Origin of the sequence: Shinella sp. WSJ-2 (genome assembly GCF_003432075.1) — a bacterium.
GTDB lineage: Bacteria > Pseudomonadota > Alphaproteobacteria > Rhizobiales > Rhizobiaceae > Shinella.
Genome location: NZ_QWBU01000013.1, coordinates 1 through 55,903, shown reverse-complemented (window position 1 = coordinate 55,903; position 55,903 = coordinate 1). Strand labels below are relative to the sequence as shown.

Here is a 55,903-nt window from a genome sequence, read left to right as displayed (position 1 = left end):
TCGGCCAGCAGCTTGCCAAGGGCCAGAACCTTGCCGCTCAATGCTGCCTGCAGATTGCCCTTGCCGAGCGAGACGGTGCCTGCCGTCTCCAGCGTGCCGGATTTGACGTTGAGGCCGGAGAGCTCGATCGCGCCATCGCTCGCCAGCTGGACGCGTCCCTCCATGGCGATCGTTGTGTCGATCTTGCCGGTCAGCGCCGGCGGCAGCACGGCGGGCAGCGCGAAGAGGCGGAAATTGACGTCAGCTTCGCGGCTTTCCAGCCCATAGCGGCCGGAAAGCGTGCCGCCGATGCTGGCGCTTTCCAGCGTTGCCGGATCGAAGGCGATCTCGGTCGGCGAGACATTGAGCGTCGCCACGATTTTGGCCGGCCCCTTCACGGTGCGGTCGAGATCGGGATTGGCAAAGGCCGTCATGCCGGTCTCGACCGTAGCATCGATGCGGCCGGACTGGCTTGCGACGTTGAAGGCATCGCTTTTGGCAGTGAGGCGGATGTTCTCGACACGCCCGGCCGGGAGTTCGGCCGAGACGACCGAGATATTTGCGTTCAGAGCCGCACTATCAGCCTCACCCTTGAGTGACACATCGGCACCGGCGATCAGCAAGCGGGCATCGCCCTCGGCGAGCGGCCAGCGGAAATCAATCGGCCTGTCGCGGCCGGACAATTTGACGTCGAGATCATTTGCGCCCTTGGCGCTGACCGTCCCCGATGCGGCAAGCGTCATCGCCCCCGTCGAGATCGAACCCTTCTCGATGCGCAGCATATCGGTGCCGTCGAAGGCGGCGACCACGTCGATGCCGGTTTCGCCCGCAAACAGCGGGCGAAGCTGCGGCGGCATCAGCGCGTCGAACGTGCCGCCACCGGCCAGCGAAAGCGTGTGCAGCCCGTTCGTCGCCAGATCGTGCCGCCCGTCAATATGCAGCATTTCCGTGCCGTCGAGCGCAGCCGAGAGGCGGCCCTTCCACTGCGAAAGCGGACCATCGCCCGTCAGGCGGATCGCCACGGCGGGATCGTTCGGCAGCTTGAGCAGCGCGGCGAGAATGCCGCCCTTCGGCTCGGCGACGTCGGCCTCAAGACGGAGCTGGTTGTCGGCAGGATTGAACACGATATCGGCCACGACGCGCGCGTCAGGCCGCGCCTTTTCCGAGGCCGAGAGTTTGACCGCGACGCTTTCGGCCGTCGCATCGCCGCTGCCCGAGAGAACGATACGCTGGTCACGGCCAGCAACCGTGCCCGAAACGAAAAGCTCCGGCACCTGCAAGGCGCCGACATGCACCTCGACCGGCAGCGTGAAGGGCGCATCGGATTTTTCGGCATCCGCCTTGGGTTCCGGCAGGCGCAGCAGGGAGATGGACGAGGCGGAAATGCGCTGCGCATCGAAACGGAAGCCAAGCAGGCTCAGCGGCGACCAGTCGACCGACAGGTCCTTGAGCTCCGCGTAGGTGCCCTTGGCATCGCCGACGGTGATGGTCTTCGCCCGCAGCCGCCCGGTGAGCAGGCCCGAGGGTTCGCTGATTGAAACGACCTGCCCGCTCGCCTCGGCAATCTTCTCCACATAGGCGACGGCAAAACGCGCGCCCGCATCGGTAAAGCCGACAAAACCGACAAGCCCGACAAGAACAAGCAGAAGGATGACGATGCCGTAACCGAGATAACGGAGCGTTGCGCGGAGAATTCGGGACAGCCTGTTCATGCTTCATCCATTTCGCGTGCGGGGAGCGCAAAGAATCGCTCATGTCCGTCTTGAATCCGAATCGCCCGGCCGATCAAGAGTCTAGACAGAAATTCGGGCGGCCGTCAGAACGACTGGCCAATGCCGGCATAGACCCCGAAAGAGGTGCCGCCATCATATTTCTTGAGCGGCACCGCCACGTCGAGGCGAAGCGGCCCGAAGGGCGTGGCATAGCGCAGGCCGATACCGGCGCCCGCCCGTATATCCTTGAAGTCAGGCACTTCATCGGTCGAGACCGTGCCGACGTCGAGGAATGGTACAAGGCCGATCGTCTCCGTAATCCCGATGCGGGCTTCGGCAGAAGCCGAAACATAGGACCGGCCGCCGAGGAGCTTGCCCTTGCCGTTCCGAGGCGAGATTTCCTGATAGCCATAGCCGCGCACCGTTCCGCCGCCGCCGAGGAAGAAGCGACGCGTCGCGGGGATATCGGAGAGCTCGTTGCCGCCGATGATTGTGCCGGCCGCTAACTTGCCGGCAAGCACAAAACGCTTCTCCTCGCCCAGTGCCTGATAGCCGGTAATGGCGCCCTCGAAGCTGGAGAAGACCGTGCCGCGGTTGAATTCGTAGCTAGGCTTGGCGTTGATCAGCGCGCGGTAGCCTTCGGTCGGGTTCAGCTTGTCGTCGCGCGTGTCGCGGACATATTCGATCGGGATTGCAGCCGTCAGATATTTGTTCTTGCCGAAGGCGTCCTCGACATCGCTCCACATTACCTCGCCGCCGGCGCTCACCGTATCCTGGTCGGACAGTTCCACGCTGACGCCGGCCGCGGCCGTCGTGGTGAACGCCTTGTAAGCATCGGGATCGACGATTGAGGCCTTGAGGCTCGCATTGAAGGTCGAGGCCGGGCCAAACGCGCCGGGCTTGGAAAACAGGATGGCGGTCGAATAATCCATGTCGCCGAGCGCGGACTGGCCGATGCGGCTGACCGAACCTTCGATGCGCAGGGACTCAGCCTGACCGAACAGATTGCGATGGCCCCAATAGCCCTGAAGGCCGAGACCATCCGTGTTCGACACCTGCGCACCGACGCCGAAATACCGATGTTTGCCTTCCGAGACCTCGATGGTCATCGGCAGCGATCCGTCCGGCGCCAGCTTGTCAGCCTCGCGGATTGTGACGCTGGAGAAGACGCCGAGCGTGCGCAGCCGTTCGGCTGCCTTGTTGAGCGCTTCCGGCGAATAGGGCTGGCCGGCATTGATGCGCGAATAGCGCTGCACGAAATCCGCATCGACCGTCTTGGTGCCGGTCACACCGACCTCACCGACAGGCGCGACCGGCCCGCCTTCGGCAGCGATCACCACATCGACTGTCTGCGTCTTGTGGTCAGCCGTCGCGTTCCGCTCGGTAAGCTTGGCGAGCGGCCGGCCTTCAGCCTTGAGATCGACGACCATTTTCTCGCCGGCCTTCAGGATAATGGTGGAATCCGCGCGAGCGCCGGGCACGAGACCATAGTCGGCCGCATTGCGTCCCTCGGCATCGCCGGAAAAGACAATATCACCAAAGGTGAAGACCGGGCCGGGCTCGACGGTTATCGTAACGGGAATGGCGCCGCGATCAGGAAATTCCGGATTGGGCGGCAGCTGATCGAGGTCCTGTCCATCGACCGTTACCTTTACCACGCCGCCGTAACGGGCCTTTTCATACAGAGCAGCGAGGATGCGGTCGCGGTCGTCGCGCGCCTTGATGACGAGGCCGAGATCGCCCGAGACCGGCTTGCCTTCGTCCTGCTTCAGCAGCGCGGTATTCTCGATCGCGTCCTTGAGTTCGCCGTCGTCCGTGCCGGGATTGAGCGTCAGCGTATAATTGACGGGATCTATGACCTCGGCCGTATCTTCCTCGCTCTCGAAGAACTTCATGCCGAAGATTTCAAAGGCGAAGGCAGAGGACGCGGAAAGGGGGGCGACAGCCAACGCGGCAGCCACCGCGAGCGCGGTGCCAGCTTTCAGAAACGCAAAACTCTTTTCCGGCCGGTTCACTTTATCCCGCATCCGCAGCTATCCGTCGCCTTTCTCCGTAAGGTGCGGGGCTTACGGCGGACCGGCAGCTTTCCGTCACAGACTTCAGGCGCCCTGGTTCATCCAGAGCTTTCAGGCAGGAAAAGACCCTAACGCGTTAGGTTTTCCGTAATGTTAACGGCGGTTTTACACGGTGACGGAGAGGATTTGAAGCACCGAAGGGCATTTTATCCCGACGCGCATAGGCAAAAGCCCCGGAGACGATCCGGGGCTTCTCAAGAGTTGCAGCTTACGGGTATCAGTAACCCGACGGGCAGCGGTCGATATAGCGACGGCCGTAGCGGTCGCGGTAGTAGCACTGGCCGGGCTGTTCGGCGACGGAGCCGATCACAGCGCCAGAAACACCACCGATGGCAGCACCCACGGCAGCGCCGCGGACGTCACCGGTGATCGCGCCACCGATGATCGCGCCGGAGACGGCGCCGATGCCTGCACCCTTTTCCGTCTGCGTGCAGCTGGCGACGGCCAGACCGACCAGGACGAGCGCAATGACTTTCTTCATGAAGATGTTCTCCAAAGTTGAGATGCGCCCCGTTTTCGGATCCGCACTATCCCCTTCTTACGTTACGCAACACACGCCGCCGTCTTGCACGGTCAGGTCTGTCCGAAGTTCAAAATATAGCCGGAATCCGGGAAGTCCATGGGACTAAACTATTTTTTTGTTGTGCGAATAAACAGCGTTTCCGTTTCGTTTGTTTGACCCATCAAACACATCCGGTCACGAGAAATTTCGATTTACCCTGAAAGTACCGGTTGATCCCCGCCGCAAAAAGTCAAATGATATGATTGTTGGTGCCGCGCCGACGGGAGGAGAACCCCGCGCGACATCTCGCCGTAATGAAATGCACGCGAATTGAATGCTGGTTTCGTTTGATCCCACGCCCGCGTCGCGACGACGCCCGCTGCATGCACACTCGGATCGATCGGCCCAGCGGCTCTGCAACCGCCAGGGAGGAACGAATGGCGAAAGTGGCAATGACCGTCAACGGCCGGAAGGTGAGCAAGGAGTGCGAAGACCGCACCCTTCTCGTGCACTTCCTGCGCGACACCCTCAGCCTCACCGGAACCCATGTCGGCTGCGATACGTCCCAGTGCGGCGCCTGTGTCGTGCATATGGACGGCAAGGCCGTGAAAAGCTGTTCCATCCTCGCGGCCCAAGCCGCTGGCGCCGACATCCTCACCATCGAGGGCCTTGCCGCGAACGGCGAACTGCATCCGGTGCAGGCGGCCTTCAAGGCCCATCACGGCCTGCAATGCGGCTTCTGTACGCCCGGCATGGTGATGACAGCCGTCGACATGATCAACCGCTATGGCGCCAAACTCGACGAGCAGACCGTCCGGGAAAACCTGGAAGGCAATATCTGTCGATGCACCGGCTACCATAATATCGTCAAAGCCATCCTTGCCGCCGCCGAGGAAATGGGCGCGGCAGAACGTCAGGCTGCGGAATAACGCCGACGGCGGTCCTGCCAGCGGCTGCGATTATTTTACGCTCGCCCGGCTGACCGCCTTCAGCATGTCACGCGATCGATATCTCTGGAGGAGATGAAAATGGGTGTCGAAGGCATCGGCGCGCGCGTTGCGCGAAAGGAAGACAAGCGGTTTCTCATGGGCCAGGGCAAATATACGGACGACATGTCCGTGCCCGGCATGCGCTACGCCGCATTCGTGCGCTCGCCGCACGCGCATGCGAAGATCAGGAGCATCGACACGTCGGCGGCCGAGGACATGCCCGGCGTCATCGGCGTGCTCAACGGCAAACAGATGCTTGACGACGGCATCGGCAACCTGATCTGCGGCTGGATGATCCATTCCAAGGACGGCTCGCCGATGAAGATGGGCGCCTGGCGGCCGATTGCCCATGATACGGTGCGCTATGTCGGCGATGCCGTCGCCGTCGTGGTCGCCGATACGATGGGCGAGGCGCGCGACGCCGCTGAAGCCGTCGTCGTCGAATATGACGTGCTGCCCGCCGTCACCGATGCGGTAAAGGCACTCGAGGCCGGCCAGCCGCAGCTGCATCCGGAAGCGCCCGGCAACCTGATCTACGACTGGGAGATCGGCGACGGTTCCGCCGTCGATGCGGCCATCGCGTCCGCCGCCCATGTCACGGAAATGAAGATCGTCAACAACCGGCTTGCGCCGAACCCGATGGAGCCGCGCGCAGCGCTCGGCATCTACGATTCCGCCGAGGACCACTACACCTGCTACACGACGAGCCAGAACCCGCATGTCGCGCGCCTCGTCATGAGCGCCTTCTACAATGTAGCACCTGAAAACAAGCTGCGCGTCATCGCGCCGGATGTCGGCGGCGGCTTCGGCTCGAAGATCTATATCTACCCGGAGGAGATCGTCTGCCTCTGGGCCTCCAAACGCACCGGTGTGCCGGTGAAGTGGACCAGCGACCGCACAGAAGCCTTCCTGACGGATGCCCATGGCCGCGACCACGTCTCGACCGTGAAAATGGCCTTCGACGCCAACAACCGCGTCACGGCGCTGAAGGTCGATACGATCGCCAATTTCGGCGCCTATATGTCGCTGTTCTCCTCGGCCGTGCCGACCTATCTCTATGCGACGCTGCTCTCCGGCCAGTATAACTTCCCGGCCATCCACGCCAATGTGCGCGCCGTCTATACCAACACGGTCGCCGTCGATGCCTATCGCGGCGCCGGCCGGCCGGAAGCAACCTATCTGCTCGAACGCACCATGGAGACGGCGGCACGTGAGCTCGGCGTCTCACCGGCGGAGCTGCGCCGCATCAACTTCATCCGCAGCTTCCCGCACCAGACGCCCGTCATCATGAACTATGATGCCGGCGATTATGAAGCCTCGCTGGAAGCGGCGATGCAGGCCGCCGACTGGGCCGGTTTCCCGGCCCGCAAGGCGGAAGCGGCAAGCCGCGGCATGAAGCGCGGCATCGGCATGAGCTGTTACATCGAGGCCTGCGGCATCGCGCCGTCGGCGGCGGTCGGCTCGCTCGGCGCCGGTGTGGGCCTCTGGGAATCGGCGGAGGTGCGCGTCAATGCCGTCGGCACCGTCGAGGTGCTGACCGGCTCGCACAGCCACGGCCAGGGCCATGAGACGACCTTTGCCCAGCTCGTCGCCGACCGCTTCGGCGTGCCGCTCGACAGCGTCTCCATCGTGCACGGCGATACCGACAAGGTGCAGATGGGCATGGGCACCTACGGCTCGCGCTCCGGCGCCGTCGGCATGTCCGCCGTCGTCAAGGCGCTCGACAAAGTGGAGGCGAAAGCCAAAAAGATCGCCGCCCATCTGATGGAGGCCGACGAGAGCGACATCGTCATCGAGAACGGCGCGTTGAAAGTCGCCGGCACCGACAAATCGGTCCCTTGGTTCCAGATGGCACTCGCCGCCTATACCGCCCACAACCTGCCATCCGGCATGGAGCCGGGCCTCAAGGAAGGCGCCTTCTACGATCCGGCCAACTTCACCTTCCCGGCCGGCTGCTACATCGCTGAGGTTGAGGTCGATCCGGACACCGGGAAAACGAAGATCATCCAATTCGTCGCCGCCGACGACTTCGGCAACATCATCAACCCGATGATCGTCGAGGGCCAAGTGCATGGCGGCATCGCGCAAGGCATCGGCCAGGCACTGCTGGAAGGCGTGCATTACGACCCGGAAACCGGGCAGCTGCTGACAGCAAGCTACATGGACTACACCATGCCGCGCGCCGACGACCTGCCGTCCTTCCAGGTCTCGCATCAGATCACACCCTGCCCGAACAATCCGCTTGGCATCAAGGGCTGCGGCGAGGCGGGCGCCATCGGCTCGCCGCCGGCGCTGATGAACGCCATCACCGACGCCATCAGCAACAACGACCTCGACATGCCGGCAACGCCCCAGAAGGTCTGGGCGGCGGCACGGGCAGCAGCAAACTGACGGGAGGACGCCATGTACGCAACGAACTATCACCGCGCCGCCTCGGTCGCCGACGCCGTCAGGCTGCAGTCCGCCTCCGACGAGGCGAAATACGTCTCCGGCGGCATGACGCTGATCCCGACCATGAAGCAGCGGCTCGCCGCGCCTTCGGATCTCGTGGATCTCAGGCACATCGCCGAAATGAAAGGCATCTCCGTCAACGGCAGTCGCGTGCGCATCGGCGCGGCCACCACGCATTACGAGGTCTCCACCTCCACCGAACTGAAGGTAGTCTGCCGGGCGATCTCTCACCTCGCCGCCCATATCGGCGACCCGCATGTCCGCCATATGGGCACGATCGGCGGCTCCATCGCCAACAACGACCCGGCGGCCGACTATCCCTCCGCCATGCTGGCGCTGGGCGCGACGATCATCACGAATATAAGGGAAATCCCCGCCGAGGAGTTCTTCACCGGCCTATTCGAAACCGCGCTCGAAGCTGGCGAGATCGTCGTCGCCGTCACCTTCGACGCGCCGGCCAAGGCAGGTTATTCGAAGTTCCCCAACCCGGCCTCTCGTTACGCCATGGCCGGCGTTTTCGTCGCGAAGACGGGGGATGGCACCGTGCGGGTGGCAGTGACGGGTGCCGGTTCGAACGGCGTCTTCCGTCATGCCGGCCTTGAAGCGGCGCTTGCCGCCAATTGGTCGGTGGATTCGGCCGCAGGCGTCGATGTCGATGCTTCCGATCTGCTCTCTGATCTCCACGGCAGCGCCGAGTACCGAGCAAACCTCGTGAAAGTCATGGCCAAGCGCGCGGTCGCGGCCGCCTGATTTCCACCAAAAACCTGAAACTGGTTCGATTAAAAGGGCGGTTGAGACCGTCCTTTTTTCGTGCAGACTTGACATGCATCAACAGGAAATGGCCTTTGGGCCCCTAACATACATTGGAACGGTTCAAAGGTGGCGCCGATTTGCCGCAGCGGATGTCGTTGCAGCGAAACGGCCTCGGGTGTAGCCGATTGAACGACCGCCAACGACGATGATGTCCGGGTTTTCGCCGGACAGGAGACTCTGGATGGACTTCGAGACTTTCTTCAAGAACGAGCTGGATGGCCTGCATCAGGAAGGCCGCTATCGCGTGTTCGCCGATCTGGAGCGCCAGAAGGGGAACTTCCCCAAGGCGACCCGTTACACGGCCGAAGGCCCGAAGGACGTCACCGTCTGGTGTTCCAACGATTATCTCGGCATGGGCCAGAACCCCAAGGTGACCGAGGCGATGAAGCTCGCCATCGACCAGTGTGGCGCCGGTGCCGGTGGCACCCGCAACATTTCCGGCACCAACCACTACCATGTCCTGCTTGAGCAGGAACTGGCCGACCTGCACGGCAAGGAATCCGCCCTGCTCTTCACCTCCGGCTACGTGTCCAACTGGGCGGCGCTTGGCACGCTCTGTTCGAAGATCCCCGGCCTCATCTGTTTTTCGGATGCCGGCAATCACGCTTCGATGATCGAGGGCATTCGCCACTCCAAGTGCGAGCGCGTGATCTGGAAGCACAACGACCTCCGAGACCTCGAAACCAAGCTCGCCGCCGCCGACCCGAAGGCGCCGAAGCTGATCGCCTTCGAATCGGTCTATTCGATGGACGGCGATATCGCCCCCATCAAGGATATCTGCGACCTCGCCGACAAATACGGCGCGATGACCTATCTCGACGAAGTCCATGCCGTCGGCATGTACGGTCCGCGCGGCGGCGGCATTGCCGAACGCGAAGGCCTGATGCACCGCCTGACAGTCATCGAGGGCACGCTCGCCAAGGCCTTCGGCGTGATGGGCGGCTATATCGCAGCCTCCACGGCGCTCTGCGATTTCGTCCGGTCTTTCGCCTCGGGCTTCATCTTCACGACCTCGCTCCCGCCGGCACTTGCCGCCGGCGCGCTCGCCTCGATCCGTCATCTCAAGGACAGCCAGATCGAGCGCTTCGCCCATCAGGAGCGCGTGCGCAAGCTGCGCGCCGCCCTCCACCGCAACGGAATTCCGCACATGCCGAATCCGAGCCATATCGTGCCGGTCATGGTCGGTGACGCCTCGAAATGCAAATGGATCTCGGACCTGCTGCTCGACAATTTCGGCATCTATGTCCAGCCGATCAACTACCCGACCGTGCCGCGCAAGACCGAGCGCCTGCGCATCACGCCGACGCCGCTGCACACCGATGCCGATATCGAGCATCTCGTCGGCGCGCTGCATTCGCTATGGTCGCGCTGTGCGCTGGCCCGCGCCGTCGCCTGATAAAGCGAATGACCTGATTGCTCAGATGAGCCCGGCGGCCACCCGTCGGGCTTCTTCGTCTGCGGCGAAGACATCGTCCATTGAGGATGCCGGCGGCAGATGGGTGAGTCCGTCCATTACCTGCTCGGCAATATCAGCCATCGACAGGAAACCGATGCGTCCGCCGACGAAGGCATGGAAGGCCACCTCTTCCGCCGCATTCATGATCGCGCCCTGAAGACCACCGCGTTCCAATGCGGTGCGAGCAAGCCGAAGTGCCGGGAAACGCGCCTCGTCCGGCGCCTCGAAATCGAGTCTAGAGAGCTTGGCAAAATCCAACCGGTCGACATTGAGCGGTGAGCGGGTCGGATAGGTCAGGGCATAGCCGATCGCCGTGCGCATATCGGGCGCGCCGAGCTGCGCCAGCACCGACCCGTCGACATAGCCGACCATGGAATGAATGATCGACTGCGGATGCACCACCACCTCGATCTGGTCCGGCCGGACGTCAAAGAGATGCTTCGCCTCGATCATTTCCAGCGCCTTGTTGAACATCGAGGCGCTGCCGATCGAAATTTTCAGGCCCATCGACCAGTTGGGATGGGCACGCGCGATATCCGCCGTCACGCCTGCCATCTGCTCGCGGCTCCAGGTGCGGAACGGGCCGCCCGAGGCCGTCAGCACGATGCGCTCGACGGCATGGCGCTGGTCGTCCTCCAGCGCCTGGAAGATCGCGCTGTGCTCGCTGTCAACGGGAATGAGCCGCCCGCCGCCTTCGGCAACCGCCTGAACGAAGAGATCGCCGGCCGAGACCAAGCATTCCTTGTTGGCAAGCGCGATATCCGCGCCCTTCTTCGCCGCGGCCAGCGTTGGCGCAAGGCCGGCCGTGCCGACGATCGCCGCCATCACCCAGTCCGCATCGCCGGAGGCCGCCTCCATGAGAGCAGCGCGACCCGCCGCCGCCTCGATGCCGCTGCCGGCGAGCGCATCCTTCAATGCGCCGTAGCGGCTCTCATCCGCCGTAACCACCAGCTTCGCGCCGCAGTCTTTCGCCTGGGCGGCCAAGAGCTCGATATTGCCGTTGCCGGTCAGCGCCACGACCTCATAGCGGTCGCGCCCGCCAAGCTGGCGCACCACGTCAAGCGTGCTGGTGCCGATAGAGCCTGTCGAGCCTAAAACGGTGATGCGGCGCGTCTGCCGCGCATCGAGAGCCATGATGGTTTCCGCACTTTTCTGTGTTCTGCCCTTGGCTCTACAGGCGAAAGACGCCCGCAACAAGCCAGTAATGGCCGATCGGCGCGGCGGAAAACCGCCGCAGTTCCGGTCTTGTGGAACCCGCCGCTTGACCTTTTCGCCCGGACAGCCATAACGTCCCCGCAAAGTGCCTTTACGCCCGACGCGATTGGAGAAATCTGTGCATCGACGCCTGAGAGTTTGGACCCTCGCCTGCCTCGTGCTTGCGGCAGCAGCTCCGGCCTATGCCGACGAGCCGGTCCCCGGCGGCCTCGGCGGCGCCTGGCTTGCCGAGGATATCGGCGGCAACGGCGTCATCGACGATCTGCAGACGACGCTGGAAATCAAGCCAGACGGCTCCTACGGCGGCAACGGCGGCTGCAACACCTATCGCGGCAAGCTGAAGGTGCAGAACGGCACCATCGCCTTCGCCCCCGCCGCCGCGACGCGGAAAATGTGTGCCCCCGCCATCATGGACCAGGAACAGAAGTTCTTTGACGCGCTCGGCACCGTCACCTCGTGGAAGCTCGAAAACGGGATCCTGCACCTCACCGGCAAGGAAGGTGCGCCCGCCATCCGCCTTTCCGGCCTGAAGAACAGCACCGATATCGTCATCCGCCTGCCCGGACCGGAGCAGAGCGTGGCGCGCGAGACGATCAGCTACCAGTGTGACGCCGATCAGCGCGTCGTCGCCGAATACATCAATGCCGGCGCCAATGCGCTCGCCGTGCTGAAGATCGGTGAGGAAACGCTGATCGCCGCCAATGTCATGGCCGCCTCTGGCGCCAAATATGCCGGCGGCCGCTATGAATGGTGGACCAAGGGCGACGAGGCGACGCTCTACGATCTGACCAAGGGCGAGAACGCGCCGGGCATCAACTGCCGCAAGACCGGCTGAGCTCGAACGGCTTTCCGGTCTTTACGCAGGCGATAGGGGGACAACCGCATGCCTACATTCCATGTCGGCCAGAAGGTCGTTTGCATCAACGACCGCTTCAAGAACGTCTCCATCGACCAGGGCATCCGCAAGGGCCAAATTTACACGGTCCGCTGGGCCGGCCACTACCGCCACTATGTCGATGGCGATTTTTACGGCATCAAGCTGATGGAACTCCACCGCGGCAATGACGATGGCCCGGAAGGCTACGGCGCCGTGGACATGCCCTTCCGCGCCAGCCGTTTCCGCCCGCTGGTGTCCGATCGCATCAAGAGCATGCTCGGCATGAAAGCACCACCGCCAAAGAAGGTTGTCAGCAAGCCGTCGATGATCCCCTCGGTGCGTGCCAAGCCGCGCGTCATCACGCCGGAGCGCGAGAAGGAAGACGTCTGATGCTGGCCGATCAGGCCTGAAGCCGCGTCGTCGCCAGGCCGGCAAAAGAGGTCAGCTGCGCCAGGTTTTCCTCCTGCTCGTAGATGATCGCCCGGCCACGGCCGGACTGCTTTGCCCAGTAGAGCGCTTGATCGGCACGCTTCAGGCACGCATTCGCATCGCTGGAACAGTCGGCGATAAAGGTTATGCCGACGCTGACCCCCACGACAGCGGAAAATCCGTCGATCAGATAGGGCGCGCTCACGATCTCGATGATCCGCTCGGCGAGTGCAAGGCTCTTCTCTTCCCGATCCGCACCATCCTGCAGGACCGCAAATTCGTCGCCGCCAAGCCGCGCGACAAGCCCCTGCTCTGCAACGCAGGCCCGCAGTCGATCCGCGACCACGCAGAGCAGCGTGTCGCCCGCGGCGTGGCCCAAGGTATCGTTAACCTGCTTGAACCGGTCGAGATCCAGATAGAGCAGCGCGCGCCGCTTGCCGTTCAGCGTATCGGTAATGGCATCTTCCAGCCGCTGGCGCAGCATCACGCGGTTGGCGAGATCGGTCAGTGCGTCATGATGGGCAAGATGCGCCACATGGGTTTCGCTCTGCTTGCGCGCATCGATGTCTTCGATCACACCTGCCCATTGCAGGACGGCACCGTTGTCATCGTGCACCGGCCCACCGCGCTTGCGTACCCAGAGCCAGCGCCCGCCGACGACGCGGAGTCGAAACTCCACATCGACCATGCGGCCGGCCTCGCGCATCTCTTCCAGTGTCTCGACCAGTCGTAAGCGATCCTCTGGATGCACGTGGTCGAGCCAGCCCATTCCGAGCGCATCGCTCTCCAAAGTGCCCGTCAGCACCGACCAGCCCTCGACCCAGCTGAGATCCCCGCGCGCCGACCAATGCCAGAGTGCAAGCGCGCCCGCCTGGGCCACCGTTTCCAGCCGCCGCTCGTTGTTGCGTCGCGCTGCTTCGGCGGCCTCCACGCTGACCCGCAGCGTTTCGAATTCCCGCACCAGCGATTTCGGGATGGGTGGCAGCGCATCCGCCGGATGGTCCGACGCGACGGCAGCACTATGCACGGCCAGTGCTTCGACGGGCCGAAGGATCAGCCGCCCGATCCACATGGCCGCGACAGTCGCAAGCCCGAGCGCAATCAGCGCACCGAAGGCGAGCCCAATCACCGGGTCCTTCCAGCGCGCGTTGAAGACAGCGGTCGGCTCGCCCACCACCAGCGCCCAGCCGGGCGTGCCGTCCAGTTTTTCGAAGGCGAGGATAGTCTTCGTTTTCTCCGTCGTCACCGCTTCGAACCAGCCGCTGCGTGCATTGCGTGCCTCGAGCTTGTGCCAGTCTGGTGCCCGCAGACCAATGGTACGTTCCGCGTCACGGGATCGCGCGATAATCCGCCCATTGCCATCGGTGACGGCGACGAGAATGCCGCTCAAGGCCTCATTTTTCTGCTGCAAGGCACGGATAAGCTGCTCGGGCGCTACCGAGAGCACAAGCGCCCGAATGTGCGGACCTTCCGCGGGTAACGGCAAGGCGAGATCGATCCGAAAATCCGCCCGCTTCCGTCCCAGATAGAGGTTGGAAAGTGCTGGAGCCTGCTTATTTGCTGCCTCGCGCGCGACCATGGCAATCCGCCGATCGACCTTGCCGACGGGCGTATCTGCATCGAAAGCGACGAGGGTAACCTGCCCGTCCAGTCCAATGCCCTTGAAGCGGCTGGATGTCAGCGTCGTCAAAACCATATCGCCGGAGAAGGTCCGCAACGTCGCGAAGGTCGTGAGCGCCGTAAACCGTCCCTCGATATCAGCCTCGATAGCGCGGGCGAGCGTTGCTGCCGTGTCGGATAGCCGGGTCGTCGCCGTCTCGCGATAGGCTTCTCCCGCCCGCCACATGGCAAAGCCGGAGATCGCGAGAATGGGCAACAGGCAGGCAAGGGTAAGCGCCAGAAGGTAGACATTTAGTCCCACGCTCCTTCCGACCAAAAACGTCTTGGGCAATCCCGCAACCTCCGCCATGCATGAGACGTCAGTTGTATGCGGAAAGCCTTAAAAGTCTCCTTCGCTGGAATGGTGATCCCGCCGCGATTCGAACGCGGGACCCCCAGATTAGGAATCTGGTGCTCTATCCTGCTGAGCTACGGGACCACTGTGTGCACCCATACAAAAGCTCTGGCTTGAAGCCAAGCGATTTTCGGGCCGGCGCGCGGCGGGTTCCATCGGGAACAGCGCGAAAGCCCGGGACATGAGACATTCGGCTCATCGGATGGAGATGGCTCCACCCATAAACCCACAAGGAGAATGTCTATGCGCAAGATCATGCTTTCTGCTGTCGTCGCCACTGTCGCAGCGCTTTCCTTCGCCGCACCCTCGCAGGCCGGCGGCCTTTCCATCGGCTTCGATTTTGGCGGTGGTCATGGCTGGGGCCATGGTTATCACGGCCACGGCTGGGGCCACTCCCAGGTCACCTTCTACGATGACGATTATGGCTACGACTGCTTCTGGAAGAAGGTGAAGCACTACGACAAGTGGGGCAACCTGATCATCAAGAGGGTCCGCGTCTGCGAGTAAGATCGCGACGCCCTACCGAACCTCCCCCCGACTTGCCCGGCTGTCTGTCCCTGCAGCCGGGCGCTTTTTCGTCAGGCGGCCAGCCGGCTTTCAGCGAGCTTGACCCAGTAGCTCACGCCATGCGGGATGGCGTCGTCGTTGAAGTCGTAGGCCGGGTGATGCAGGCCCGCCGTATCGCCGTTGCCGAGGAAGATGAAGGCGCCGGGGCGCGCAAGCAGCATGTAGGAGAAATCCTCGCCACCCATCATCGGGTTGAGCGACGGATCGACCGCGGCGACGCCGGCAATATCCTGCGCGACGGAAACGGCATGGCCGGTCTCGTCCGCATGGTTCACGGTGACAGGATAGTTGCGGTGATAGGTGACGGTGATCTCCGCACCGTGGGCGGCGGCCAGACCGCCGCAGATCTGGCGGATGCGGGCCTCGGCCTCCTCGCGCATGTCGGGGCTCAGCGTGCGCACCGTGCCGGCAAGCTGCGCGGTCTCCGGGATGACATTGTGCGCGAAGCCGGCATTGAACTTGGTGACGGAGACGACCAGCGAGGCGATGGGATCGGCGACGCGCGAGACGATGGTCTGAAGGGCCGTGACGACATAGGAGCCGATGACGATCGGGTCTATGGTCTTCTGTGGCAAGGCGGCGTGGCCGCCACGCCCTTTCACCGTGATGTTGAACTCATCCGTCGCCGCCATGATCGGACCGGGGCGCGTCCCGAATGAGCCGACCGGCATGCCGGGCAGATTGTGCATGCCATAGACTTCGGCAATGCCGAAGCGCTCCATCATACCGTCCTTGACCATCTCGTTGCCGCCGCCGCCGCCTTCTTCGGCCGGCTGGAAGATGACCGCGACGGAGCCGGAAAAATTGCGCGTTTCGGCAAGATATTTCGCCGCACCGAGCAGCATGGCGGTGTGGCCATCATGGCCGCAGGCATGCATCTTGCCCTTGACGGTCGAGGACCACGGCTTGCCGCTCGTCTCGTCGATCGGCAGCGCATCCATGTCGGCGCGCAGGCCGATGGTCCGTCCTTCACCCTTGCCGCGGATGATGCCGACGACGCCGGTGCGGCCGATGCCGGACACGATTTCGTCGACGCCGAATTCCTTCAGCTTCTCCGCCACGAAGGCGGCCGTCTTTTCCACGGCGAAGAGCAATTCCGGCTCCCGGTGGATCTGGCGGCGCCATTCGGCGATTTCATCCTGCATTTCGGCGGCGCGATTGAGAACGGGCATGCGGGTTTCCTGTCATGTTCGGCCGGAAAATTGGCCATCTCGCTCCGATGGCTTTGCCATCACGGTGCCATATAGGTTAAATAGGGCGACGGTTCGAGACAACTCCCGATTTCGAGGACAGACCTTTGCAGACGAACGGACGACCGGTGCGCCGGGTTGCTGCGCTTGTGAGCGCCGCCCTGTTGCTTACAGCCTCGCTGGCAAATGTTGCAGATGCCAATCCGCGCATGCTGGTGGATGTCAACACGCTGCAGGTCATCGAACACGAGGATGCCTTCCAGCGCTGGTATCCCGCCTCGCTCACCAAGCTGATGACGGCCTATACGGTCTTCCGCGCCATCAAGGCGGGCGAGATGTCGCTGGAGAGCCCCGTCATCATGACGAAGAACGCCGCCGCCGAGCCGCCGAGCAAGATGTATTTCAAGCCCGGCCAGAAGATGACGCTCGACAGCGCACTGAAGATCATCCTTGTCAAATCAGCCAACGACGTGGCCGTCGCCATCGCCGAATCGATCGGCGGTTCCGAGCAGGGCTTCGTCGACCGCATGAATGCCGAGGCCGCCCGCATCGGCATGAGCTCATCGCATTTCATCAATCCGCATGGCCTGCCCGGCAAGGGCCAGTACACGACGGCGCGGGACCTTGCCGTTCTCGCCGTGACATTGAAGCGTGAATTCCCGCAATATTCCTCCTATTTCGCGCTGGAAGGCTTCACGACCGGCAAGAAGCAATATCCCAATTACAACAAACTCATCGGCCGCTTCGACGGCGCAGACGGGATGAAGACGGGCTTCATCTGCGCCTCCGGCTTCAATCAGGTCTCGTCTGCCACGCGCAACGGCCGCTCTGTCGTGTCCGTCGTGCTAGGCTCCGAAAGCCTTGGCGCCCGCGCCGACATTTCGGCGGGCATGCTGGAGAAGGGGCTGACGATGCGGGCCGGCAAGGTGCCGACACTCGGGCAATTGCGCCCCTATGGCGAGACACGCAATATCGTCGCTGATCTCTCGCAGGAGATCTGCTCCAAGCACGCCGCCAAGGTGCGCAGCGAAGGTCGCGACGAGGCAGGCCGCCAGAAGCTCGCTTCGCCCTATATCCACGAATTGAATCGGCCCCTGAAGCTTGTGTTCGCCGGCCTGATGGGCGGGGACACCGCTACGCCCGCCGGTGGTGACGAAGTCGCCTCCCGCGATATGGGCGATGCCGTCAACATCCCGATCCCAATTCCCCGGCCGGCCTTCTGATTGGAGAAGACATGACCCTTCCCGAGCGGCGTGTGCCGGTTTCCGTGCTCACAGGCTTTCTGGGCGCAGGCAAGACGACCTTGCTTAATCGTCTGCTGAAGGACCCGACGCTGACCGATACGGCTGTCATCATCAACGAGTTCGGTGAAGTCGGCATCGACCATTTGCTCGTCGAGCAGTCCGGCGACGGCATCATCGAGCTTTCGGACGGCTGCCTGTGCTGCACCATCCGCGGCGAGCTGGTCGATACGCTCGCCGACCTGATGGACCGCATGCAGAGCGGCAAGATCCAGCCGCTGAAGCGCGTGGTGATCGAGACGACCGGCCTTGCCGATCCCGCCCCCGTGCTGCAGGCGGTGATGGGCAATCCCGTGCTTGCCCATTCCTTCAGCCTCGATGGCGTCATCACCGTCGTCGATGCGGCAAACGGCCTCTCGACGCTGGCCAACCATCCCGAAGCGGTCAAGCAGGTCGCCGTTGCCGATCGCGTGCTGATCAGCAAGACGACGCTTGCGGACGCTGTGACGCTGGAGGCGGTGAAGCGCGAAATCGCCGCGCTCAATCCGCGGGCTTTCGTGTCGGATGTCGATACACCCGGTCTCGTCGGTCCCGACCTGCTGGCCAACGGGCTCTACGATCCCGGCAGCAAGATCGCCGACGTCCGCCGCTGGCTGCATGACGAGGCCCATGGCCACGCCGGCCATCACCATCACCATCACCATCATCACGACCATGACCACGGACATGATCACCACCACCACGGGCACGATCATCACCATGATCACGGCCACCAGCACGCCCATGACGTGACGCGCCACGATGCGACGATCCGCTCCTTCAGCATCGTGCACGACCGGCCCATTGACCCGATGGCGCTCGACCTGTTCGTCGATCTTCTGCGCTCCGCCCATGGCGACAAGCTTCTGCGCATGAAGGGCATCGTGCAGCTCTCGACCAATCCTGAACGGCCGGTGGTGCTGCACGGCGTGCAGAGCGTGTTCCACCCGCCGGAGCGGCTTGCCGCCTGGCCGGATGCGTCCGACCGCCGCACGCGGCTCGTGCTCATCACCAAAGACCTGCCGGAAGCCTTCGTGCGCGACCTCTTCGACGCATTTACCGGCACGCCGAAGATCGACCGGCCAGATCGGGCGGCCCTGGAAGACAACCCGCTCGCGGTTCCAGGGTTTCGGTTCTAGAAGGCGGCGCCAGGAAGTCCGCCGGGAGGAGAGGTTTACGCATGGCGAAGCTCGTATATGCCTTGAACCAGTCCCTGGACGGCTATGTCGATCACATGGCCTTTGCCCCGGAACCCGCGCTCTTTCGCCATTTCATCGACGACATCAGCAGCGTCGCCGGCACCGTCTACGGCCGCCGCATGTATGAGGTGATGCGCTACTGGGACGACGACCAGGCCGAATGGGGTGAAGAGGAACGCGCCTATGCGACGGCATGGCGCAGCCAGCCGAAATGGGTCGTCTCACGCACGCTGGCATCAGTCGGGCCGAATGCGACCCTCATCACCGGCGATCTTGGCGCAGCCGTCGGCGCGCTGAAAACGCGGCTGGATGGAGTGATCGAAGTTGCCGGCCCCGAACTGGCGCAAGGCCTGACCGACCTTGGTCTCGTCGACGAATACAGGATGTACATGCACCCCTTCGTCGTCGGCAGCGGCAAGCGGTATTTTGCCGGCCCGCGGCCGCCGTTGCGCCTTACAGCAAGCGACCGCATCGGCGAAAACGTTATCCGGCTGACCTACGTTCCCGCATAGGCGCCGAAGCCTCGGGAGGCTCTCGCGCGCTAAATCTTCTTACGGATCAGGAACCGGTGCCCGGCTTCGACACGCTCGCTGGCTTCCAGCGCGTGGCCGTCCTCATGGCAGAAATGCGGAATGTCGATCACGGCAAGCGGATCCGTCGTCTCGACCCAGAGGCTGGCGCCTGCCGCCATCGTCGAAAGGCGCTTTCGCGTCTTCATCACCGGCAGCGGACATTTCAGCCCGCGCAGGTCGTAGATTTCGGCCTCGCCGGCTGCCGTGGTCATTTCTGCCAAAACTTCCAGAACGGCTTCTTGGTGGTCTCTTCGACGACCTGCTGGCCCGCCTCGCCGCCGGCGACGGGAAGGGTGGCGACAGCATCGGTATTCGTCTCAACGGTCTTGTTGACAGAGATCGCGGTTTCGCCGGCCTTGACCGACGGCTGACCACCCTGAAGCGTTGCCTGTTCGGCCGTCCCGTTCACCATTGGCTGGGCCTCTTCAACCCTGCGCGGCTGGCTTCCTCCGGTCAAAGTCTGCCAGAAGGACTTCTTTTCCTTCTTCTCGACAGCCGCCATGCCGGGATTTTGTTCCGGCACCGGCAGGGCGCCCTCGCCCTTGGCCAGCTTTTCCGCCTTTTCGGCAGCGACGTCGGCCGCGAAGTCGGCCGCAGCCTTGTTCTTGGCTTCCTCGGCTTCACGCACCGCGCGTTCGGCGGCTTCGACCTTGCGCCGCTCGGCCTCTTCGGCCTTGCGCTTCTGTTCGGCGATCTCGCGCTCGGTCATCAGCTTGCCGGCATCGAGCGAATTGCCCGTCGGCGCATAGGCGAGTTCGCGGCCCTTGCGCTGGTCGGCGACGATCGCCTTGCGCTGGGCTTCCGACGGCTCGATCCACACCGTGCCGTCATATTTGCGCATCGCGGTGGCGTAGGCCGCGGCATAGGTCTTGTTGTAGCTGGCGAGCGCGGATTCGAGCGCACCGGGGGTCGTCATGGCCGGGCAGGCGCCGCCAGCCGAGAACGGCTTGTCGGATTGCTGGTTGAAGACGTATTTCTTCTCGCAGACATTGACCTCCGGCGGCCGCTTGGTCACCTCGAAATGGTCGTAGCCGACCTTCAGCATCTTCCAGAATTCGATATTCGGATTGTCGCGATGCCGCGCCATGTTTTCCGCGGTCATGCGGAAGGGGAACGCCTGGAGTTGGATGGTCGACTGGCCGCCGCCGAAGGCGTCGCGCGCGAAGGCGAAGATTTCCAGCATCTGCTCGTCCGTCATCGAATAGCAACCGGACGACGAACAGGCGCCGTGGATCATCAGGTTCGTGCCGCTCGCCTTCTGGGCGCGGTCATAGCTGTTCGGGAAACCCGTGTTGATCGCCAGGAAGTAGCTCGAATTCGGGTTCAAATTCGCCTTGGAGAGCGGATAGAACCCTTCCGGCGCCTGCCGGTCGCCTTCCTTCATCTTGGGCCCGAGTTTGCCCGACCAGGCACAGATCTTGTAGCTGCGCAGTTGCTGGAACCGGTTCGAGCGATCCGCCTTCCAGACCTCCAGCCGGCCTTCCTCCTTGAAGATGCGCAGCATGATCGGCGAGGCGCGGTCCATATTCATGGCCGACATCTTCGACAGCACAGACGGCGAGAGCTGGTAATTGGTCTTACTGGACACCCTCTTGAGATCGACGTCGGCCTTGTCGAACGTGTCCAGGGTCTCGTTGGTGCAGCCGGCGGCGGCCACAGCGAGAAGCGATACAGCGGCAAGAACAGTCAGGCGCATTCGAAGGGTCCGTCAACAATCGTCAGATCGCATGCCGTCGCGCCGGGCGGGCGGACGCGCAGTCGTAACCGGCTTATACTTCATAAATTCTTAACCGGAAATTCTTTCGCCAGGCTGCCGGAAACCCGCAACCTCTCAGACACAAGGAATGTGGCCGAGATTTGGCAAGGGCGGCACCGGGCCGCCCCTCATCGCCTCAAAGTTGGCGGCCGATGTTCAGGTATCGCTGGCGGCGGTCCTTGCGCAGCTGGTCGCCCGGCTTGGCCGAGAGTTCCTTGATAGCCGCAGCAATCACATCGCCGGTGCGGCCGATCACGGCGGCGGGATCGCGATGTGCGCCGCCGACAGGCTCGGGGATGATGCCGTCGATGATGCCGAAGCCCTTCAGGTCCTCGGCGGTGATCTTCATGTTGCTCGCCGCTTCCTTGGCGCGCGTGGAATCGCGCCAGAGAATGGAGGCAGCGCCTTCCGGCGAGATCACGCTGTAGATCGCATGTTCCAGCATGTAGACGCGGTCGCCGGTGGCGATCGCGATGGCGCCGCCCGAACCGCCCTCACCCAGCACGACCGAAACGATCGGCACGCGGATGTTGAGGCACATTTCCGTCGAACGGGCGATGGCTTCCGCCTGGCCTCGCTCTTCCGCGCCGATGCCCGGATAGGCGCCGGCGGTGTCGATCAGCGTGATGACCGGGAGACCAAAGCGGTCGGCCATTTCCATGACGCGGATCGCCTTGCGGTAGCCTTCCGGCCGCGCGCTGCCGAAATTGTGCTTGAGGCGCGACTTGGTGTCGTTGCCCTTTTCCTGGCCGATGATGGCGACGGCTTCGCCGCGGAAGCGGCCGAGACCGGCCTGGATCGCCTCGTCCTCGGCAAACTTGCGGTCGCCGGCCAGCGGCGTGAACTCTTCGAAGAGCTGACGGGCGTAGTCGAGGAAGTGCGGGCGCTGCGGGTGGCGCGCAACCTGCGTCTTCTGCCAGGGGCTCAGCTTGGAATAGATGTCGGCCATCGCCTCGCGGGCGCGCACTTCCAGCCGGCCGACCTCGTCAGACGTGTCGATGCTCTCATCTTCTTCTTTGAGCTTCTTCAGCTCGTGGATCTTGCCTTCGAGATCCGAGATGGGCTTTTCGAAATCGAGGTAGTTGTGCATGAGATGCGTTTCCGATCGTTTGCTCAAACCGCGCCGGGCGGGTGTCGGCCAAAATGGGGGCCAGTCGCGGGCGAAGGGTCCTAATCCGGTTTTTTTGCCTGTTTGGCAAGAGGGTGATGGGTCTGAACGAGTTGGTGGAGCCGTTCTTCCAGCACATGCGTATAGATTTGTGTCGTCGAAATGTCCGAATGGCCCAGCAGTTCCTGCACCGCGCGCAGGTCCGCGCCGTTCTGGAGCAGATGGCTGGCAAAAGCATGGCGAAGGACATGCGGCGACAGCGTTGCGGCGCGAATTCCTGCCCGGCCCGCCAGCGCCTTGAGGTCGCGGGCAAAGACCTGCCGCGGCAGAAAGCCCTCCTTGCTCTGCGCCGGGAAGAGGAAAGCGCCCGCAGCCGGATCGTCGCCGATCTCCGCCGCCAACGTCTCGCCGTAGGCCTCCATGGCGGACACCGCAGCGCGCGAAAGCGGCACCAGCCGCTCCTTGTTGCCCTTGCCCTTCACGACGAGGAAGCGCCCGGTCTGCGCGAGAACGCTGGCCGGCAGGGAGACGAGTTCGCTGACACGCATGCCCGTCGCGTAGAGCAGTTCGACGAGCAGATGCATGCGCCGCTTCATCAGAAGATTGCCGCCCGGCTCCGCAGCCTCCGCCTCCGCCCGCGAGATGAGACGGGTCACGTCATCGACACTCAGGGTCTTCGGCAGCGAACGGCCCTTCTTGGGCGCATCGAGAATGCCCGTGGGATCGTCGCCGCGCAGGCCCTCACCATACAGAAATTTGAAAAACTGGCGGAGCGCCGACAGCCGCCTCGCCTGTGAGGAGGCGGCAAACCCCTGCTTGGCAAGATGGCCGAGATAGGCGCGCAGGTCATCCGGCATGGCCTCCGTGAGGCGCACGCTCCGCTCGTTGAGAAAGGATTTCGCGTCCTCGAGGTCGCGCTCATAGGATTGCAGCGTATTCACCGCCGCACCGCGCTCGGCGCTCATCATTTCGAGGAAGGATTCCACCTGAAGCCCGGACGGATCCCTCATGGCTGCGGATTCACCCGTTCGGAAGGGATGCGGATCGTCACCTCGCGTTCCGTCGGCTCGACGAAGGTCACCAGCGCCACCATGACGCCATAGACCGATCCGACGATCACGGCGCAGAAGAACAGGAAACGGAACAGGGTGGGCATGGCATTCTCCGGGGCGGATGCCGTTTATATTGCCTCGCCACCCGCCGAGCGCAAGGCCGGGTATCCGCCGACATCCGGGATGAAGGCTGCGGCAGGCTTGACGCTTCCGGTGCTTTTGTCGATACGGAAAGGGACGAAACCCCGGAAACACCAATGACAGAGCCGACCGACCAGGCCCCTCCCGCACTTGCCCCCACGCTTGCAAGTGAGGCCCGTGCCGCGCTCGGCAAACGCAACCTCGTGCTGATCGGCCTGATGGGTGCGGGAAAATCGGCGATCGGCCGCATGACGGCGCAGGCGCTCGGTATTCCCTTCGTCGATTCCGACCACGAGATCGAGCGCGTCTCGCGCATGTCGATCACGGATCTGTTCGCGGCTTATGGCGAGGCCGAGTTCCGCGCGCTCGAAACCCGCGTCATCAAGCGCCTGCTGCGCTCCGGCCCACGCGTTGTGTCGACCGGCGGCGGCGCCTATATCAACGACAACACCCGCAAGCACATCAAGCGCGGCGGGCTCACCGTCTGGCTGAAGGCCGATCTCGACGTGCTCTGGGAGCGCGTCAACAAGCGCGACACACGCCCGTTGCTCAAGACGGAAAACCCGCGCCAGACGCTCGAAAACCTCATGAACGCCCGCTATCCGATCTATTCGGAAGCCGATCTCACCGTGATGTCGCGCGACGTGAAGAAGGAAACCATGGTGGAGGAGGTGCTGGCTGCCATCACCGCCACCCGCAAACCCTGACGAGATGCCCATGACCGCTACTGCCACCGCGCGCCGCACCGTGCGGGTCGAGCTTGCCGACCGCTCCTACGACATTCTGATCGGCCCCGGCCTGATCGCTGCCGCCGGCCGCGAGATTGCGGGCCGCCTCAAGGGCCGCAAGATCGCCGTCATCACCGACGAAAACGTCGCGCCGATCTATCTCGATAATTTCCTGACCGCCTTGAAGGTGGAGGGCATCGATGCCGTCTCGCTCGTGCTGCCGGCAGGCGAGAAGACCAAGAGCTTCGAGCATCTGATCAGCGTCTGCGACAGCGTGCTGGCCGCTCGCATCGAGCGCAATGATGCGGTCGTGGCGCTGGGCGGCGGCGTCATCGGCGACCTCACCGGCTTTGCCGCCGGCATCGTGCGTCGTGGCTCGCGCTTCATCCAGGTGCCGACCTCGCTTCTGGCGCAGGTCGATTCCTCCGTGGGGGGCAAGACGGGCATCAACTCGCCGCACGGCAAGAACCTCATCGGCGTCTTCCACCAGCCCGATCTGGTGCTCGCCGATACCGACGTGCTCGACACGCTCTCGCCGCGCGAATTCCGCGCCGGCTATGCCGAAGTCGCCAAATACGGCCTGATCGACAAGCCCGACTTCTTCGCATGGCTCGAAAACAACTGGCAGGCCGTCTTTGCCGGTGGCGATGCCCGCATCGAAGCCATCGCCAAAAGCTGCCAGGCCAAGGCTGACGTGGTCGCCGCCGACGAACGGGAAAACGGCCAGCGCGCTTTGCTCAATCTCGGCCACACCTTCGGCCATGCACTGGAAGCCGCCACGCAGTATGACAGCGCCCGCCTCGTACATGGCGAGGGCGTCTCGATCGGCATGGTGCTCGCCCACCAGTTCTCCGCCCGCATGAACCTGTGCAGCCCCGACGACGGCAAGCGCGTGGAAAAACATTTGCGTGAAGTCGGACTGCCGACCAGCATGGAGCAAATCCCCGGCGGCCTGCCGCCGGCGGAGGTGCTGATGGACACCATCGCGCAGGACAAGAAGGTGAAGGGCGGAAAACTCACCTTCATCCTGACACGCGGCGTCGGCCAGTCCTTCGTCGCCGATGATGTGCCACAATCCGAAGTCGTCGCTTTCCTGAAGGAAAAGCTACCGAAATGACCGTCGAAGCGCCCGCAGCACTCGCTCCCTTTCCGTGGCTGCTGATATCGGTCGTTCTCGGCCTGATCCCGCTTGCCATCCTGCTCTTCCGCTTTCGGGCACCGCTCGCCACGCTGTGGCGCACGCATCAGGAGGCGCGAGAGGCAGAGGGAGAACGGCGGCAGACCGAGAGCGCATTGACAAAGCCGGACCGCGAAAAACTGCTGGGCATGCTCGATCTCGACGCGCTCGAAGTCTCCGACATCATGATCCATCGCACCACCATGCGCGGCCTCGATGCAGACGACCCGCCGGAGGAGATCATCAAGGCCGTGCTGGAAAGCCCCTACACGCGCATGCCGCTCTGGGCGGGATCGGTCGACAATATCGTCGGCGTGGTGCACGCCAAGGATCTCTTGCGGGCGCTCACCGAACCCGGTGTCGAGCCGAAGAACCTCGACATTACCAAGGTCGCGCAAAAACCCTGGTTCGTGCCGGATACGACAACGCTGAAGGAACAGCTCGCCGCCTTTCTGCGCAGACAGGAGCATTTCGCCACCGTGGTGGACGAATATGGCGAGGTGCAGGGCCTCGTGACGCTTCAGGACATTTTGAAGGAGATCGTCGGCGACACCTCGGACGAGGCAGCCATCGACCTGCAGGGCGTGCGCCGCGAGGCGGACGGCTCTCTCGTCGTCGATGGTGGGGTGGCGATCCGCGATCTCAACCGCGCCTTCGGCTGGTCCCTGCCGGACGAGGAGGCAACGACCATTGCAGGCCTCGTCATTCACGAATCGAAATCGATCCCCGAGGAACGCCAGGCCTTCACCTTCCACGGCAAGCGCTTCATCGTCATGAAGCGCGTGAAGAACCGCATCACCAAGCTGCGCATCCGCCCAGTGGAGCCGGTCCGAACCAACAGTTGACTACCAGCGCGTCGGCTCGCCGGGCGCCGCCGCCTCGACGGCGAGCGCATGCAGTCCCGCGTCGAACTCCGCCTTCACCAGATCGTTGATCGCGCGATGCCGCGCCACCCGGCCCATGCCGGAAAAGGCCGAAGCGACGATGCGCACGCGCAGATGCGTCTCGCCTCCTCCGTCGAATTCCGGCTTGTGGCCGGCATGCAGGTGGCTCTCGTTGACGACCTCAAGGCGCTCGGGCGAAAAGGCCGCTTCGAGCTTCCCGGTAATGCTGGATTTCATGGACATGAGCGAACTTTCGGCGGCCGGAAAATCACGCGCCGCAACGCAACAAAATAGTTTCACAAAGCCAGCAACATTCCGCTTTGTCAATTCTTGTGGCGGTCTCTTCGCAACCCCATAATGTGCGCCATGAAACTCGATTCCAAATACTTCGACCGCATCCGCACGAAGCGGCGCGTGGAGCGTCCCGAACGCTCCGCGCCGACCTGTCAGTGGGATGGCTGCGAGGAGAATGCCAAACACCGCGCGCCCGTCGGTCGCAATGCCGATGGTCAATATTTCATGTTCTGCTTCGAGCATGTGAAGGAATACAACAAGGGCTACAACTACTTCTCCGGCCTCTCCGACGGCGAGATCGCGCGCTATCAGAAGGAGGCCATCACAGGCCATCGCCCGACCTGGACGATCGGCGTCAACAAGGCCGCCAAGAACGGGCCGGCCCAGGGTTCGGCGCGCTCCGGCTCGGCCGGGGCAAATCAGCGCATCCGCGATCCTTTCGGCCTGTTCAACGAAGGCAAGGGCCGCCGCCCTCAGATGGAACCGCGCGCCAGAAAACTGAAGACGCTGGAGGCCAAGGCCTTCGACACGCTCGGCCTTTCGGCCAATGCGACGGGCGACGACATCAAGACGGCCTACAAAACGCTTGTCAAAAAGCATCACCCGGATGCAAATGGCGGAGACAGAGGCTCGGAGGAGCGTTTTCGCGCGGTCATCCACGCATATCAATTGTTAAAGCAGGCCGGCTTCTGCTAGAGCATTTGGCGGCCGGGCGGAATCGCCCGGTATCGTCCTTCTGCGTCAAGCAAAAGGCATGGTCGGCGAGCACTAAGGTATTGGGGTGGAGGAGAACCCGCCGCCCGCGGAGACGTGATGAGCAAGATGGATCTCGATATTTCCAACCTCCCCGATACGACTGTATCTGTCCGGGAGGTTTTTGGCATTGATACGGACCTGAGGGTCCCGGCCTATTCCAAGGCGGACGCCTATGTGCCGGACCTCGATCCGGACTATCTGTTCGACCGCGAAACGACGCTGGCCATTCTCGCCGGCTTTGCCCATAACCGCCGCGTCATGGTGTCCGGCTATCACGGCACGGGTAAATCGACCCATATCGAGCAGGTCGCCGCCCGCCTCAACTGGCCGTGCGTACGCGTCAACCTCGACAGCCATGTCAGCCGTATCGACCTCGTTGGCAAGGACGCCATCGTCGTCAAGGACGGCCTGCAGGTCACCGAGTTCAAGGACGGCATCCTGCCCTGGGCCTACCAGCACAATGTCGCGCTCGTCTTCGACGAATACGACGCCGGCCGCCCGGACGTGATGTTCGTCATCCAGCGCGTGCTGGAATCCGCCGGCCGCCTGACCCTGCTCGACCAGAGCCGCGTCATCCGCCCGCACCCCGCCTTCCGCCTGTTCGCCACCGCCAACACGGTCGGCCTCGGCGATACGACTGGCCTCTATCACGGCACGCAGCAGATCAACCAGGCGCAGATGGACCGCTGGTCGATCGTCACCACGCTGAACTATCTGCCGCATGACCACGAAGTCAGCATCGTCGCCGCCAAGGTCAAGCGCCTCTCCGGCGGCAAGGACGGCCGCGACACGATCTCGCGCATGGTCCGCGTTGCCGATCTCACCCGCGCCGCCTTCATCAATGGCGACCTGTCGACGGTCATGAGCCCGCGTACGGTCATCACCTGGGCGGAAAATGCCGAGATTTTCGGCGACATCGCCTTCGCCTTCCGCGTCACCTTCCTCAACAAGTGCGACGAACTGGAACGCACGCTGGTTGCCGAACTCTACCAGCGCGCGTTCGGCGTCGAGCTGAAGGAAAGCGCCGCCAATATCGTCCTGGAGGCGACGGCCTGAGGCCCGGTAAAGCGCATGGCAGCTCGCGGTGACAATTCGAAGCCGAGACCGGGCGGCGTGGTCGACATGGAGCCGTTCCGCCGTGCGGTGAGCGGCTGCGTCCGCGCCGTAGCCGGCGACGGCGAGGTGGAGGTTTCCTTCGCCAACGAGCGTCCCGGCATGACCGGCGAGCGCATCCGTCTGCCGGAACTCTCCAAGCGCCCTTCGCCGACCGAAGTCGCGATCACCCGCGGCCTTGGCGATTCGATGGCGCTGCGCAAGGCCTGCCATGACGCCCGCATCCACGCGACCATGTCGCCGCAGGGTGCGGACGCCCGTGCGATCTTCGACGCCGTCGAGCAGGCGCGCGTCGAAGCCATCGGCTCGAACCGCATGCAGGGCATGGCGCAGAACCTCAGCACCATGCTGACGGAAAAATACGCCAAGGCCAATTTTGGCGCGATCACCCGTCAGGCCGATGCGCCTCTGGAAGAAGCCGTGGCGCTGATCGTGCGTGAAAAGCTGACGGGGCAGGCTCCGCCCGCCTCCGCCGGCCAGGTGCTCGATCTCTGGCGCGATTTCATCACGGACAAAGCCGGCAAGGACATGGAAGGCCTCACCGCCGCCATCAACGACCAGCAGGCCTTTTCGCGCGTCGTGCGCAACATGCTCGCCTCGATGAACGTCGCCGAGCAGTACGGCGAGGATGAAAACGAGCCGGACGATTCGGAAACGCCCGAGGACGAGAACCAGCCGCGCAGCGACGAGCAGGAAGACAACAACAGCCAGGAAGAGGCCGGCGACGACTCTGCCCCCGCCGACGAGAACGAAACGTCCGACGAGCAGATGGAAGAAGGCGAGATGGACGGCGCGGAAATCTCCGACGACGATCTCGTCGACGACGACGGCGACGAGACGGAAAAGCCCGGCGAGGTCCGCCGCCCGAATCAGCCATTCTCGGATTTCAACGAGAAGGTCGATTACGGCGTCTTCACGCAGGAATTCGACGAGACAATCACGGCGGAAGAACTCTGCGAGGAGGCAGAACTCGACCGCCTGCGCGCCTTCCTCGACAAGCAGCTCGCCCATCTTCAGGGCGCCGTCGGCCGCCTTGCGAACCGCCTGCAGCGCCGCCTGATGGCGCAGCAGAACCGCGCCTGGGAATTCGACCTCGAAGAGGGCTACCTCGACAGTGCCCGCCTGCAGCGCATCATCATCGATCCGATGCAGCCGCTTTCCTTCAAGCGCGAGAAGGACACGACCTTCCGCGATACGGTCGTGACGCTGCTCATCGATAATTCCGGGTCCATGCGCGGCCGGCCGATTACCGTTGCCGCCACCTGCGCCGATATCCTCGCACGCACCTTGGAGCGCTGCGGCGTGAAGGTCGAGATCCTCGGCTTCACCACCAAGGCCTGGAAAGGCGGCCAGTCGCGCGAGAAGTGGCTGGGCAGCGGCAAGCCGCAATCCCCCGGCCGCCTCAACGACCTGCGCCACATCATCTACAAGAGCGCCGATGCGCCGTGGCGCCGCGCGCGCCGCAATCTCGGCCTGATGATGCGCGAAGGCCTGCTCAAGGAAAACATCGACGGCGAGGCGCTGATCTGGGCGCATGACCGCCTGCTCGCCCGCCCCGAGCAGCGCCGCATCCTGATGATGATCTCCGACGGCGCGCCGGTCGACGATTCGACGCTGTCGGTGAACCCCGGAAACTATCTTGAACGGCACCTGCGCGCCGTCATCGAGCAGATCGAGACACGCTCCCCGGTCGAGCTCCTGGCCATCGGCATCGGCCACGACGTTACGCGCTACTATCGCCGCGCGGTCACCATCGTCGATGCGGATGAACTGGCCGGCGCCATGACCGAGCAGCTCGCCTCGCTCTTTGCCGACGAATCGACCAGCCGCCGCCCCACCGGCCGCCGTCGTGCCGGTTGAACGGGCGCCCAAGCGCTGCAAAAGAGGCCTCCTGCGGGGCCTCTCTCTCCTCGCAATCAGCGCCGCTCTTTCGCTGCCTCTGGCATCCACTGCTGCAGCGGAGAGCATCGACCTGCCCGTTTCCAGCCGCGCCTTCTCCGAATTCGCCATCGGCTCGGACAAGCGCATGTTCGGCAAGCTCGAATTCCTCGGCGGCCTCAGCTATTCCTCCACCAATCCGCTGCTCGGCGCCGTCTCGGCCATCCGCTTTCGCGACGATCATGAAAATTTCGTCGCCGTGCTCGATACCGGCCACTGGCTGACCGGCCGTGTTGAACGCGATGCCGAGGGAAAGTTGAGCAGGCTTGCGGATTTGAAGGTCCGCTCGATGTTCAACAGCGCCGGGCAGGACGAAAACGTCAAATACCAGATGGATTCCGAGGGGCTGGCCATCGGCAAGGGAGAACTTTTCGTCAGCTACGAGGTGTTCCACCGCATCGATGCTTATCCTGATCCCGGCTTCATGGAGGCTACCCCTTCGCGCAGCCTGCCGCTGCCCTTCCCCCGCAGCGAGATGCGCAACAATCGCGGCATGGAGACGCTGGCCATGTCGCCGGAGGCCGGGCCGCTCGGCGCTACACTCGTAACCGTCACGGAGCGCAGTCTCGATGCCGACGGCAATGTGCTTGCCGCCGTGCTCGACGGCCCGCTCAAAGGCGCCTTCGCGGTCAAGCGCAACGATCCCTGGGACATCACCGACGGCGCCTTCCTGCCCAACGGTGACCTCCTGCTGCTGGAGCGTCGCTTCCGCCTCTCGGATGGTGTGGGCATGCGCATCCGCCGCATCGCCGGGACAAAGATCCGTCCGGGCGCGGTTGTCGATGGCGAGGTGCTGATCGATGTCGATCTCAGCCACCAGATCGACAATATGGAAGGCCTCGACGTGGTGAAGATGGCGGAGGACGACATCCGCCTCATCGTCGTTTCCGACGACAACCACTCGATCCTCCAGCGCAACCTGATGCTGGAATTTCGCCTGCTCCAGACAAAATAAAAGCCGCCGGCGCAGGGCGGGCGGCTTTAATCCTCGAGAGATCGACAGGCCTCAGGCCGGCTTTTCGATGCCCGGCATGGGCTTCAGCTTGCTCATCAGCGCGCCATAAGGCAGCAGCATGACGATGCCGACCAGTACCTTCACGCTGAAATCACCGAGCGCCCAAGAAATCCAGCGCGGGGCCTCGGCGGTCAGAACACCGAGGATCGGCGCCCATTCGATCGCGAAAGCATCGTTCGGACCGAAGACCGAAAAGACCGGCGCGAAGGCGAAGGAGAAGAAGATCATCGTATCCAACACCGAACCGAACAGCGAGGCGAAGAGCGGCGCGCGCCACCAAGTCTGCCGCCGAAGCTGGTTGAAGACCGAGATATCCAGCAACTGGCCGAACAGGAAGGCCGAGCCGGAGGCAATGGCGATCCGCGGCGAGGCGACGGCGAAGGAGAAGACCACGGCGACCAGGAAACCGGCGGCAACGACGCGACGTGCGATACGCGGGCCGAACTGGCGGTTGGTGAGGTCGGTTATGAGGAAGGCGACAGGATAGGTGAAGGCACCATAGGTCAGGAGGTCGCCGAGATTGATGCCCAGCAGCGTGCCCGAAAGCGGATACTGCACCAGCACGTTGGAGGCGACAACGACGGCCGTCATCAGAAGGACATAGAGAAGGGTAATGCGGTTCGCTAGCATTTTTTTATCCTGGGTGATGCCACCAGTTGGAGTGCTCTAGACAATTTCAAAGCGATGCCTCGCCCGAAACTGCGTGATGTCAGCGCAAAGCATTGAGGCCTGCCCGGAACCCGGTCAAGCCTCAATGAAAACGATCTGGCTTAATGCCTGAAATCAGGCAGCAGCAGCGGTCTTCTTGGCGATCTGGCGGCGCAGCAGACGAGCGCGCATCGACAGTTCGTTTTCTTCGGCCTTCAGGAGGAAGGCATCGAGACCACCGCGATGCTCGACGGAACGCAGAGCAGCAGCCGAAACGCGAAGACGGAAACGCTGGCCGAGGGCGTCGGAAATCAGCGTGACACTGCAAAGGTTCGGCAGGAACCGACGCTTCGTCTTGTTGTTCGCGTGGCTCACATTGTTGCCCGACTGGACGCCCTTGCCGGTCAATTCGCAACTACGGGACATGGTACACCTATTTTTTCTTGGTTCTGGACAATACGTTTCCGGCACCGAAACCGGCCGCAGTCCATCTGGCCTTTTTGAGAAGTCGCGGTTCTATAGTCACACTCACCAGCGACGTCAAGCCAAACCTGCCGTTCAGCCTGAATTCAGTTGCCAAAAGCCATGATTTGCAGGCAATAGCAACGATATCAGGATTGGGCCGTGGCGTAGAATTGCCGCATTGGCCGATTAGGCGGAGCGTCTCAATGGGAGTCGTCAGGATGAATGGGCAGAGTTGGATTGCGGGCGCAGCCCTGTCGCTTCTCACTGCCGTGAGTGCCATACCCGCCGCTTCGGCCGAGATCGAGCACCGAACGGACTACAGCATCCGCCTCTCCGGCCTGCCGGTCGCGACCGCGACCTTCCGCTCGCAGTTCAACGGCGACCGCTACAAGATTTCCGGCAGCATGCAATCCGCAGGCCTTGCAGATATCTTTTCCAGCACGCACGGTTCGACATCGGTTTCCGGCGTCGTCAGCCACGGCCGGCTGCACGCCACCAGCTATTCCGTCGATTACAAGAGCGGCAAGCGCAGCCGCGCCATCGACGTGACCTTCCGCAACGGCAATGTCGTCACCGCCAGCATGACGCCCCCGCGCAAGAAACCGAAGAACTGGGTCGCGGTTTCCAAGGCCGACATGCGCGCGGTGCTCGACCCGATCTCCGGCCTCATCATACCCGCCAGCGGCCGCGTCTGCCCCAAGACGCTGCCGATCTTCGACGGCGAGTCCCGCATGGACCTGAAGCTTAGCTCCAAGGGCACGAGACCCTATTCCACCAAGGGCTTCCAGGGTGATGCTGTGGTGTGTGGCCTGCGCTTCATTCCGAAATCGGGCTACAAAAAAGGCCGCGACGACGTGGAATATCTGCGCAAGCTGAGCACGATGGAAATCTGGTTTGCCAAGGCCGACGGAGCAAATGTATATGCTCCCGTCTATGTGAAGATTCCGACCTCGCTCGGCCCTGTCACCGTCTCGGCCACGCGCTTCGGCGAATGACATTGCCCACGGGGTCGCGACCCCGTGGAGTGACCGGCCTTGAAGACGCGTGCAACCCTGATCGGCTTTACGGCCATCCTCATGTGGGCGTTGCTCGCCCTCTTCACTGCCGCCTCCGGAAAGATGCCACCCTTCCAGCTTTCGGCCATCTGTTTCCTGATCGGCAGTCTGCCCGGCCTTTTCGTGCTGGCAACCCGGCCTGAACGCATCGCAAAGCTCAGGCAGCCGGCAAAGGTGTGGCTTACAGGCATTTTCGGCCTGTTCGGCTATCACTTCCTCTACTTCACCGCGCTGCGCAACGCGCCAGCCGTCGAGGCGAGCCTGATCGCCTATCTCTGGCCGCTGCTCATCGTCACCGGCTCGGCGCTTCTGCCCGGCGAGACGCTGAAATGGAACCACGTGGTCGGCACGTTGCTCGGCCTTGGTGGCACCGCGCTCATAGTCGGCCGCAACGGTTTCGATTTTGACAGCGCCTACCTCATCGGCTATGGCGCGGCCTTCCTTTGCGCCTTCACATGGGCCGGCTATTCGCTGGCCACGCGGCGCTTCGAGGCCGCCTCGACCGATGTCGTGACCGGTTTCTGCCTGGCCACGTCCATCCTCTCGCTCCTCTGCCATCTGATGCTGGAAACGACCGTCTGGCCGCAGACAGGCTTCGAGTGGCTCGCCGTCGCCGGCCTCGGCCTGCTGCCGGTGGGGGCTGCCTTCTATGTCTGGGATTTCGGCGTGAAGAACGGCGATATCCAGATTCTCGGGGCCGCAAGCTATGCAGCCCCGCTGCTGTCGACGCTGGTGCTGATCCTCAGCGGCTTTGCCGAACCGTCCTGGAGCATCGGCCTTGCCTGCCTGCTCGTCACCGGCGGCGCGGTGCTCGCCGCCAAAGACATGATCTTCCGCAGGCGCACCGTCGCTGCCTGAACCTCAGAAGCGGTCTTTCCGCGCCCGGATCTCGGCAAAGACCTCCGCGTCGCTTGCGGCCTCCATGCCGAGATAGCGGCGGATTGCGGGATCGGCGGCGCGCAGGAAGGGATTGGTCGCCTTTTCAAGGCCGATCGTCGTCGGCGCAGTGAAGGTCCCCGCCCCGCGCTGCTTCTCGATTTCCGCGACACGACCCGCCAGCGCGGCATTGTCGGGATCGACCGTCAGGGCAAAGCGGGCGTTGGACAGCGTGTATTCGTGCCCAAAGTAGACCGTCGTATCATCAGGCAGTTTTGCCAGACGGCTCAGTGCATCCCACATCTGGGCCGGCGTGCCCTCAAAGAGCCGGCCGCAACCGAGCGCAAACAACGTGTCGGCGGCAAAGAGAAGCTTCTCCTCCGGCAGATGGAAGCAGATATGGCCGAGCGTATGGCCCGGCGTCAGAATGACTTCTACGCGCCGGCCGGCGAAGTCGAACACATCGCCACCATCGACCTTGCGATCGATGCCGGGAATGCGCGGCGCCTCGCGGGCCGGGCCGATGATCTCGGCGCCGAAGCGCTGCTTCAGGGCCAGATTAGCCTCGACATGGTCGTTGTGATGATGGGTGGTTAGGATATGGCTGAGCACCCAGCCACGGCGCTCCAGCGCATCGAGGATCGCCTGCTCTTCCGGTGCGTCGATGCTGGCTGTGGCGCCGGAGACCGGATCGTGCAGCAGCACGCCGAAATTATCGCTACGGCAGGCAAAGAGGTCGATTTCCAACGGGGTCATGGCTTGGTCCTCGCATAAGGCGTTCGGGTTTGGCGCGAATGTACGGCAATCGACCTTGAAGTCCACCGGGCCATCGCTAACATCTTTCCCATGCATGCAGACATCGTCGACCTCCGCGAATTCTACCATTCCCCGCTCGGCCGCCTCGCCGATCACTCGATCTCCATGGCGCTGGCCTCGCTCTGGGCGCGCCTGCCGGACGAGCGGCTGGTGGGGCTGGGCTATGCCGTGCCCTATCTCGAGCGCTTCCGCGCCGATACCGAGCGCACTTTCGCGTTCATGCCAGCCGGCCAGGGCGCGGTGAACTGGCCGCCATCGGAGCTTTCCTCAACGGCCCTGGTCTTCGACGAAGAACTTCCCCTGCCGGATGCCTCGGTCGATCGTGTGCTGATGGTGCATTCGCTGGAATTCGCCGAAAACCCGCGCGAGACGATGAAGGAACTGTGGCGCGTGCTTGCGCCCGGCGGGCGGCTCGTCATCGTCGTGCCGAACCGGCGCGGTGTCTGGGCCCGCATGGAGCATACGCCCTTCGGCTCGGGCCGGCCCTATTCGCGCGGTCAGCTGACGGCCCTGCTGCGCGAGACCAATTTCACCCCCGGCGCCAGCGCCGAGGCATTGTTCTTCCCGCCCTCGAAGCTGCGCAGCGTGCTGAAGTTGCGCGGCGTCTTCGAGAAGATGGGGCGCATGCTCTGGCCGATGTTTTCGGGCGTCATCGTCGTGGAAGCCCAGAAGCGGCTCTATCAGGGCCTGCCCGTCGCCACCCGTGCCTCACGCCGCGTCTTCGTGCCGGTGCTCGCCCCGCAGGGCGTGCCGACCACGCGTGACCGCGCCAAACGCTGATCCCCTCGACAAAACAGGGCCTGCCCGCTAGAGCGAAACGACGAGCGAGAGGACGACGCATGACGGATGGACATTTCGAAAAGATCACATTGATCGGCATCGGCCTCATCGGCTCCTCCATCGCGCGCGCCGTCAAGGCGAAGGGCCTCGCCAAGACAGTCACGATTTCCAGCCGCAGCCAGGAGACGCTGGACCGTGCACAGCAACTGGAACTCGGCACCCACTATGTGCACGATGCAGGCAAGGCCGTCGAAGGCGCCGACCTTGTCATCGTCTCGGTGCCCGTCGGCGCCTCGGGCAAGGTGGCGGAAGAGATTGCCCCGCATCTGAAGCAGGGCGCCATCGTCACCGATGTCGGCTCCACCAAGGCCTCGGTTGTGGCGCAGATGCTGCCGCATATCCCGAAGGGCGTGCATTTCATTCCCGGCCACCCGCTCGCCGGCACGGAGCATTCCGGCCCCGACGCCGGCTTTGCCGAGCTCTTCCAAGGCCGCTGGTGCATCCTCACCCCGGTTCACGGCACGGACAAGGACGCCAAGCGCAAGCTCGCCGCCTTCTGGGAGGCGCTCGGCTCGAAGGTCGACGAGATGGATACCGAGCACCACGACAAGGTGCTCGCCATCGTCTCGCACCTGCCGCATATCATCGCCTACAACATCGTCGGCACGGCCGACGATCTGGAGACGGTGACCGAATCGGAAGTCATCAAATATTCGGCTTCCGGTTTCCGCGATTTCACGCGCCTCGCCGCCTCAGATCCGACCATGTGGCGCGACGTCTGCCTGCACAACAAGGATGCGATCCTCGAAATGCTCTCCCGCTTTTCCGAGGACCTTGCCTATCTGCAGCGCGCCATCCGCTGGGGCGATGGTGAAAAGCTCTTCGACCTCTTCACGCGGACCCGCGCCATTCGCCGCTCGATCATCGATGCCGGCCAGGATACCGCCGCACCGAACTTCGGCCGCCCGGTCGAAGACAAGAAGCGCTGACTTCAGAAGGGTGGGATGAAGGCGATCGGGAAGAGCCCGAGATAGACGGTTCCGTCCTCGACGTTAAGTTTCACAACCGCACGGTCATTGCCCTTCGACAGACCCTCGATAGCCTGCGCCACGCGCGCCGCCGTCTCGGCGATTTCGGGGAACGCCTCGGAAATCCGGTCCCGCCAGACCGTGATGCCTGCGATATCGAGATCGAGCGTTCCGGAGAGATAGCCGTCGTCGCCGACCTTCAGCGGGCCGGACAGCGTCATCACCTTGCCATCGCCGAGATCGAGCGATAGCCGGCGCAACTCCGCGTTTGCACCAAGCGGCGCATCGGCCGGCGGCCCTTCTGCGGAAATCCACCGGGCGGCATCGGCAAGCGTCATGTCGAGCGCGACATCGAGCGGTTGCAGGACGCGGTCGCCGAGATCAAGCGAAAGCGCATCGAAAGAAGCGGCAAAATCGAGTGCATCGCCAGACTGGCGGACGTGTTTTTCGCCATGAGTGGCGGCAATACCGAGCGAGACACCCTCGGAGGGCACGTTCAGCCTGCCCTTCAGCCCGTCATAGGCCACGGAGGCGCGGTTGAGACCATCAGTCCAAGCCGTGGCGCTGGCATGGAGCAGGTCCCAGTCCGCATCGAAGACCAGATCCGGCGTGATGCGAACCTGTGCGGGACCATCAAGTTCCAGCACCGCATGCCCCGGCCGGTAAACCTGCGCCGCCGAGCGCAAGGCGCCGAATGTCGCGGAAAGGCCGGTCGCCCGATCGTCGAAGGCGACGGAATCGCAGAACAGGCCGATGCGGAAGGGGAAGCCACGCACGTCGAGATTGCTGCACGAGGCCGAATGCAGGCCCTGTCCGGAGGCGGCAAGCTCCCGGTCGAGCGTCGTCTTCACCCAGCTCGCGGCATAAAACCAACCGCCCGTATAGATCGCCAGGACGACAATGACGGCAACGGCGAGCCGGATCAGTTTGCGCGTGACGCCGGAAGCGTCCGTGCGGCTTGACGATGCCATGATGTTCTCCAATGGTGGCGGATGTGATTTGCCCGCCTGCGCGACAAAGCTGGCAATTGCGGCGGCTTTTAGAGAGTTATTGTTTGTGACGGTGGATATGAACGAATTCTGGGTGTTCGGCTACGGATCGCTGATGTGGAATCCGGGATTCGAGTTCGAGGAACGACAGCCTGCCCATCTCTTCGGCTTCCGCCGGTCGCTCTGCGTGCGCTCCTGGGTGCATCGCGGCACCGAGGAGAAACCTGGCCTCGTGCTGGGCCTCGATCGCGGCGGCTCCTGCCGTGGCGTGGCGTTCCGCGTGGCGCCGGAAAACCGGGAAGCCGTGACCGACTATCTGCGCGAGCGCGAGCTGGTCACCCATGTCTACAAGGAGCGCATCCTGCCGGCGACGCTCGGCGACGGGCGGCGCGTCACGACCCTCGCCTATATCTGCGACCGCGCCCACCATCAGTTCGCCGGCTCCATTACGGTCGAAGAGGCCGCCGCGACTGTCAGTTCCGCGTTCGGCAAATCCGGCCACAACATCGACTATGTGCGCAACACGTTGGCGCATCTGCGTGAAATGGGGATCCGCGATCATTGGCTGGAGGATGTCGGCCGCAAGGCAGACAGGCTGCACGGCCCTGTCACGGCCTGATCAGGCCGCCCGCGCCTTCAGCTCCGCCAGACGCGCCACGGCTGTCGGCGGTAGCGGCAACGCCGGATTCGCCTCGACCGTCTCCACCAGCAGGCGGTCACTCGCCGTTTCCATGACGTCGATGAGATGGGCAAGGAAGGCATCCGGCTCCATGCCCGGCTGGATCGCCGGCAGGATTTGCACCTTGAAATGGCCGGGATAGCGCATCGTCGTACGCCGTGGCCAGAACAGACCGGGATGCATCACCACCGGCACGACCGGCACCTTGAGGTCCCGGTAAAGGCGGGCGATACCGTATTTGTATTCCGGAGCAGCGCCCGGCGGGCGGCGCGTGCCCTCCGGATAGATGATGAGCTGACGCCCGGTGCTCATCTCGGCCTTGGTGCGCGCCATCATGGCGGCCATCGCCTTGCCGCGCGCCCCGCGATCGACCGGCACCATGCGCTGCTTCTTCAGATAGAGCCCGAACAACGGAATCCACGTCAGTTCCCGCTTCAGGATATAGAGAGGATCGTCAAGCCAGGGCAGCGGCGCATAGGCATCCCAGAAGGACTGATGCTTCGGTGCCAAGATGTAGGCCCCCGTGGGGAGGTTCTCCAGACCCTCGACCTCGAAGGTCGTGCCGACGATCTTGGCAAAGAGCCAATGGTTGCTGCGCGCCCAGTTCTTGGCAATGCCATAGGACTTCTTGCGCGGCAGCAGGAAATAGGCCGGCGTCATGATGATCATCTGTCCGATGAGGTTCATGTAGAAGAGGGTGTTGAAGAGCATGGAGCGGAGAGAGATCATTGAGCGGCCTGTCTGCGGAGCGGTCTTTTCCGCCTACACGATATTGCCGGTCGGGGAAACTCCCGTCCGAGGAACTCAGCCTCCCGACATGCCCGCCAGATCGCCCCTGAGACCCGACCAGCTGCGGGCGCCCGCCATGGCGCGTACACGCGCCAGCGTATATTTCAGATATTCCGACAGCATGGCCTTCACGACGCCCGGCTGGCGCAGCCAGTTGCCGTTCCTCAGATCCGTGTTGACGACGGGATAGGCGATGAACTCGGTCTGAGGATCGCTGACCTCCAGTTCCAGCAGGCTGCGCGGCATGTGGTAATTGTTGGTGACGACAAGGACGCGGCGGAAACGGTGGTCGTTGATCCAGCGCGCCGTCTCGTTGGCATTGCCAATCGTATCCACGGCGTCGTAGCCGATATCGACGCAGCATTCGAAGAGGGTCGACGAGCTTTGCGTGAGCTTGCGAAGCTGGTTGCCGCTCGTCGTGGGGTTGACACCCGAAATCAGCAGCCGCTCGCCGGCACCGCGCTTGAGAAGGCCGATCGCGTGATCGATCCGCTGGTAGCCGCCGGTCAGCACCACAATGGCATCGGCCTTCGGGTCCCGTGGCGCTTCGAGTGCGGCGACCGTCTCGGCGAAATGCAGGAAGCCGGCCAGGAGAATGGCGGCACCGAGAATGAACAGGGCAAGCAGCACGCGCACGGCGATGCGGATGGGGCCTTTGCGCCTCCGCCCGTCCATCTGTGGTCGGCTACCGTCAGACGGCGCCGTCTTTGCCCGTTCCAACCCGCTCATGACAGCGTCCATAGAATCCGATTGCGGCAACGGCGGGCCCGTTTCGCGGCGATGGTTCGGCTGCGGCAGATCATGTGTCGGGGAGCTGATCGGTGCGCGACGGATCGGAGCGGATCTGGTCGATCTCGTGGATGGTCCGCATCACGGTGAAGCGTGCCGTCAGCGTCGTTAAAAGTGCGATGATGACGATGGTCGCGGCGATTCCGAGATAACCCGTCAGCCCCATGGAAAAGGAGCCGAACAGCGCGGTCGCCTGATCGCTCTGTGGTGTGGCTATCGAGCGCCCCTGCCAAAAGCCTGCGACGGCAAAGAACAGCGCCGCAAGTGCCCCACCGGCGACGGAACCCTTGAGGCTGATCTTGAGAAAATGCTTCTGGAACTCCGAGGCGACAAAACCGGCCTCCGCGCCAACGAAATGCAGGACCTCGACGATATGGCGGTTGCCCGACAGCGCGCCGCGCGTCGCGAAGACCACCGTCAGCACCATCGCCGAGAAGACCAGCACCAGCACACCCGTGCCGATGAAGGCCGTTGTGCGCGCCATGGCGACGAGACGGTCGACCCAGGTCCGGTGATCGTCGAGAAAGGCCTGCGGCACCTTGGCTGTCAACGCCTTGCGCATGGCCGTGAAATCCGGCGGGTTCTGCTCGTCGATGGTGACGATGACGAGACGTGGCACCGGCAATTCGTCGAGGTTCAACCCGGCACCGAGCCAGGGTTCGAGAAGGCGGGCCGTCGCCTCGCGATCGACAATCGTGCCGTCGCGCGTGCCGGAGAAGGTGAGCGCGAGGTCGCGCACGTCCTTCAGCGCCTGCTCCATGTCGAGATCGTCGTCGGGCTTGATCTGGATGGTGACCTCGCGGGAGATCTGGCTCTGCCAGCTCGCCGCGGTGGCGCGAACCATGTTGACGGCACCGAACGTGAGGCAGGCGAGGAACGCCATGATGGCGATGACGGCCATCAACGCATTGCCGGAAACATTCGACGGCGGCACGATGGGTGCCGTCGGGCGCACCTTCATTTCCGGCCGGCGGGCGGTTTGGCCTTCCTGGTTGGTCTCGCGGGGGGCATCAATCATAGATGTCGAGCCGCCCCTGCGAGAGAATCATGCGCCGCGCCTCCACCTGATCCATCAGCGAGAGATCGTGGGTCGCGATGACGACGGCCGTGCCGAGCCGGTTGAGTTCGAGGAACAGGCTGAGCAGGCGCTGCGCCATCGGCGGATCGACGTTGCCGGTCGGTTCGTCGGCCAGAAGCAGCTCCGGCCGGTCAATGAGCGCGCGGGCGATCGCCGCACGCTGCTTTTCTCCGCCGGAAAGCACCGGCGGTAGCACGTTGATTCGCTCGCCGAGGCCCACCCATTTCAGAAGCTCCAGCACATCGGCCTTGTAGCTCGATTCGTCCTTGCCACGTACGCGCAGCGGAAGAGCGACGTTTTCATAGGTCGTGAGATGGTCGAGCAGGCGAAAATCCTGGAAGACGATGCCGATGCGCCGGCGCAGCATGGGCAGCTCGTCGCGCGGGATGGTGGAGACCTCCCGGTCGAAGCTGCGGATGATACCGCGCGTCGGCTGAAGCGACAGGAAAAGCAGGCGCAGCAGCGTCGTCTTGCCGGCACCCGACGGGCCGGTCAGGAACTGGAAGGACCGGCGCGGAATATCGAAGGTCAGGTCGCGGAGGATTTCCGGCCCCATCCCATAGCGCAGTCCGACATTTTCGAAGTGAATCAAGGGTCAATCCGGTTTCTAAGAGCGTTCGCCTGAGCGCGTGGCGCCATCCTAGCGGATGTCGCAGAAGAAAGCGGCTCTTTCACGGTCAGGTTTCCGAAGCATTAACCAGTATGGTTTACGTTTCGTAAGGATTTCATTCAATGCCCGACTTTTCGCCCCTGATTTTGCGCGGAACCGGGAAGCGGGGAGTTCGCGATGAACGCCTTCAGAGCACGACGCGAGGCCAAAGGCCGGATCGACCTCCTGCCGCCCGAGCCGAAGACGCCGGTGGAAAAACACGCGCGCCGTGCGCCGGCGCGGCTCGAAGTGGTCGATGCCGATTTCGTGGTGATCCGCAGCGCTTCCGCCCGCACCTCCAACGACAATGTTCGCCCGCAATACACGGTCCAGGAACCCGTCACCGTGCAACAGATGCTTCTGCGCATCGCCGTGGCCGTTGCGCGGCTCTGCGAGACGGGCCTCCAGCTGCTTTCCGGCCGCGCCTTTGCCGGCCTCGTCGCCACGCTCTTCATCTTCGTCTTCGCCTATGCTGGCGGTTTGACGGCGTTGCGGGCGGCCCTGCCGACCGGCAGCCCCGATGCCACGCTGCGCATCGCCGACGTCATCACCACGATCGACGACCGCAACGGCATGAAGGTTCTGGCCGTCTATGGCCGGCTGCACAACGGCACCGAGACGGCGCAGGTCGTGCCGGCGGTCGATATCGTCCTCGAAGGTGCCGGCGAGCCGATGCACCGTCGCGTGGCGCTGAAAACCGGCACGCTTGCCCCCGGCGCCAGCGAACACTTTGCGCTGCGCATACCGCACAGTGGCGGAAAAGTGCCGAAAGTCTCGGTTTCGCTTGCGAGCGAGGGTGCACCGATCAACTGACTGTGCTAAGCGGCACCTTTGTTTCTGCGCAGAGTGCGGCCCGTTGAGCCCCTGCGCCACCAGGGAGCCGCCTCGCGATGCAGATTGTCCGCGGAAAGAAGATCGAAACCCTCTATGACGCCGGGCAGATCGCCAAGCGCAACGAAGAGCTCGCCGCGCAGATCGCCGCCGGCCCGACCAGCGACCTCCTCGTCATCGCCGTCCTCAAGGGCTCCTTCATCTTCGCTGCCGACCTGACGCGCGCCCTGCACGCCGCGGGCCTTGCCCCGGAAGTCGAGTTCATCACGCTCTCCAGCTACGGCACCGGCACGGTCTCGCAGGGCGTCAAGGTCATCAAGGACATCGACAGCGACGTGCATGGCCGCGATATCCTGTTGATCGACGATATCCTCGAATCCGGCCGCACGCTGAGCTACGCCAAGGAACTGATGTACGAGCGCGGCGCGCGCAACGTCACCATCGCCGTGCTGCTCGACAAGCGCGAGAAGCGCAAGACCGATCTGGAGGCCGATTATGTCGGCTTCGAATGCCCCGACCATTTCGTCGTCGGTTACGGCATGGACGTTGCTTATGCCTTCCGCGAACTGCCCTTCGTCGGCGTCGTGACAGGCGACGCGGAATAAACGTTCCAATTTCCCCTATCGGCCGTTTACCGATCGACAAGGAAAGTCTGGTCTTTTCCTCGAAGCTGCTGCACCGGAATGAACCGCTTCGCAGCGTTGCACTTTGATGTCGCGCATCCTGCGATGCGTATGGGACACAGGCCGGATGGACGGCCGAAGGGGAACCGATGGCGAAGATTCTGATCACCGAAGACGAGGATTCGCTGCGTATCTTCGTGGCACGGGCGCTAAGGCTGGATGGTCATGAGACCGTCGAGGCGCCGGATGGTGCCGCCGGCCTCGATGCTCTCACCGACGGCGGCTTCGACCTGTTGCTTTCCGATATCCGCATGCCCGTCATGGACGGCATCGAGCTTGCTCACAAGGCGTCCGCTGCCCACCCGGCGCTGAAAATCCTGTTGATGACCGGCTATGCCGACCAGCGCGAACGCGCCGACGACCTTTCGCAGAAGATCGTCGATGTCGTGAGCAAACCGTTCAGCCTGCCGGATATCCGCCGCGCCGTCGCACTGGCGCTCGCCGCCTGATCCTTCGATAAAGGTAGGACGCGGCTGAACTCAGCGAATGCCGAGCAGCCGCTCCAAATAGTCCCGCTCGAAGCCCGGCGACGTGCCGGTGCCGAGCCGGCGGCGAATCTCGTCAAGAATTTCGCGCGCACGCTGGATATCGATTTCCTCGGGGATCTTCGTCGGACCGCCGAAATCGGGGCCCTGGCCGTTGACGTTGCGCTCGCGGCCAAGCGGGTCGCGGCCATTGCGGCCGGCCTGCGGCATGCCTTCGCCCGGCCCCTGGCCCTCGCCCATCGCCTGCATCTGGCTCATCATGCTCTGCGCACCCTGGCGCAGCGCTTCCAGCGCCCGGCCCTGGCTGCCGACGGCGGGCTCGCCCTGACCGTCGCCAAGCGCTTCGGAGGCGCCCTTCATCTCGCGCCCGGCCTTGCCGAAACCTTCGCCGGGATCGAGGCCCATATCCTTCAGGCCCTTCTGGACCTCGCCAAGCTGCTTGCCGAGCCCATCCTGCTGCGCCTTGAGGTTTTTCAGCGCCTGCTGCAACTGTTCGGCGGTCATCTGATCCGTCGAGGGCTGGCCCGCACCGTTGTCGCCGGGCTGCTGCTCGCCTTCCTCGCCCGGCTGCGGATCGCCGCGCTGCTGACGGTCACGCAGGGCCTGATCGAGCTTGAAGGTCTCTTCCATCAGCTTCTGCTGCTGCTGCATCAGCTGGCCGAGCTTGTCCATTTGCTGGCGCATGGCATCGTTCTGCTGGCCCTGCTGGCCCTGTTGCGGACGGCCGGCCTGCAAATTGTTCATCATGCGCTGAAGTTCGGACAGCATCTGCTGCGCCTGATCCTTGGCGCCGGAACGGGCCAGATTCTCGATCTGGTCCATCATGCGCTGCAAATCCTGCTGGCGCAGCACCTGGCCCTGCTGCTGGGCATTCTCACGCATCTGGCCGTTCTTGGCGGCTTGCTTGGCGAGTTCCTGCATATAGGCCTGCATCGCCTCGCGCAGTTCCTTCATCAGGCCGGCGATCTCCTCGTCCGAGGCATTGCGCTCCAGCGCTTCCGACAGCGCTTTCTGCGCCTCGCGCAGGCGCCGGTCGGCGAGCGAAAGATTGCCGTCCTCGATGCCGAGCGCGATCTCCCAGAGATAATCCGCCGTCTCGCGCATCTGGTCGTCCGTGCGGGAAAGCTTCATGCGCGCATTCGCCGATTGCAGCAGCAGGTAATGGGTGAGATTCGGGATCGTCTCTTCCGGACGGATCGTCAGCGCTTCATTGAGCGCGATGGCAAACGGCAGCAGGTTGGCATCGAGTGCGAAAACCTGCCGCTGTTCGGCGACGGCGGCGGCGAGCGGCTCGAAGAAGGTTTTTGCCGGCAGGATCATCTCGACCGGCTGGCTGCGCCCTTCCTGCCCCGCCGCATCCTTGGCGACCAGCGTGATCTCCACCCGCTTGCCGGAGAGCGGATGTTCGGAGAGATTGCGGCTCGTCGTGCCCTTGGCCTCGCGCGCGCTGCGGCGCGGCAGGTCGAGGCGGTATTCCGGCAGCGGATAGAGCGGACGCGCATCCTTCGCTTCTTCGACCGGCACGATTTCGGCCCGCGCCTCCTGAAGCCCGTAATCATCCTTGGCGATGAAGCTGATTTCGAGCGCGGCGGCGACCGTTTTCTTCGGAATGCCGTCGAAAGCGATTTCCGGCACGCGGTCCGGAATGACGCCGAAGGTCCAGGTGCGGTCACCGACCTTGAGCGTGCCGTCCTTCAGGATCTTGTAGTGCATGGTCTTGGCGCCGGCCACCGCCGCCACCTGGGCCTTCGACGCATCCTTGGTATCGCCGACCTTCTCGCCCTTCGGTTTGTCTTCGTCGGGAAGGATCGCCGTCGCGTCTTTCTCGCCGGTCACCTGATAGCTGATCGCCTCGTCGCCGCTGCCGGTCACGCGCACAGTGAGTTCGCTGAATTGCGGAATGCGGATCTCGCCCTTGACCGGGTCCGCTTCGCCGCCCTGCCCCTTGCCGGTCAGGAAGACCGGTGCGCGCGATGTATGCGCCGGCGGCGTCACCCAGGCATCGATACGCACGTCCGGCGCCGATTCGGCCGGCGCGCGGAAGGACACGACGTCGGTGAGCAAGCCGCCACGATTGGAATAGGAGAAGGCGAAGGCGATGACCACCAGAAGTATCGGAATGGCGCGCAGCGCATGACGGTCGTGGCGGGCAATGTCGGGCTCGGGTGCACCGATATGCAGCGAACCGACGAGCCGCGCCATGCGGGCCTGATGCTCGCGCCACAGCGCCTCCGCAAAGGCATCGCCGCCGGCCGGCCGGTCGTCCTGCACGCGGATTGCCTGATGGACGAGCGCATTGCGCGTCTCCAGCATGCGGTAGGCATTGTCGGTGGAGGGCCACGCGAGACCACGCAGCCGCAGAAGCAGGGCGATCAAACCAAGTGTAAAGGCAACGAGCGTCGTGATATGCAGCCAGGCCGGCACGTAACGGAAAAAGCCAAACCAGGTCAGCGCGAGGAAGCCGGCGACGAGCAGCAGGATCGGCAGGAGTCGCGGAGCGAGCGCTTCGAGATAGAGAACGGTCTGGGCGGCAAGGCGTTTGCCCGCAAGCCGGCGCGCCAGCGGATTGCCGCCTGCCCCCGCCTTGCGCTGCTTTTCAATCGCCATCGTTCACCGCTCTCCGCATGTTGTCACGGCTTGAAGGATAACACGCTTTGTGGCGAAGACGAGGGCGCGCGCGAAATCGTGACCGCGCGCCACAGGTTTGTCAGGCAAGCCAGGCCGGAACAGAATCGAGGCCGATCAGCTCGTCATAGGAGAGACGCGGGCGAACGACGTGGAATTCCGCGCCGTTGACCAGCACTTCGGGGATCAGCAGGCGGCTGTTGTAGGTGCCGGCCTGCACTGCGCCATAAGCACCAGCCGAGCCGACCGCGATGAGATCGCCCGGCTTCGGCTGCGCCATCTCGCGGTCCTGCGCCAGATAGTCACCCGTCTCGCAGACCGGACCGACGACATCGGCGCGGATGCGCGGCGCGTTCGCCGCCGAGATGACGACCGGCTGCACCTCGTGCCACGCTTCATAGAGCGTCGGGCGGATGAGGTCGTTCATGGCGGCATCGACGATGACGAAAGTTTTTTCGCCGCCGTCCTTCACATAGATGACCTCGGTGACGAGGATGCCGGCATTGCCGACGATCAGGCGGCCGGGCTCCGTGACGATCTTGCAGTTCAGCCCCTTGAGCTGGTTCTTGACGATCTCGGCATAAGCATCCGGCAGAGGTGGCGGCGTGTTGTCCGTCTTGTAGGGAATGCCGAGACCACCGCCGACATCGACGTGATCGATCGTGTGGCCATCGGCGCGCAGCGTATCGACCAGTTCGCGCAGCAGCTTGAAGGCGTCTTCGAAGGGCTGAAGCTCGGTGATCTGGCTGCCGATATGCATGTCGATACCGGTGACCTGGATGCCCGGCAGGCTGGCGGCGCGCGCATAGACGGTGCGGGCGCGCTCCCAGGAGATGCCGAACTTGTTTTCCTTCTTGCCCGTCGAGATCTTGGCATGGGTGCGGGCGTCGACGTCGGGATTGATGCGGAACGAGACATGCGCGACCTTGCCGGCCTTGAGGGCGCGGGCGTTCAGCACCTCGAGTTCCGGTTCCGACTCGACGTTGAAGCAGTAGATGCCGGCCTCAAGCGCCAGGTCCATCTCGCGCGGCGTCTTGCCGACGCCGGAGAACATGATGCGCGAAGCGGGAACGCCGGCGGCGAGCGCCCGGCGCAATTCGCCTTCCGAGACGACATCGATGCCGGCGCCGAGTTTCGCCAGCGTCTTCAGTACCGCCTGGTTCGAGTTTGCCTTCATCGCATAGCAGACCATGGCATCGACGCCGTCGAAGGCCTTGGAGAAGACCTTGTAGTGGCGCTCCAGCGTGGCCGTCGAATAGACGTAGAAGGGCGTTCCGACCGCCTTGGCGATTTCAGGAACCGGCACGTCCTCCGCATGGAGGATGCCGTCACGATGCTCGAAATGGTTCACGGTTGCTGATCTTTCAAAGAAGGGGATCGAGAACGAAGGGCTTGTCTTTGACCTGCTCGACCTTCTTGCCCTCGGAATTCGTCTTGAAGACCGGCTTGGCGCCACCCGGCAGGTCGAGATCGCCCTTGCGGCCGCAGGCGGAGAGAACCGCCACGGAAAGGCCAAGCACAAGAGCCAGCCTGCCGATATCGCTGAGTGTCATGAAACGTTCCCTGGAATTGCCGTGGGCCTAATCCTTAGCGAATTCGCCCGCCCTTGTGCACCCTTAATCTACTGATGAGTCCTGCAAGCCCTTTGATCAGTTGCGCTGCCGCCACCAGGCGATCTGTTTCCTGACTTCGGACGGCGCCGTGCCGCCATAGCTCTTGCGGCTGGCGACCGAGGCCTCGACCGTCAGAACGTTGAAAATGTCGGCTGTGATCGCGGCATGGATCGCCTGAAGCTCATCCAGCGTGAGTTCCGCGAGGTCGCAGCCCTTGCTTTCGGCAAGCGCCACGGCGCGGCCGGTGACATGGTGGGCGTCGCGGAATGGCAGGCCCGCCTCACGCACCAGCCAGTCGGCAAGGTCGGTCGCGGTGGAATAGCCGGAACCGGCAGCAGCCTTCATCCTGTCGGTGCGGATGGTCATGTCGCGCACCATGCCGGTCATCGCGGCGATGGCGAGTTCCAGGCTTTCGGCGGCATCGAAGACCTGTTCCTTGTCTTCCTGCATGTCCTTGGAATAGGCGAGCGGCAGGCCCTTCATGACGGTCAGCAGCGCGATCAGCGAACCGTTGATGCGGCCGGTCTTGGCGCGCACCAGCTCGGCGGCATCGGGATTCTTCTTCTGCGGCATGATGGAGGAGCCGGTGGAGAAGGCATCCGACAGGCGGATGAAGCCGAACTGCGGCGTCGACCAGATGACGATTTCCTCCGCCAGGCGCGACAGGTGCACCGAGGCGATGGCGGCAATCGACAGGAATTCCAGCGCGAAATCGCGGTCCGAAACCGTATCGATGGAATTGCGCGTCGGCTCGCGGAAACCAAGCGCCTTGGCCGTCATGTGGCGGTCGATGGCGTAGCCGGTACCGGCAAGGGCAGCGGCGCCGATCGGGCTCTCGTCGAGATGCTCGATGGCGTGGCGCACGCGCAGGCGGTCGCGGCCGAACATTTCGACATAGGCCATGCAATGGTGCCCGAAGGTCACCGGCTGGGCGGTCTGGAGATGTGTGAAGCCGGGCATGACGGTCTCGGCATGCTCTTCCGCACGGTCGAGGAAGGCGGCGATGAGGCCGGTCAGCGCCTTCTCGGTCTTCTGCAACTCTTCCTTCACCCAGAGGCGAAAATCGAGCGCCACCTGGTCGTTGCGCGAGCGGGCGGTGTGCAGGCGGCCGGCGGCGGAACCGATCAGCGTGGCGAGCCGCGCCTCAACATTCATATGGATGTCTTCGAGCTTGCGCGAGAATTCGAAAGCGCCGCTTTCGATCTCTGACAGGATCGTGTCGAGACCGTGAACGATCTTTTCCTTATCCTCGGCCGAAATGATGCCCTGATGGGCAAGCATCTCTGCATGCGCCTTTGAGCCGCGGATGTCCTGGGCATAAAGCTTCTTGTCGAAGCCGATGGAGGCATTTATCTCCTCCATGATTGCATCCGGTCCCGAAGCGAAGCGGCCGCCCCACATCTGGTTCGAGGATTTCGTCTCGGAAGTGCCGTCTGCCATGGGTGCCTGCCTGGAAAAGTGTCCTGGAGAATGAAATGTCAGTGAAGAAGACCCTCGGCCTGCCGGCAGGAAAGCTCATCGCCATTGCCGGCCTTGCCGGACTTCTCGCCGGTGGTGCTGCGATATACGTGAAGGAGAGCCTATCTGGCAATGCCACGGGCGCCGTCGCGTCGGCCGATCCCGCCGCCTGCCCGCTCGCCGCCACCAGGGCGGAGGCCATCACACCCTTCTCGAAGGGCCAGGTCGCCGCCATGCGCACGGTTGATGAACACCGCGCGCTTCCCGATCTTGTCTTCGACGGTCCCGACGGCAAGAAGAAGACGATCGCCGATTTCGCCGGCAAGACCCTGCTCGTCAATCTCTGGGCGACATGGTGCGTGCCCTGCCGCGAGGAAATGCCGGCACTCAACGCGCTCCAGAAGGACCTCGGCTCCGATAAATTCGAAGTGGTCGCGATCAACATCGACACCGGCGACGACGAGAAGCCGAAGACCTTCCTCGACGAAACCAAGGTCCACGACCTCGGCTATTACCGCGATGCCTCGATGGGCGTCTTCAACACACTGAAGAAGGAAGGCCTCGCCTTCGGCCTGCCCGTGACGCTGCTGATGGACGACAAGGGTTGCCTGATCTCGGCGATGAACGGCCCCGCCGCCTGGGACAGCGAGGACGCCAAGGCGCTGATCAACGCCGCGCTGACAAGCCCGAAGAGCTGACCTCAAGCCGACGCATACACCCGCGCGCGGCGAATCTGGAGGAAACCCGCCTCGCCCTTGCGGTGCGGAAATTCCGGTGCGGTATCGAATTCCACCGGCTGACCGCTACCGGTCATCGCCAGCACGCGCCGCGAATCCGGCCGGTCGATGACGCGCACGATCTTTGCCGCGATGCCCTGCCCGTCTTCGCGCCAGGTGACGTCGGCCGGGCGAAACAGGATCTGTCCGCCACCATCGGCAACGCCATCCGCCTCGAAGGCGACGTCCTCGACATAAGCCTTGCCGCCGCGGATATCCGCATCCAGCCGATTGGCGTCACCCAAAAAATTCATCACGAAGGCGTCGGCCGGGTTGCGGCATACCGCCTCCGGCGTGCCCTCCTGCACGATCCGGCCCTTGTTGAGGATGACGACGCGATCGGCGAGATCGAGCGCCTCTTCCTGGTCATGCGTGACGAAGAGCGTGGTGATGCCGAGTTCGTCATGGATCTTTCGCAGCCAGCGGCGCAGATCGCGCCGGACATTCGCATCGAGCGCGCCAAAAGGCTCGTCAAGCAGCAGCACGCGCGGATCGACAGCGAGCGCACGCGCAAGCGCCACACGCTGGCGCTGACCGCCAGAGATCTGGCCGGGAAACCGATCTCTGAGGCCGCTCAGTTGCACGAGATCGAGCAGCTCCTTGACCCGCTCGGCAATCGCCTGCGGCGAGCGCTTCACCTTGGAGACCTTCATGCCGAAGGCGATATTCTCGCCGACAGTCATATGCGGGAAGAGCGCATAGTGCTGGAAGACGAAGCCGACGCCACGATCACGCACCGGGATATCCGTGGCATTCTCGTCGCCGAAATAAATCGCGCCGGCATCGGCATATTCGAGACCGGCAACCATGCGCAGAATCGTCGTCTTGCCGGAGCCGGAGGGGCCAAGCAGCGCGACCAGTTCGCCGCTTTCGATATCAAGCGAGACGCCGTGCACGGCACGAAAGGTCTCGAATTCCTTGACCACATTGTCGAGGCGGATGTTCACGGCTTGACCTCCGGAGTGATGCTGTCGGCGCCCGCAAGAGCGGAGGGACGCTGGACGCGGCCCGCGCCCTGCCGCTCCAGCGCCACTTTGGCGATGAGCGTAACGATGGCGAGGCCGGCGAGAATGGATGCGGCGGCAAAGGAGCCGGCCGCGTTGTAATCGTGATAAAGCAGCTCGATATGCAGCGGCAGCGTGTTCGTCTGGCCCCGGATATTGCCGGAGACAACGGAGACTGCGCCGAACTCGCCCATGACGCGTGAATTGCACAGTACGACGCCATAGAGCATCGCCCATTTGATGTTTGGCAGCGTAACCGAGAAGAATGTGCGCCAGCCGCTGGCGCCGAGTGACGTCGCCGCCTCCTCCAGATCGCGCCCCTGCGCCTGCATCAGAGGAATCAGCTCGCGCGCCACGAAGGGCGCCGTCACGAACATGCTGGCGAGCACGATGCCCGGCAGAGCGAAGAGGATCTTGATCTCTGCGGCCTGAAGCGCATGGCCGAACAGCCCCTGCAAGCCGTAGACGAAGAGATAGGAGACACCCGCGACGATCGGCGAGACCGAGAAGGGGATTTCGATGATGACGGTAAGCAGCCGCTTGCCCCAGAAATCATGCTTGGTGATCGCCCAGGCCGCCGCCACGCCGAAGGCCGTGTTGATGGGCACGGCGATCAACGCTGTTATGACCGTCAGCATGATCGCGTGGCGGGTATCCGGATGTGCGATCGAAGTGCCGAAATAAGCGATGCCCTTCGAAAAGGCCTCGACGCCGATGACGACGAGCGGGGCGACGATCATCAACCCGACAAGCAGGAGGACGATAGTCAGCAGCGCGCGCCGGAAGATCTTGTTGTCGCCGACGCGCGGCGGCTTGCCTTTGCCCTGATGCGTCATGATCAGCCCCTCGCCGTATAGCGCAGGGCGCGGGCCTGCATGAGATTGGTGATGGCGAGCATGACGAAGGCCGTCAGCAGCATGACGGAGGCAATGGCCGCCGAGGCCGGATAATCGTATTCCTCAAGCCGGATGAAGGCGAGAAGCGCGGTGATCTCCGTGGAGAACGGCTGGTTCCCGGCGATAAAGATGATCGCGCCGAATTCGCCAAGGCTTCGCGCAAAAGAAAGCGACACGCCCGCCAGAAGCGCCGGCGTCAGAAGCGGCAGGATAACGCCGAAAAAGATCGAGAGATCGCTGGCGCCCAGCGTCTGCCCTGCTTCTTCCAGCGCCGGGTCGAGCTCTTCCAGCACCGGCTGCACCGTGCGCACGATGAAGGGGATGCTGGTGAAGCTCATAGCGACCATGATGCCGAGCGGCGTATAGGCGACCTTGACGCCGATGACCGACAGAGGACCGCCGAACCAGCCATTGGTGGCAAACAGCGTAGTGAGCGCAATGCCCGCGACGGCGGTTGGCAGGGCGAAAGGCAGATCGACCAGCGCATCGACGAGGCGGCGACCGGGAAAGCGGTAGCGCACCAGAACCCAGGCGAGCGCCATGCCGAAAAACAGGTTGAACACCGTCGCGACCAGCGCGCAGGTCACCGTCACGCGGTAGCTGGCGACGGCGCGGTCCGAGGAGACGATGCGCCAGTAATCCTCCGGCCCGAGGCTTGCCGCCTTGAAGACGAGGGCGGCCAGCGGCAGCACCACGATGATGGCCACATAGACGAGGGTGATGCCGAGCGCGAGCGGCAATCCGGGCAATACACGCCGTCTCAAAGCGCGCGTCCTTTCTCATGCACCAACCGGCGGGATTTCGCCCGCCGGTCGTTCGAAAACAACAATGGATGGGATCAACGGCTGCCGTAGATCTTGTCCAGCGTGCCGCCTTCGGCGAAATGCTCTTCAGAGATCTTCTTCCAGCCGCCGAACACGTCATCGACATTCACCAAGCGGATTTCCGGGAACTGGTCCTTGAACTCGGCGGCGACCTTCTCATCGTGGACGCGGTGGCCGAATTCGGCGGCGATCTTCTGGCCCTCGGGCGCATAGAGGAAATCGAGATAGGCTTTCGCCAGATCACGGCTGCCATGGGCATCCGCCACCTTGTCGACCACGGCGACAGGGAACTCGGCGAGCAGCGAGACGGAGGGTACGACGCTCTGGAACTTGTCCTCGCCGTACTGCTTGGCGATCGACTTGGTTTCCGCTTCGAAGGTGATGATCACGTCGCCGATCTCGCGCTCGACGAAGGTCGTCGTCGCCGCGCGGCCGCCGGTGTCGAAAACCGGAACATTGTCGAAGATCTTGGTGATGAAGGCCTCGACCTTGGCCGGGTCGTCCTTGAAGGCTTCCTTGGCGTAAGCCGTGGCGGCCAGATAGGTGTAACGCGCATTGCCCGAGGTCTTCGGGTTCGGGAAAATCACCTTCACGTCATCGCGGGCCAGATCCGACCAGTCCTTGATGTTCTTGGGATTGCCTGCGCGGACGAGGAAGGACGGGAAAGAGTAGAACGGCGAGGCATTGTTCGGGAACTTCTGCTGCCAACCCTCGGCAACGAAACCGTTCTTCGCGAGGAAATCGATATCGGTAACCTGGTTGAAGGTCACGACGTCGGCCTCGAGACCTTCGACGATGGCACGTGCCTGCTTGGAGGTGCCGCCATGCGACTGGTCGATGGTGACGCCCGGATGCTGCTTCACGAAGGCTTCGTTCTCGGCAGCAAACAGCTCGCGCGCCACGTCATAGGATGCGTTCAAAAGCTTGTCGGCGGCATGCGCAGCGGGCGCGGCGAGGCCGAGAAGGGCCACGCCGAGAAGGAGCAAACGTTTCATCTGAAATCCCCGAATGAAATTGAATTCGGCCAGACAATAGCGGCGGGATCACCACCATCCGAGGCATGACCTGTCACCGCACCGTCGACAGGCGAAACATTTTTCCGCAAAAGGCTTTAGACGAGGAATTCGGTCGACTTAGCGGGTGGGGACCGGGACATCGCCGCGATAGTCGTAAAAACCGCGGCCGGACTTGCGGCCGAGCCAGCCGGCCTCGACATACTTCACCAACAACGGGCACGGGCGATACTTCGAATCGGCCAGACCGTCATGCAGCACCTGCATAATCGACAGGCAAGTGTCGAGGCCGATGAAATCGGCAAGCTGCAACGGGCCCATCGGGTGGTTGGCGCCGAGTTTCATCGCCGTATCGATGGCATCCACCGAACCAACACCTTCATAGAGCGTGTAGATCGCCTCGTTGATCATCGGCAGCAGAATGCGGTTGACGATGAAGGCCGGGAAATCCTCGGCAACCGTAATCGTCTTGTCCAGCTTGGCGACGAATTCCTTGGCGGCCGAGAAGGTCTTTTCCTCGGTGGCAATGCCGCGCACGAGTTCGACCAGTTTCATGACCGGAACCGGGTTCATGAAGTGGATGCCCATGAAACGCTCCGGCCGGTCGGTGGCCGAGGCAAGGCGGGTGATGGAGAGCGACGACGTGTTGGTGGCGAGGATCGCCTCCGGCTTCAGCACGGAACAGACCTGCGCATAGATCTTGCGCTTGACGGTCTCGTCTTCCGTCGCAGCCTCGATGACGAGGTCGGCATCCGAGAGATCGTTGATGTCGGCGGAGCCCTTGATCAGCGCCATCGCCTTTTTGCGCTCGTCCTCGGTCATCTTGCCGGAGGAAACCTGACGGGCGAAATTGCCGTTGATCGTGGCAAGTCCGGTCTCGATGCGCTCCGGCGACAGATCGTAGATATGGACCTTGTAGCCGGCAACGGCTGCGACATGCGCGATCCCGCACCCCATCTGGCCTGCACCCACAATACCGACGTTCTTGATCATAGCGCCCATCGCCCCGTCATCTGCGCCCGCAGTGCAGGCAAAAAAACACCGGGCCGGTCAGACCGGCCCGGTGAATTGATAAAGGCACGCGGCGACTTTTTCCAGTGAAATCATCGTCGCAAAAGCCCTGACCTAAGGTCAGATTCAAAGCGCCTTGTGCAATTCCGGCAGGGCTTCGAAGAGGTCTGCGACGAGACCGTAGTCGGCGACCTGGAAGATCGGTGCTTCCTCGTCCTTGTTGATCGCGACGATGACCTTGGAGTCCTTCATGCCGGCGAGATGCTGGATCGCCCCCGAGATGCCGCAGGCGATGTAGAGCTGCGGTGCGACGACCTTGCCCGTCTGGCCCACCTGCCAGTCGTTCGGCGCATAGCCGGCATCGACGGCAGCGCGCGAGGCACCGACGGCCGCACCCAGCTTGTCGGCGACCGGCAGGATCACTTCCTGGAACTTCTCCGACGAGCCCAGCGCACGACCGCCCGAGATGATGATCTTGGCAGATGTCAGTTCGGGACGGTCCGACGAGGATAGCGCATCCTTGACGTGGGTCGACAGGCCCGGGTTCGCTGCGGCCGCGATCGTCTCGACCGGCGCATTGCCACCTTCACCGGCTGCGGCAAACGACGCCGTGCGCACGGTGATCACCTTCTTCGCATCGGTGGACTGGACCGTCTGGATGGCATTGCCCGCATAGATCGGACGCTTGAACGTGTCGGCACTGACGACCTCGACGATCTCGGAGACCTGCGCGACATCGAGCAGGGCGGCCACGCGCGGCA

The 55,903-nt window shown here is 63.4% G+C and carries 55 protein-coding genes, 1 tRNA gene and 1 pseudogene (1 of these 57 cut by a window edge); 26 read left to right on the top strand and 31 right to left on the bottom strand.

Translation table 11 applies throughout. The features are described 5' to 3' along the window. The 3 genes from D0Y60_RS21180 to D0Y60_RS21170 form a co-directional block, all read right to left on the bottom strand. Nucleotides 1–1,691, bottom strand: the 5' end (the start) of a protein-coding gene (locus tag D0Y60_RS21180) for a translocation/assembly module TamB domain-containing protein (protein WP_117371937.1). The gene continues 2,479 nt to the left of window position 1, outside the view; the window shows 1,691 of its 4,170 coding nt (coding positions 1–1,691); it begins with the start codon at nt 1,689–1,691; its stop codon lies off the left edge, out of view. Between the two features lie 104 nt (nt 1,692–1,795). Beyond that, on the bottom strand, nt 1,796–3,718 hold the full coding sequence (locus D0Y60_RS21175; protein ID WP_117371936.1) for an autotransporter assembly complex family protein: 1,923 nt from the start codon (nt 3,716–3,718) through the stop codon (nt 1,796–1,798). A 265-nt stretch (nt 3,719–3,983) separates the two neighbouring features. Next, a complete protein-coding gene (locus tag D0Y60_RS21170; protein ID WP_117371935.1) occupies nt 3,984–4,247 on the bottom strand; it encodes a YMGG-like glycine zipper-containing protein in 264 nt (87 codons plus the stop codon). A 458-nt stretch (nt 4,248–4,705) separates the two neighbouring features. Between D0Y60_RS21170 and D0Y60_RS21165 the strand changes: the two genes are divergently transcribed. The 4 genes from D0Y60_RS21165 (at nt 4,706) to hemA (ending at nt 9,917) form a co-directional block, all read left to right on the top strand. Further along, nucleotides 4,706–5,197, top strand: coding sequence for a (2Fe-2S)-binding protein (locus tag D0Y60_RS21165; RefSeq protein ID WP_117371934.1), 492 nt, complete (start codon nt 4,706–4,708; stop codon nt 5,195–5,197). Nucleotides 5,198–5,296: 99 nt separating this feature from the next. After that, entirely contained in the window at nt 5,297–7,648 is a 2,352-nt protein-coding gene (locus D0Y60_RS21160; protein WP_117371933.1) for a xanthine dehydrogenase family protein molybdopterin-binding subunit, read from the top strand. A 12-nt stretch (nt 7,649–7,660) separates the two neighbouring features. Beyond that, the gene (locus D0Y60_RS21155) at nt 7,661–8,458 is read left to right on the top strand and encodes a xanthine dehydrogenase family protein subunit M (protein ID WP_117371932.1); all 798 of its coding nucleotides are present in this window, start codon (nt 7,661–7,663) and stop codon (nt 8,456–8,458) included. 244 nt (nt 8,459–8,702) lie between these two features. Next, on the top strand, nt 8,703–9,917 hold the full coding sequence (hemA, locus tag D0Y60_RS21150; RefSeq protein ID WP_117371931.1) for a 5-aminolevulinate synthase: 1,215 nt from the start codon (nt 8,703–8,705) through the stop codon (nt 9,915–9,917). A 21-nt stretch (nt 9,918–9,938) separates the two neighbouring features. Here hemA and dxr read toward each other — a convergent pair whose 3' ends face one another. Beyond that, nucleotides 9,939–11,111, bottom strand: a complete 1,173-nt coding sequence (gene dxr / locus D0Y60_RS21145) for a 1-deoxy-D-xylulose-5-phosphate reductoisomerase (RefSeq protein ID WP_117371930.1) — start codon at nt 11,109–11,111, stop codon at nt 9,939–9,941. A 199-nt stretch (nt 11,112–11,310) separates the two neighbouring features. On the opposite strand from dxr, the gene D0Y60_RS25135 reads away from it, so the two are divergent. Then, nucleotides 11,311–12,027 (top strand): META domain-containing protein, encoded by a 717-nt coding sequence (locus D0Y60_RS25135; RefSeq protein WP_158565533.1) that lies wholly within the window; start codon nt 11,311–11,313, stop codon nt 12,025–12,027. A 48-nt stretch (nt 12,028–12,075) separates the two neighbouring features. Further along, nucleotides 12,076–12,459 carry a CAP-Gly domain protein gene (locus D0Y60_RS21135; protein WP_245409259.1) on the top strand — a complete coding sequence of 128 codons (384 nt, stop codon included), beginning with the start codon at nt 12,076–12,078 and terminating at the stop codon, nt 12,457–12,459. Nucleotides 12,460–12,469: 10 nt separating this feature from the next. Here the strand turns inward: D0Y60_RS21135 and D0Y60_RS21130 are convergent, their stop codons facing one another. After that, the gene (locus tag D0Y60_RS21130) at nt 12,470–14,419 is read right to left on the bottom strand and encodes a diguanylate cyclase (RefSeq protein ID WP_158565532.1); all 1,950 of its coding nucleotides are present in this window, start codon (nt 14,417–14,419) and stop codon (nt 12,470–12,472) included. 100 nt (nt 14,420–14,519) lie between these two features. Next, nucleotides 14,520–14,596 (bottom strand) — tRNA-Arg (locus D0Y60_RS21125). A gap of 159 nt (nt 14,597–14,755) precedes the next feature. On the opposite strand from D0Y60_RS21125, the gene D0Y60_RS21120 reads away from it, so the two are divergent. Continuing rightward, nucleotides 14,756–15,019, top strand: coding sequence for a hypothetical protein (locus D0Y60_RS21120; RefSeq protein ID WP_117371927.1), 264 nt, complete (start codon nt 14,756–14,758; stop codon nt 15,017–15,019). Nucleotides 15,020–15,090: 71 nt separating this feature from the next. On the opposite strand, the gene D0Y60_RS21115 is transcribed toward D0Y60_RS21120, so the two are convergent. After that, the gene (locus tag D0Y60_RS21115) at nt 15,091–16,251 is read right to left on the bottom strand and encodes a M20 aminoacylase family protein (protein ID WP_117371926.1); all 1,161 of its coding nucleotides are present in this window, start codon (nt 16,249–16,251) and stop codon (nt 15,091–15,093) included. Between the two features lie 167 nt (nt 16,252–16,418). Here D0Y60_RS21115 and D0Y60_RS21110 point away from each other — a divergent pair, with 167 nt between their 5' ends. From D0Y60_RS21110 to D0Y60_RS21100, 3 genes are read left to right on the top strand one after another with little or no spacing between them, the layout of a single operon-like run. Continuing rightward, a complete protein-coding gene (locus D0Y60_RS21110) occupies nt 16,419–17,492 on the top strand; it encodes a D-alanyl-D-alanine carboxypeptidase family protein (RefSeq protein WP_245409262.1) in 1,074 nt (357 codons plus the stop codon). Nucleotides 17,493–17,503: 11 nt separating this feature from the next. Beyond that, complete coding sequence (locus tag D0Y60_RS21105) at nt 17,504–18,688, top strand: GTP-binding protein (protein WP_117371925.1); 1,185 nt, start codon at nt 17,504–17,506, stop codon at nt 18,686–18,688. A 41-nt stretch (nt 18,689–18,729) separates the two neighbouring features. Beyond that, on the top strand, nt 18,730–19,260 hold the full coding sequence (locus D0Y60_RS21100) for a dihydrofolate reductase family protein (protein WP_117371924.1): 531 nt from the start codon (nt 18,730–18,732) through the stop codon (nt 19,258–19,260). Between the two features lie 29 nt (nt 19,261–19,289). Here the strand turns inward: D0Y60_RS21100 and D0Y60_RS21095 are convergent, their stop codons facing one another. From D0Y60_RS21095 to D0Y60_RS21075, 5 genes are all read right to left on the bottom strand, one after another. Beyond that, a complete protein-coding gene (locus tag D0Y60_RS21095) occupies nt 19,290–19,532 on the bottom strand; it encodes a sulfurtransferase TusA family protein (RefSeq protein ID WP_117371923.1) in 243 nt (80 codons plus the stop codon). Next, nucleotides 19,529–21,016 carry a murein L,D-transpeptidase family protein gene (locus tag D0Y60_RS21090; RefSeq protein ID WP_117371922.1) on the bottom strand — a complete coding sequence of 496 codons (1,488 nt, stop codon included), beginning with the start codon at nt 21,014–21,016 and terminating at the stop codon, nt 19,529–19,531. Before D0Y60_RS21090 ends, D0Y60_RS21095 begins: the two co-directional genes overlap by 4 nt. 196 nt (nt 21,017–21,212) lie before the next feature. Beyond that, nucleotides 21,213–22,166 (bottom strand): acetyl-CoA carboxylase carboxyltransferase subunit alpha, encoded by a 954-nt coding sequence (locus D0Y60_RS21085; protein WP_117371921.1) that lies wholly within the window; start codon nt 22,164–22,166, stop codon nt 21,213–21,215. A gap of 80 nt (nt 22,167–22,246) precedes the next feature. Then, nucleotides 22,247–23,194 carry a site-specific tyrosine recombinase XerD gene (locus D0Y60_RS21080; protein WP_117371920.1) on the bottom strand — a complete coding sequence of 316 codons (948 nt, stop codon included), beginning with the start codon at nt 23,192–23,194 and terminating at the stop codon, nt 22,247–22,249. Then, nucleotides 23,191–23,340 (bottom strand): hypothetical protein, encoded by a 150-nt coding sequence (locus D0Y60_RS21075; protein WP_117371919.1) that lies wholly within the window; start codon nt 23,338–23,340, stop codon nt 23,191–23,193. Before D0Y60_RS21075 ends, D0Y60_RS21080 begins: the two co-directional genes overlap by 4 nt. 153 nt (nt 23,341–23,493) lie before the next feature. Here D0Y60_RS21075 and D0Y60_RS21070 point away from each other — a divergent pair, with 153 nt between their 5' ends. The 3 genes and pseudogenes from D0Y60_RS21070 to D0Y60_RS21060 all read left to right on the top strand — a co-directional run. Continuing rightward, the gene (locus D0Y60_RS21070; RefSeq protein WP_117371918.1) at nt 23,494–24,084 is read left to right on the top strand and encodes a shikimate kinase; all 591 of its coding nucleotides are present in this window, start codon (nt 23,494–23,496) and stop codon (nt 24,082–24,084) included. 10 nt (nt 24,085–24,094) lie between these two features. Continuing rightward, nucleotides 24,095–25,222 carry a 3-dehydroquinate synthase gene (gene aroB, locus D0Y60_RS21065; protein WP_117371917.1) on the top strand — a complete coding sequence of 376 codons (1,128 nt, stop codon included), beginning with the start codon at nt 24,095–24,097 and terminating at the stop codon, nt 25,220–25,222. Between the two features lie 167 nt (nt 25,223–25,389). Continuing rightward, a pseudogene (locus tag D0Y60_RS21060) lies at nt 25,390–26,127 on the top strand (transporter associated domain-containing protein); the annotation flags it as partial. Here the strand turns inward: D0Y60_RS21060 and D0Y60_RS21055 are convergent. Continuing rightward, nucleotides 26,128–26,409, bottom strand: a complete 282-nt coding sequence (locus D0Y60_RS21055; RefSeq protein WP_117371915.1) for a BolA family protein — start codon at nt 26,407–26,409, stop codon at nt 26,128–26,130. It lies immediately after the preceding pseudogene. 114 nt (nt 26,410–26,523) lie between these two features. On the opposite strand from D0Y60_RS21055, the gene D0Y60_RS21050 reads away from it, so the two are divergent. From D0Y60_RS21050 to D0Y60_RS21035, 4 genes are all read left to right on the top strand, one after another. Further along, the gene (locus D0Y60_RS21050) at nt 26,524–27,156 is read left to right on the top strand and encodes a J domain-containing protein (protein WP_117371914.1); all 633 of its coding nucleotides are present in this window, start codon (nt 26,524–26,526) and stop codon (nt 27,154–27,156) included. A 117-nt stretch (nt 27,157–27,273) separates the two neighbouring features. After that, nucleotides 27,274–28,272: a cobaltochelatase subunit CobS gene (gene cobS / locus D0Y60_RS21045; RefSeq protein ID WP_117371913.1), complete on the top strand. Its 999-nt coding sequence runs from the start codon at nt 27,274–27,276 to the stop codon at nt 28,270–28,272. 15 nt (nt 28,273–28,287) lie between these two features. Next, a complete protein-coding gene (gene cobT / locus D0Y60_RS21040; RefSeq protein WP_117371912.1) occupies nt 28,288–30,189 on the top strand; it encodes a cobaltochelatase subunit CobT in 1,902 nt (633 codons plus the stop codon). Nucleotides 30,190–30,244: 55 nt separating this feature from the next. After that, nucleotides 30,245–31,222 carry an esterase-like activity of phytase family protein gene (locus D0Y60_RS21035; RefSeq protein ID WP_245409261.1) on the top strand — a complete coding sequence of 326 codons (978 nt, stop codon included), beginning with the start codon at nt 30,245–30,247 and terminating at the stop codon, nt 31,220–31,222. Between the two features lie 51 nt (nt 31,223–31,273). Here D0Y60_RS21035 and D0Y60_RS21030 read toward each other — a convergent pair whose 3' ends face one another. Together D0Y60_RS21030 and rpmB are read right to left on the bottom strand one after the other, a co-directional pair. Then, complete coding sequence (locus tag D0Y60_RS21030) at nt 31,274–31,912, bottom strand: VUT family protein (RefSeq protein WP_117371911.1); 639 nt, start codon at nt 31,910–31,912, stop codon at nt 31,274–31,276. A 153-nt stretch (nt 31,913–32,065) separates the two neighbouring features. Then, complete coding sequence (rpmB, locus tag D0Y60_RS21025; RefSeq protein ID WP_117371910.1) at nt 32,066–32,356, bottom strand: 50S ribosomal protein L28; 291 nt, start codon at nt 32,354–32,356, stop codon at nt 32,066–32,068. Between the two features lie 257 nt (nt 32,357–32,613). Between rpmB and D0Y60_RS21020 the strand changes: the two genes are divergently transcribed. After that, nucleotides 32,614–33,390: a DUF3108 domain-containing protein gene (locus D0Y60_RS21020; protein ID WP_117371909.1), complete on the top strand. Its 777-nt coding sequence runs from the start codon at nt 32,614–32,616 to the stop codon at nt 33,388–33,390. 39 nt (nt 33,391–33,429) lie between these two features. Further along, nucleotides 33,430–34,308 carry an EamA family transporter gene (locus D0Y60_RS21015; protein ID WP_117371908.1) on the top strand — a complete coding sequence of 293 codons (879 nt, stop codon included), beginning with the start codon at nt 33,430–33,432 and terminating at the stop codon, nt 34,306–34,308. A gap of 3 nt (nt 34,309–34,311) precedes the next feature. On the opposite strand, the gene gloB is transcribed toward D0Y60_RS21015, so the two are convergent. After that, nucleotides 34,312–35,082, bottom strand: a complete 771-nt coding sequence (gene gloB / locus D0Y60_RS21010; RefSeq protein WP_117371907.1) for a hydroxyacylglutathione hydrolase — start codon at nt 35,080–35,082, stop codon at nt 34,312–34,314. Between the two features lie 90 nt (nt 35,083–35,172). Here gloB and D0Y60_RS21005 point away from each other — a divergent pair, with 90 nt between their 5' ends. Further along, nucleotides 35,173–35,922 (top strand): class I SAM-dependent methyltransferase, encoded by a 750-nt coding sequence (locus tag D0Y60_RS21005; protein ID WP_117371906.1) that lies wholly within the window; start codon nt 35,173–35,175, stop codon nt 35,920–35,922. Nucleotides 35,923–35,981: 59 nt separating this feature from the next. After that, nucleotides 35,982–36,911 carry a prephenate/arogenate dehydrogenase family protein gene (locus D0Y60_RS21000; protein WP_117371905.1) on the top strand — a complete coding sequence of 310 codons (930 nt, stop codon included), beginning with the start codon at nt 35,982–35,984 and terminating at the stop codon, nt 36,909–36,911. Between the two features lie 2 nt (nt 36,912–36,913). Here D0Y60_RS21000 and D0Y60_RS20995 read toward each other — a convergent pair whose 3' ends face one another. Beyond that, on the bottom strand, nt 36,914–37,921 hold the full coding sequence (locus D0Y60_RS20995; protein WP_117371904.1) for a DUF2125 domain-containing protein: 1,008 nt from the start codon (nt 37,919–37,921) through the stop codon (nt 36,914–36,916). An 85-nt stretch (nt 37,922–38,006) separates the two neighbouring features. Between D0Y60_RS20995 and D0Y60_RS20990 the strand changes: the two genes are divergently transcribed. Then, complete coding sequence (locus D0Y60_RS20990) at nt 38,007–38,558, top strand: gamma-glutamylcyclotransferase (protein ID WP_117371966.1); 552 nt, start codon at nt 38,007–38,009, stop codon at nt 38,556–38,558. Here the strand turns inward: D0Y60_RS20990 and D0Y60_RS20985 are convergent, their stop codons facing one another. The 4 genes from D0Y60_RS20985 to ftsE form a co-directional block, all read right to left on the bottom strand. After that, on the bottom strand, nt 38,559–39,347 hold the full coding sequence (locus tag D0Y60_RS20985; RefSeq protein WP_117371903.1) for a 1-acyl-sn-glycerol-3-phosphate acyltransferase: 789 nt from the start codon (nt 39,345–39,347) through the stop codon (nt 38,559–38,561). 75 nt (nt 39,348–39,422) lie between these two features. Then, a complete protein-coding gene (locus D0Y60_RS20980) occupies nt 39,423–40,136 on the bottom strand; it encodes a YdcF family protein (protein WP_245409258.1) in 714 nt (237 codons plus the stop codon). Nucleotides 40,137–40,206: 70 nt separating this feature from the next. After that, the gene (locus D0Y60_RS20975) at nt 40,207–41,214 is read right to left on the bottom strand and encodes an ABC transporter permease (RefSeq protein WP_117371901.1); all 1,008 of its coding nucleotides are present in this window, start codon (nt 41,212–41,214) and stop codon (nt 40,207–40,209) included. Beyond that, nucleotides 41,207–41,866 carry a cell division ATP-binding protein FtsE gene (gene ftsE, locus D0Y60_RS20970; protein ID WP_117371900.1) on the bottom strand — a complete coding sequence of 220 codons (660 nt, stop codon included), beginning with the start codon at nt 41,864–41,866 and terminating at the stop codon, nt 41,207–41,209. Before ftsE ends, D0Y60_RS20975 begins: the two co-directional genes overlap by 8 nt. 195 nt (nt 41,867–42,061) lie before the next feature. On the opposite strand from ftsE, the gene D0Y60_RS20965 reads away from it, so the two are divergent. The 3 genes from D0Y60_RS20965 (at nt 42,062) to D0Y60_RS20955 (ending at nt 43,886) form a co-directional block, all read left to right on the top strand. After that, nucleotides 42,062–42,736, top strand: coding sequence for a hypothetical protein (locus D0Y60_RS20965; protein ID WP_117371899.1), 675 nt, complete (start codon nt 42,062–42,064; stop codon nt 42,734–42,736). A 77-nt stretch (nt 42,737–42,813) separates the two neighbouring features. Beyond that, a complete protein-coding gene (hpt, locus tag D0Y60_RS20960) occupies nt 42,814–43,359 on the top strand; it encodes a hypoxanthine phosphoribosyltransferase (RefSeq protein WP_117371898.1) in 546 nt (181 codons plus the stop codon). 167 nt (nt 43,360–43,526) lie between these two features. Next, the gene (locus D0Y60_RS20955; protein ID WP_117371897.1) at nt 43,527–43,886 is read left to right on the top strand and encodes a response regulator; all 360 of its coding nucleotides are present in this window, start codon (nt 43,527–43,529) and stop codon (nt 43,884–43,886) included. 30 nt (nt 43,887–43,916) lie between these two features. On the opposite strand, the gene D0Y60_RS20950 is transcribed toward D0Y60_RS20955, so the two are convergent. From D0Y60_RS20950 to argH, 4 genes are all read right to left on the bottom strand, one after another. Then, nucleotides 43,917–46,529, bottom strand: a complete 2,613-nt coding sequence (locus D0Y60_RS20950; protein ID WP_117371896.1) for a TIGR02302 family protein — start codon at nt 46,527–46,529, stop codon at nt 43,917–43,919. Nucleotides 46,530–46,629: 100 nt separating this feature from the next. Continuing rightward, nucleotides 46,630–47,898: a diaminopimelate decarboxylase gene (gene lysA, locus D0Y60_RS20945; RefSeq protein WP_117371895.1), complete on the bottom strand. Its 1,269-nt coding sequence runs from the start codon at nt 47,896–47,898 to the stop codon at nt 46,630–46,632. 13 nt (nt 47,899–47,911) lie between these two features. Then, nucleotides 47,912–48,100 (bottom strand): lipoprotein, encoded by a 189-nt coding sequence (locus D0Y60_RS20940; RefSeq protein WP_117371894.1) that lies wholly within the window; start codon nt 48,098–48,100, stop codon nt 47,912–47,914. A gap of 96 nt (nt 48,101–48,196) precedes the next feature. Continuing rightward, nucleotides 48,197–49,600, bottom strand: a complete 1,404-nt coding sequence (gene argH / locus D0Y60_RS20935; protein ID WP_117371893.1) for an argininosuccinate lyase — start codon at nt 49,598–49,600, stop codon at nt 48,197–48,199. Between the two features lie 35 nt (nt 49,601–49,635). Between argH and D0Y60_RS20930 the strand changes: the two genes are divergently transcribed. Continuing rightward, the gene (locus D0Y60_RS20930) at nt 49,636–50,316 is read left to right on the top strand and encodes a TlpA disulfide reductase family protein (protein ID WP_117371892.1); all 681 of its coding nucleotides are present in this window, start codon (nt 49,636–49,638) and stop codon (nt 50,314–50,316) included. A gap of 2 nt (nt 50,317–50,318) precedes the next feature. On the opposite strand, the gene D0Y60_RS20925 is transcribed toward D0Y60_RS20930, so the two are convergent. The 6 genes from D0Y60_RS20925 to D0Y60_RS20900 form a co-directional block, all read right to left on the bottom strand. Beyond that, on the bottom strand, nt 50,319–51,341 hold the full coding sequence (locus tag D0Y60_RS20925) for a sulfate/molybdate ABC transporter ATP-binding protein (protein ID WP_117371891.1): 1,023 nt from the start codon (nt 51,339–51,341) through the stop codon (nt 50,319–50,321). Further along, the gene (gene cysW / locus D0Y60_RS20920) at nt 51,338–52,234 is read right to left on the bottom strand and encodes a sulfate ABC transporter permease subunit CysW (protein WP_117371890.1); all 897 of its coding nucleotides are present in this window, start codon (nt 52,232–52,234) and stop codon (nt 51,338–51,340) included. The genes D0Y60_RS20925 and cysW overlap by 4 nt, the downstream gene beginning before the upstream one ends. A 2-nt stretch (nt 52,235–52,236) precedes the next feature. After that, nucleotides 52,237–53,058: a sulfate ABC transporter permease subunit CysT gene (gene cysT, locus D0Y60_RS20915; RefSeq protein WP_117371889.1), complete on the bottom strand. Its 822-nt coding sequence runs from the start codon at nt 53,056–53,058 to the stop codon at nt 52,237–52,239. 74 nt (nt 53,059–53,132) lie between these two features. Then, entirely contained in the window at nt 53,133–54,113 is a 981-nt protein-coding gene (gene cysP, locus D0Y60_RS20910) for a thiosulfate ABC transporter substrate-binding protein CysP (RefSeq protein ID WP_117371888.1), read from the bottom strand. 138 nt (nt 54,114–54,251) lie between these two features. Then, the gene (locus D0Y60_RS20905) at nt 54,252–55,133 is read right to left on the bottom strand and encodes a 3-hydroxybutyryl-CoA dehydrogenase (protein WP_199564241.1); all 882 of its coding nucleotides are present in this window, start codon (nt 55,131–55,133) and stop codon (nt 54,252–54,254) included. Nucleotides 55,134–55,268: 135 nt separating this feature from the next. Further along, the coding region (locus D0Y60_RS20900; RefSeq protein WP_147324550.1) for an electron transfer flavoprotein subunit alpha/FixB family protein at nt 55,269–55,903 on the bottom strand (635 nt) is incomplete at its 5' end.

Excerpts from the sequence above, each read along its gene's own strand:
- D0Y60_RS21175 (WP_117371936.1), bottom strand. The coding sequence starts at position 3,718 with ATGCGGGATAAAGTGAACCGGCCGGAAAAGAGTTTTGCGTTTCTGAAA.
- D0Y60_RS21170 (WP_117371935.1), bottom strand. The coding sequence starts at position 4,247 with ATGAAGAAAGTCATTGCGCTCGTCCTGGTCGGTCTGGCCGTCGCCAGC.
- D0Y60_RS21165 (WP_117371934.1), top strand. The coding sequence starts at position 4,706 with ATGGCGAAAGTGGCAATGACCGTCAACGGCCGGAAGGTGAGCAAGGAG.
- D0Y60_RS21160 (WP_117371933.1), top strand. The coding sequence starts at position 5,297 with ATGGGTGTCGAAGGCATCGGCGCGCGCGTTGCGCGAAAGGAAGACAAG.
- D0Y60_RS21155 (WP_117371932.1), top strand. The coding sequence starts at position 7,661 with ATGTACGCAACGAACTATCACCGCGCCGCCTCGGTCGCCGACGCCGTC.
- hemA (WP_117371931.1), top strand. The coding sequence starts at position 8,703 with ATGGACTTCGAGACTTTCTTCAAGAACGAGCTGGATGGCCTGCATCAG.
- dxr (WP_117371930.1), bottom strand. The coding sequence starts at position 11,111 with ATGGCTCTCGATGCGCGGCAGACGCGCCGCATCACCGTTTTAGGCTCG.
- D0Y60_RS21135 (WP_245409259.1), top strand. The coding sequence starts at position 12,076 with ATGCCTACATTCCATGTCGGCCAGAAGGTCGTTTGCATCAACGACCGC.
- D0Y60_RS21120 (WP_117371927.1), top strand. The coding sequence starts at position 14,756 with ATGCGCAAGATCATGCTTTCTGCTGTCGTCGCCACTGTCGCAGCGCTT.
- D0Y60_RS21115 (WP_117371926.1), bottom strand. The coding sequence starts at position 16,251 with ATGCCCGTTCTCAATCGCGCCGCCGAAATGCAGGATGAAATCGCCGAA.
- D0Y60_RS21105 (WP_117371925.1), top strand. The coding sequence starts at position 17,504 with ATGACCCTTCCCGAGCGGCGTGTGCCGGTTTCCGTGCTCACAGGCTTT.
- D0Y60_RS21100 (WP_117371924.1), top strand. The coding sequence starts at position 18,730 with ATGGCGAAGCTCGTATATGCCTTGAACCAGTCCCTGGACGGCTATGTC.
- D0Y60_RS21095 (WP_117371923.1), bottom strand. The coding sequence starts at position 19,532 with ATGACCACGGCAGCCGGCGAGGCCGAAATCTACGACCTGCGCGGGCTG.
- D0Y60_RS21090 (WP_117371922.1), bottom strand. The coding sequence starts at position 21,016 with ATGCGCCTGACTGTTCTTGCCGCTGTATCGCTTCTCGCTGTGGCCGCC.
- D0Y60_RS21085 (WP_117371921.1), bottom strand. The coding sequence starts at position 22,166 with ATGCACAACTACCTCGATTTCGAAAAGCCCATCTCGGATCTCGAAGGC.
- D0Y60_RS21080 (WP_117371920.1), bottom strand. The coding sequence starts at position 23,194 with ATGAGGGATCCGTCCGGGCTTCAGGTGGAATCCTTCCTCGAAATGATG.
- D0Y60_RS21075 (WP_117371919.1), bottom strand. The coding sequence starts at position 23,340 with ATGCCCACCCTGTTCCGTTTCCTGTTCTTCTGCGCCGTGATCGTCGGA.
- D0Y60_RS21070 (WP_117371918.1), top strand. The coding sequence starts at position 23,494 with ATGACAGAGCCGACCGACCAGGCCCCTCCCGCACTTGCCCCCACGCTT.
- aroB (WP_117371917.1), top strand. The coding sequence starts at position 24,095 with ATGACCGCTACTGCCACCGCGCGCCGCACCGTGCGGGTCGAGCTTGCC.
- D0Y60_RS21055 (WP_117371915.1), bottom strand. The coding sequence starts at position 26,409 with ATGTCCATGAAATCCAGCATTACCGGGAAGCTCGAAGCGGCCTTTTCG.
- D0Y60_RS21050 (WP_117371914.1), top strand. The coding sequence starts at position 26,524 with ATGTGCGCCATGAAACTCGATTCCAAATACTTCGACCGCATCCGCACG.
- cobS (WP_117371913.1), top strand. The coding sequence starts at position 27,274 with ATGAGCAAGATGGATCTCGATATTTCCAACCTCCCCGATACGACTGTA.
- cobT (WP_117371912.1), top strand. The coding sequence starts at position 28,288 with ATGGCAGCTCGCGGTGACAATTCGAAGCCGAGACCGGGCGGCGTGGTC.
- D0Y60_RS21030 (WP_117371911.1), bottom strand. The coding sequence starts at position 31,912 with ATGCTAGCGAACCGCATTACCCTTCTCTATGTCCTTCTGATGACGGCC.
- rpmB (WP_117371910.1), bottom strand. The coding sequence starts at position 32,356 with ATGTCCCGTAGTTGCGAATTGACCGGCAAGGGCGTCCAGTCGGGCAAC.
- D0Y60_RS21020 (WP_117371909.1), top strand. The coding sequence starts at position 32,614 with ATGAATGGGCAGAGTTGGATTGCGGGCGCAGCCCTGTCGCTTCTCACT.
- gloB (WP_117371907.1), bottom strand. The coding sequence starts at position 35,082 with ATGACCCCGTTGGAAATCGACCTCTTTGCCTGCCGTAGCGATAATTTC.
- D0Y60_RS21005 (WP_117371906.1), top strand. The coding sequence starts at position 35,173 with ATGCATGCAGACATCGTCGACCTCCGCGAATTCTACCATTCCCCGCTC.
- D0Y60_RS21000 (WP_117371905.1), top strand. The coding sequence starts at position 35,982 with ATGACGGATGGACATTTCGAAAAGATCACATTGATCGGCATCGGCCTC.
- D0Y60_RS20995 (WP_117371904.1), bottom strand. The coding sequence starts at position 37,921 with ATGGCATCGTCAAGCCGCACGGACGCTTCCGGCGTCACGCGCAAACTG.
- D0Y60_RS20985 (WP_117371903.1), bottom strand. The coding sequence starts at position 39,347 with ATGATCTCTCTCCGCTCCATGCTCTTCAACACCCTCTTCTACATGAAC.
- D0Y60_RS20980 (WP_245409258.1), bottom strand. The coding sequence starts at position 40,136 with ATGAGCGGGTTGGAACGGGCAAAGACGGCGCCGTCTGACGGTAGCCGA.
- D0Y60_RS20975 (WP_117371901.1), bottom strand. The coding sequence starts at position 41,214 with ATGATTGATGCCCCCCGCGAGACCAACCAGGAAGGCCAAACCGCCCGC.
- D0Y60_RS20965 (WP_117371899.1), top strand. The coding sequence starts at position 42,062 with ATGAACGCCTTCAGAGCACGACGCGAGGCCAAAGGCCGGATCGACCTC.
- hpt (WP_117371898.1), top strand. The coding sequence starts at position 42,814 with ATGCAGATTGTCCGCGGAAAGAAGATCGAAACCCTCTATGACGCCGGG.
- D0Y60_RS20955 (WP_117371897.1), top strand. The coding sequence starts at position 43,527 with ATGGCGAAGATTCTGATCACCGAAGACGAGGATTCGCTGCGTATCTTC.
- D0Y60_RS20950 (WP_117371896.1), bottom strand. The coding sequence starts at position 46,529 with ATGGCGATTGAAAAGCAGCGCAAGGCGGGGGCAGGCGGCAATCCGCTG.
- D0Y60_RS20940 (WP_117371894.1), bottom strand. The coding sequence starts at position 48,100 with ATGACACTCAGCGATATCGGCAGGCTGGCTCTTGTGCTTGGCCTTTCC.
- argH (WP_117371893.1), bottom strand. The coding sequence starts at position 49,600 with ATGGCAGACGGCACTTCCGAGACGAAATCCTCGAACCAGATGTGGGGC.
- D0Y60_RS20930 (WP_117371892.1), top strand. The coding sequence starts at position 49,636 with ATGTCAGTGAAGAAGACCCTCGGCCTGCCGGCAGGAAAGCTCATCGCC.
- cysW (WP_117371890.1), bottom strand. The coding sequence starts at position 52,234 with ATGACGCATCAGGGCAAAGGCAAGCCGCCGCGCGTCGGCGACAACAAG.
- cysP (WP_117371888.1), bottom strand. The coding sequence starts at position 54,113 with ATGAAACGTTTGCTCCTTCTCGGCGTGGCCCTTCTCGGCCTCGCCGCG.
- D0Y60_RS20905 (WP_199564241.1), bottom strand. The coding sequence starts at position 55,133 with ATGGGCGCTATGATCAAGAACGTCGGTATTGTGGGTGCAGGCCAGATG.